This is a genomic window from Nonomuraea sp. NPDC050783 (genome assembly GCF_040802095.1).
GTDB lineage: Bacteria > Actinomycetota > Actinomycetes > Streptosporangiales > Streptosporangiaceae > Nonomuraea.
Window position 1 is genome coordinate 1 of sequence record NZ_JBFAHK010000023.1, and the last position, 54,577, is coordinate 54,577.

The 54,577-nt window shown below is 71.9% G+C and carries 59 protein-coding genes and 1 tRNA gene (1 of these 60 cut by a window edge); 32 read left to right on the forward strand and 28 right to left on the reverse strand.

Annotation, left to right across the window (positions count from 1 at the left end):
- On the reverse strand, positions 1 to 475 hold a 475-nt coding region (locus AB0H75_RS40465), incomplete at its 3' end, for an endo-1,4-beta-xylanase (protein WP_367805440.1).
- Between the two features lie 293 nt (positions 476 to 768).
- Here AB0H75_RS40465 and AB0H75_RS40470 point away from each other — a divergent pair.
- Both AB0H75_RS40470 and AB0H75_RS40475 read left to right on the forward strand, forming a co-directional pair.
- Positions 769 to 1,407: a class I SAM-dependent methyltransferase gene (locus tag AB0H75_RS40470; protein ID WP_367805442.1), complete on the forward strand. Its 639-nt coding sequence runs from the start codon at positions 769 to 771 to the stop codon at positions 1,405 to 1,407.
- Between the two features lie 74 nt (positions 1,408 to 1,481).
- Positions 1,482 to 2,168, forward strand: a complete 687-nt coding sequence (locus AB0H75_RS40475) for a 2-phosphosulfolactate phosphatase (protein ID WP_367805444.1) — start codon at positions 1,482 to 1,484, stop codon at positions 2,166 to 2,168.
- 29 nt (positions 2,169 to 2,197) lie between these two features.
- On the opposite strand, the gene AB0H75_RS40480 is transcribed toward AB0H75_RS40475, so the two are convergent.
- The 4 genes from AB0H75_RS40480 to AB0H75_RS40495 all read right to left on the reverse strand — a co-directional run bounded on the left by AB0H75_RS40480 (position 2,198) and on the right by AB0H75_RS40495 (position 5,906).
- Positions 2,198 to 4,204 (reverse strand): right-handed parallel beta-helix repeat-containing protein, encoded by a 2,007-nt coding sequence (locus tag AB0H75_RS40480; RefSeq protein WP_367805446.1) that lies wholly within the window; start codon positions 4,202 to 4,204, stop codon positions 2,198 to 2,200.
- A 228-nt stretch (positions 4,205 to 4,432) separates the two neighbouring features.
- Positions 4,433 to 4,633 (reverse strand): hypothetical protein, encoded by a 201-nt coding sequence (locus AB0H75_RS40485; protein WP_367805448.1) that lies wholly within the window; start codon positions 4,631 to 4,633, stop codon positions 4,433 to 4,435.
- Between the two features lie 266 nt (positions 4,634 to 4,899).
- Positions 4,900 to 4,973 (reverse strand) — tRNA-Pro (locus AB0H75_RS40490).
- A 66-nt stretch (positions 4,974 to 5,039) separates the two neighbouring features.
- Positions 5,040 to 5,906, reverse strand: coding sequence for a metallophosphoesterase (locus AB0H75_RS40495; protein ID WP_367805716.1), 867 nt, complete (start codon positions 5,904 to 5,906; stop codon positions 5,040 to 5,042).
- An 89-nt stretch (positions 5,907 to 5,995) separates the two neighbouring features.
- Here AB0H75_RS40495 and AB0H75_RS40500 point away from each other — a divergent pair, with 89 nt between their 5' ends.
- Positions 5,996 to 6,457: a GatB/YqeY domain-containing protein gene (locus AB0H75_RS40500; protein WP_367805450.1), complete on the forward strand. Its 462-nt coding sequence runs from the start codon at positions 5,996 to 5,998 to the stop codon at positions 6,455 to 6,457.
- Between the two features lie 37 nt (positions 6,458 to 6,494).
- Here AB0H75_RS40500 and AB0H75_RS40505 read toward each other — a convergent pair whose 3' ends face one another.
- On the reverse strand, positions 6,495 to 8,771 hold the full coding sequence (locus AB0H75_RS40505) for a transglycosylase domain-containing protein (RefSeq protein ID WP_367805452.1): 2,277 nt from the start codon (positions 8,769 to 8,771) through the stop codon (positions 6,495 to 6,497).
- A gap of 242 nt (positions 8,772 to 9,013) precedes the next feature.
- On the opposite strand from AB0H75_RS40505, the gene AB0H75_RS40510 reads away from it, so the two are divergent.
- Positions 9,014 to 9,310: a WhiB family transcriptional regulator gene (locus AB0H75_RS40510; protein ID WP_020542548.1), complete on the forward strand. Its 297-nt coding sequence runs from the start codon at positions 9,014 to 9,016 to the stop codon at positions 9,308 to 9,310.
- An 80-nt stretch (positions 9,311 to 9,390) separates the two neighbouring features.
- Here AB0H75_RS40510 and AB0H75_RS40515 read toward each other — a convergent pair whose 3' ends face one another.
- Together AB0H75_RS40515 and AB0H75_RS40520 are read right to left on the reverse strand one after the other, a co-directional pair.
- Positions 9,391 to 10,518: an ArsA family ATPase gene (locus AB0H75_RS40515; protein WP_367805455.1), complete on the reverse strand. Its 1,128-nt coding sequence runs from the start codon at positions 10,516 to 10,518 to the stop codon at positions 9,391 to 9,393.
- Positions 10,515 to 11,516, reverse strand: a complete 1,002-nt coding sequence (locus tag AB0H75_RS40520; protein WP_367805457.1) for an ArsA-related P-loop ATPase — start codon at positions 11,514 to 11,516, stop codon at positions 10,515 to 10,517. The genes AB0H75_RS40515 and AB0H75_RS40520 overlap by 4 nt, the downstream gene beginning before the upstream one ends.
- 77 nt (positions 11,517 to 11,593) lie before the next feature.
- Between AB0H75_RS40520 and AB0H75_RS40525 the strand changes: the two genes are divergently transcribed.
- Genes AB0H75_RS40525 through AB0H75_RS40540 form a run of 4 tightly spaced genes read left to right on the forward strand, consistent with a single transcriptional unit; the run spans position 11,594 to position 13,852 of the window.
- Positions 11,594 to 11,749 carry a hypothetical protein gene (locus AB0H75_RS40525; protein ID WP_193318817.1) on the forward strand — a complete coding sequence of 52 codons (156 nt, stop codon included), beginning with the start codon at positions 11,594 to 11,596 and terminating at the stop codon, positions 11,747 to 11,749.
- Positions 11,746 to 12,204 (forward strand): RidA family protein, encoded by a 459-nt coding sequence (locus AB0H75_RS40530; RefSeq protein WP_367805460.1) that lies wholly within the window; start codon positions 11,746 to 11,748, stop codon positions 12,202 to 12,204. Before AB0H75_RS40525 ends, AB0H75_RS40530 begins: the two co-directional genes overlap by 4 nt.
- Before the next feature lie 56 nt (positions 12,205 to 12,260).
- Entirely contained in the window at positions 12,261 to 13,064 is an 804-nt protein-coding gene (locus AB0H75_RS40535; RefSeq protein ID WP_367805718.1) for an NUDIX hydrolase, read from the forward strand.
- The gene (locus AB0H75_RS40540; protein ID WP_367805462.1) at positions 13,061 to 13,852 is read left to right on the forward strand and encodes an MBL fold metallo-hydrolase; all 792 of its coding nucleotides are present in this window, start codon (positions 13,061 to 13,063) and stop codon (positions 13,850 to 13,852) included. Before AB0H75_RS40535 ends, AB0H75_RS40540 begins: the two co-directional genes overlap by 4 nt.
- Here AB0H75_RS40540 and AB0H75_RS40545 read toward each other — a convergent pair.
- The gene (locus tag AB0H75_RS40545; RefSeq protein ID WP_367805464.1) at positions 13,834 to 14,514 is read right to left on the reverse strand and encodes a Crp/Fnr family transcriptional regulator; all 681 of its coding nucleotides are present in this window, start codon (positions 14,512 to 14,514) and stop codon (positions 13,834 to 13,836) included. The two genes, AB0H75_RS40540 and AB0H75_RS40545, sit on opposite strands and share 19 nt — an antisense overlap.
- 163 nt (positions 14,515 to 14,677) lie before the next feature.
- Positions 14,678 to 15,124 carry a hypothetical protein gene (locus tag AB0H75_RS40550; RefSeq protein ID WP_367805466.1) on the reverse strand — a complete coding sequence of 149 codons (447 nt, stop codon included), beginning with the start codon at positions 15,122 to 15,124 and terminating at the stop codon, positions 14,678 to 14,680.
- 101 nt (positions 15,125 to 15,225) lie between these two features.
- On the opposite strand from AB0H75_RS40550, the gene nth reads away from it, so the two are divergent.
- Both nth and AB0H75_RS40560 read left to right on the forward strand, forming a co-directional pair.
- Positions 15,226 to 15,951 carry an endonuclease III gene (nth, locus tag AB0H75_RS40555; protein WP_367805468.1) on the forward strand — a complete coding sequence of 242 codons (726 nt, stop codon included), beginning with the start codon at positions 15,226 to 15,228 and terminating at the stop codon, positions 15,949 to 15,951.
- A gap of 41 nt (positions 15,952 to 15,992) precedes the next feature.
- On the forward strand, positions 15,993 to 16,631 hold the full coding sequence (locus tag AB0H75_RS40560) for a CoA pyrophosphatase (protein WP_367805470.1): 639 nt from the start codon (positions 15,993 to 15,995) through the stop codon (positions 16,629 to 16,631).
- A gap of 21 nt (positions 16,632 to 16,652) precedes the next feature.
- Here the strand turns inward: AB0H75_RS40560 and AB0H75_RS40565 are convergent, their stop codons facing one another.
- Positions 16,653 to 17,165: a HEAT repeat domain-containing protein gene (locus AB0H75_RS40565; RefSeq protein ID WP_367805472.1), complete on the reverse strand. Its 513-nt coding sequence runs from the start codon at positions 17,163 to 17,165 to the stop codon at positions 16,653 to 16,655.
- Positions 17,166 to 17,247: 82 nt separating this feature from the next.
- Here AB0H75_RS40565 and AB0H75_RS40570 point away from each other — a divergent pair, with 82 nt between their 5' ends.
- On the forward strand, positions 17,248 to 18,438 hold the full coding sequence (locus tag AB0H75_RS40570) for a MarP family serine protease (protein ID WP_367805474.1): 1,191 nt from the start codon (positions 17,248 to 17,250) through the stop codon (positions 18,436 to 18,438).
- 29 nt (positions 18,439 to 18,467) lie between these two features.
- Here AB0H75_RS40570 and AB0H75_RS40575 read toward each other — a convergent pair whose 3' ends face one another.
- Positions 18,468 to 18,851, reverse strand: coding sequence for a hypothetical protein (locus tag AB0H75_RS40575; protein WP_367805476.1), 384 nt, complete (start codon positions 18,849 to 18,851; stop codon positions 18,468 to 18,470).
- Positions 18,852 to 18,940: 89 nt separating this feature from the next.
- Here AB0H75_RS40575 and AB0H75_RS40580 point away from each other — a divergent pair, with 89 nt between their 5' ends.
- Positions 18,941 to 19,312 carry a hypothetical protein gene (locus AB0H75_RS40580; RefSeq protein ID WP_367805478.1) on the forward strand — a complete coding sequence of 124 codons (372 nt, stop codon included), beginning with the start codon at positions 18,941 to 18,943 and terminating at the stop codon, positions 19,310 to 19,312.
- Between the two features lie 9 nt (positions 19,313 to 19,321).
- Here the strand turns inward: AB0H75_RS40580 and AB0H75_RS40585 are convergent, their stop codons facing one another.
- The 4 genes from AB0H75_RS40585 to acs form a co-directional block, all read right to left on the reverse strand.
- Positions 19,322 to 19,765 carry a DUF309 domain-containing protein gene (locus tag AB0H75_RS40585; RefSeq protein ID WP_367805480.1) on the reverse strand — a complete coding sequence of 148 codons (444 nt, stop codon included), beginning with the start codon at positions 19,763 to 19,765 and terminating at the stop codon, positions 19,322 to 19,324.
- 16 nt (positions 19,766 to 19,781) lie between these two features.
- A complete protein-coding gene (locus tag AB0H75_RS40590) occupies positions 19,782 to 20,702 on the reverse strand; it encodes an alpha/beta fold hydrolase (protein ID WP_367805482.1) in 921 nt (306 codons plus the stop codon).
- Positions 20,692 to 21,171: a phage holin family protein gene (locus AB0H75_RS40595; RefSeq protein WP_367805484.1), complete on the reverse strand. Its 480-nt coding sequence runs from the start codon at positions 21,169 to 21,171 to the stop codon at positions 20,692 to 20,694. Before AB0H75_RS40595 ends, AB0H75_RS40590 begins: the two co-directional genes overlap by 11 nt.
- A 332-nt stretch (positions 21,172 to 21,503) precedes the next feature.
- Complete coding sequence (gene acs, locus AB0H75_RS40600; protein WP_367805486.1) at positions 21,504 to 23,477, reverse strand: acetate--CoA ligase; 1,974 nt, start codon at positions 23,475 to 23,477, stop codon at positions 21,504 to 21,506.
- A gap of 374 nt (positions 23,478 to 23,851) precedes the next feature.
- On the opposite strand from acs, the gene AB0H75_RS40605 reads away from it, so the two are divergent.
- The 5 genes from AB0H75_RS40605 (at position 23,852) to AB0H75_RS40625 (ending at position 29,722) form a co-directional block, all read left to right on the forward strand.
- Entirely contained in the window at positions 23,852 to 24,706 is an 855-nt protein-coding gene (locus AB0H75_RS40605; protein WP_367805488.1) for an oxidoreductase, read from the forward strand.
- 906 nt (positions 24,707 to 25,612) lie between these two features.
- Positions 25,613 to 26,659, forward strand: coding sequence for a septum site-determining protein Ssd (ssd, locus tag AB0H75_RS40610; RefSeq protein ID WP_367805490.1), 1,047 nt, complete (start codon positions 25,613 to 25,615; stop codon positions 26,657 to 26,659).
- A 140-nt stretch (positions 26,660 to 26,799) separates the two neighbouring features.
- The gene (locus AB0H75_RS40615; RefSeq protein ID WP_367805492.1) at positions 26,800 to 27,957 is read left to right on the forward strand and encodes a TadA family conjugal transfer-associated ATPase; all 1,158 of its coding nucleotides are present in this window, start codon (positions 26,800 to 26,802) and stop codon (positions 27,955 to 27,957) included.
- A complete protein-coding gene (locus tag AB0H75_RS40620) occupies positions 27,954 to 28,676 on the forward strand; it encodes a type II secretion system F family protein (protein WP_367805494.1) in 723 nt (240 codons plus the stop codon). Before AB0H75_RS40615 ends, AB0H75_RS40620 begins: the two co-directional genes overlap by 4 nt.
- A 293-nt stretch (positions 28,677 to 28,969) precedes the next feature.
- Entirely contained in the window at positions 28,970 to 29,722 is a 753-nt protein-coding gene (locus tag AB0H75_RS40625; protein ID WP_367805496.1) for a type II secretion system F family protein, read from the forward strand.
- Positions 29,723 to 30,137: 415 nt separating this feature from the next.
- Here AB0H75_RS40625 and AB0H75_RS40630 read toward each other — a convergent pair whose 3' ends face one another.
- A complete protein-coding gene (locus tag AB0H75_RS40630) occupies positions 30,138 to 30,470 on the reverse strand; it encodes a hypothetical protein (protein WP_367805498.1) in 333 nt (110 codons plus the stop codon).
- Positions 30,471 to 30,552: 82 nt separating this feature from the next.
- Positions 30,553 to 30,777 (reverse strand): hypothetical protein, encoded by a 225-nt coding sequence (locus AB0H75_RS40635; protein ID WP_367805500.1) that lies wholly within the window; start codon positions 30,775 to 30,777, stop codon positions 30,553 to 30,555.
- 296 nt (positions 30,778 to 31,073) lie between these two features.
- On the opposite strand from AB0H75_RS40635, the gene AB0H75_RS40640 reads away from it, so the two are divergent.
- The 3 genes from AB0H75_RS40640 (at position 31,074) to AB0H75_RS40650 (ending at position 32,464) form a co-directional block, all read left to right on the forward strand.
- Positions 31,074 to 31,412: a DUF4244 domain-containing protein gene (locus AB0H75_RS40640; protein WP_367805502.1), complete on the forward strand. Its 339-nt coding sequence runs from the start codon at positions 31,074 to 31,076 to the stop codon at positions 31,410 to 31,412.
- A complete protein-coding gene (locus AB0H75_RS40645; protein ID WP_367805504.1) occupies positions 31,409 to 31,783 on the forward strand; it encodes a TadE family type IV pilus minor pilin in 375 nt (124 codons plus the stop codon). Before AB0H75_RS40640 ends, AB0H75_RS40645 begins: the two co-directional genes overlap by 4 nt.
- Positions 31,784 to 32,035: 252 nt before the next feature.
- On the forward strand, positions 32,036 to 32,464 hold the full coding sequence (locus AB0H75_RS40650) for an Rv3654c family TadE-like protein (protein ID WP_367805506.1): 429 nt from the start codon (positions 32,036 to 32,038) through the stop codon (positions 32,462 to 32,464).
- Positions 32,465 to 33,006: 542 nt separating this feature from the next.
- Here the strand turns inward: AB0H75_RS40650 and AB0H75_RS40655 are convergent.
- Positions 33,007 to 33,378, reverse strand: coding sequence for a hypothetical protein (locus AB0H75_RS40655; protein ID WP_367805508.1), 372 nt, complete (start codon positions 33,376 to 33,378; stop codon positions 33,007 to 33,009).
- A 216-nt stretch (positions 33,379 to 33,594) separates the two neighbouring features.
- Entirely contained in the window at positions 33,595 to 33,798 is a 204-nt protein-coding gene (locus AB0H75_RS40660) for a hypothetical protein (RefSeq protein WP_367805510.1), read from the reverse strand.
- 1,126 nt (positions 33,799 to 34,924) lie between these two features.
- Between AB0H75_RS40660 and AB0H75_RS40665 the strand changes: the two genes are divergently transcribed.
- On the forward strand, positions 34,925 to 35,200 hold the full coding sequence (locus tag AB0H75_RS40665; RefSeq protein WP_367805512.1) for a hypothetical protein: 276 nt from the start codon (positions 34,925 to 34,927) through the stop codon (positions 35,198 to 35,200).
- Between the two features lie 82 nt (positions 35,201 to 35,282).
- On the opposite strand, the gene AB0H75_RS40670 is transcribed toward AB0H75_RS40665, so the two are convergent.
- The gene (locus tag AB0H75_RS40670; protein WP_367805514.1) at positions 35,283 to 37,781 is read right to left on the reverse strand and encodes a DEAD/DEAH box helicase; all 2,499 of its coding nucleotides are present in this window, start codon (positions 37,779 to 37,781) and stop codon (positions 35,283 to 35,285) included.
- 409 nt (positions 37,782 to 38,190) lie between these two features.
- Here AB0H75_RS40670 and AB0H75_RS40675 point away from each other — a divergent pair, with 409 nt between their 5' ends.
- The 4 genes from AB0H75_RS40675 to AB0H75_RS40690 all read left to right on the forward strand — a co-directional run bounded on the left by AB0H75_RS40675 (position 38,191) and on the right by AB0H75_RS40690 (position 43,472).
- Complete coding sequence (locus tag AB0H75_RS40675) at positions 38,191 to 38,541, forward strand: STAS domain-containing protein (RefSeq protein WP_020542579.1); 351 nt, start codon at positions 38,191 to 38,193, stop codon at positions 38,539 to 38,541.
- 1 nt (position 38,542) lies between these two features.
- Positions 38,543 to 38,971: an ATP-binding protein gene (locus tag AB0H75_RS40680; RefSeq protein WP_367805517.1), complete on the forward strand. Its 429-nt coding sequence runs from the start codon at positions 38,543 to 38,545 to the stop codon at positions 38,969 to 38,971.
- Between the two features lie 1,387 nt (positions 38,972 to 40,358).
- A complete protein-coding gene (locus AB0H75_RS40685; RefSeq protein ID WP_367805519.1) occupies positions 40,359 to 42,683 on the forward strand; it encodes a sodium-translocating pyrophosphatase in 2,325 nt (774 codons plus the stop codon).
- A 285-nt stretch (positions 42,684 to 42,968) separates the two neighbouring features.
- Complete coding sequence (locus AB0H75_RS40690; RefSeq protein ID WP_367805521.1) at positions 42,969 to 43,472, forward strand: histidine phosphatase family protein; 504 nt, start codon at positions 42,969 to 42,971, stop codon at positions 43,470 to 43,472.
- A gap of 14 nt (positions 43,473 to 43,486) precedes the next feature.
- On the opposite strand, the gene serB is transcribed toward AB0H75_RS40690, so the two are convergent.
- The 4 genes from serB to AB0H75_RS40710 all read right to left on the reverse strand — a co-directional run bounded on the left by serB (position 43,487) and on the right by AB0H75_RS40710 (position 47,137).
- Entirely contained in the window at positions 43,487 to 44,707 is a 1,221-nt protein-coding gene (serB, locus tag AB0H75_RS40695) for a phosphoserine phosphatase SerB (protein ID WP_367805523.1), read from the reverse strand.
- 80 nt (positions 44,708 to 44,787) lie between these two features.
- A complete protein-coding gene (locus tag AB0H75_RS40700) occupies positions 44,788 to 45,351 on the reverse strand; it encodes a hypothetical protein (protein WP_367805525.1) in 564 nt (187 codons plus the stop codon).
- Positions 45,352 to 45,455: 104 nt separating this feature from the next.
- A complete protein-coding gene (locus AB0H75_RS40705) occupies positions 45,456 to 46,466 on the reverse strand; it encodes an S-adenosylmethionine:tRNA ribosyltransferase-isomerase (protein ID WP_367805527.1) in 1,011 nt (336 codons plus the stop codon).
- Positions 46,463 to 47,137: an SDR family oxidoreductase gene (locus tag AB0H75_RS40710; protein ID WP_367805529.1), complete on the reverse strand. Its 675-nt coding sequence runs from the start codon at positions 47,135 to 47,137 to the stop codon at positions 46,463 to 46,465. The genes AB0H75_RS40705 and AB0H75_RS40710 overlap by 4 nt, the downstream gene beginning before the upstream one ends.
- A 123-nt stretch (positions 47,138 to 47,260) precedes the next feature.
- On the opposite strand from AB0H75_RS40710, the gene AB0H75_RS40715 reads away from it, so the two are divergent.
- From AB0H75_RS40715 to AB0H75_RS40725, 3 genes are all read left to right on the forward strand, one after another.
- Positions 47,261 to 48,379 (forward strand): GAF domain-containing sensor histidine kinase, encoded by a 1,119-nt coding sequence (locus AB0H75_RS40715; RefSeq protein ID WP_367805531.1) that lies wholly within the window; start codon positions 47,261 to 47,263, stop codon positions 48,377 to 48,379.
- On the forward strand, positions 48,376 to 48,996 hold the full coding sequence (locus AB0H75_RS40720; protein ID WP_367805533.1) for a response regulator: 621 nt from the start codon (positions 48,376 to 48,378) through the stop codon (positions 48,994 to 48,996). Before AB0H75_RS40715 ends, AB0H75_RS40720 begins: the two co-directional genes overlap by 4 nt.
- Positions 48,997 to 49,184: 188 nt before the next feature.
- Positions 49,185 to 49,670: a hypothetical protein gene (locus tag AB0H75_RS40725; protein WP_367805535.1), complete on the forward strand. Its 486-nt coding sequence runs from the start codon at positions 49,185 to 49,187 to the stop codon at positions 49,668 to 49,670.
- 6 nt (positions 49,671 to 49,676) lie between these two features.
- Here the strand turns inward: AB0H75_RS40725 and AB0H75_RS40730 are convergent, their stop codons facing one another.
- On the reverse strand, positions 49,677 to 50,393 hold the full coding sequence (locus AB0H75_RS40730) for a hypothetical protein (protein WP_367805537.1): 717 nt from the start codon (positions 50,391 to 50,393) through the stop codon (positions 49,677 to 49,679).
- 69 nt (positions 50,394 to 50,462) lie between these two features.
- On the opposite strand from AB0H75_RS40730, the gene AB0H75_RS40735 reads away from it, so the two are divergent.
- The 4 genes from AB0H75_RS40735 (at position 50,463) to AB0H75_RS40750 (ending at position 53,307) form a co-directional block, all read left to right on the forward strand.
- Entirely contained in the window at positions 50,463 to 51,251 is a 789-nt protein-coding gene (locus AB0H75_RS40735; protein WP_367805539.1) for an ABC transporter ATP-binding protein, read from the forward strand.
- 90 nt (positions 51,252 to 51,341) lie between these two features.
- A complete protein-coding gene (locus tag AB0H75_RS40740) occupies positions 51,342 to 52,262 on the forward strand; it encodes an SPFH domain-containing protein (RefSeq protein ID WP_367805541.1) in 921 nt (306 codons plus the stop codon).
- A 9-nt stretch (positions 52,263 to 52,271) separates the two neighbouring features.
- Positions 52,272 to 53,027, forward strand: coding sequence for a sulfite exporter TauE/SafE family protein (locus AB0H75_RS40745; RefSeq protein WP_367805543.1), 756 nt, complete (start codon positions 52,272 to 52,274; stop codon positions 53,025 to 53,027).
- A gap of 22 nt (positions 53,028 to 53,049) precedes the next feature.
- Positions 53,050 to 53,307 carry a hypothetical protein gene (locus AB0H75_RS40750; RefSeq protein WP_367805545.1) on the forward strand — a complete coding sequence of 86 codons (258 nt, stop codon included), beginning with the start codon at positions 53,050 to 53,052 and terminating at the stop codon, positions 53,305 to 53,307.
- A 54-nt stretch (positions 53,308 to 53,361) separates the two neighbouring features.
- On the opposite strand, the gene AB0H75_RS40755 is transcribed toward AB0H75_RS40750, so the two are convergent.
- Together AB0H75_RS40755 and AB0H75_RS40760 are read right to left on the reverse strand one after the other, a co-directional pair.
- Positions 53,362 to 54,180: an NAD(P)H-binding protein gene (locus tag AB0H75_RS40755; protein WP_367805547.1), complete on the reverse strand. Its 819-nt coding sequence runs from the start codon at positions 54,178 to 54,180 to the stop codon at positions 53,362 to 53,364.
- Between the two features lie 28 nt (positions 54,181 to 54,208).
- Positions 54,209 to 54,577: the 3' end of a Rieske 2Fe-2S domain-containing protein gene (locus AB0H75_RS40760; RefSeq protein WP_367805549.1), read on the reverse strand. The gene runs 507 nt beyond the window's last position; 369 of the gene's 876 nt are visible here — the last part of the coding sequence; its start codon lies off the right edge, out of view; the stop codon is at positions 54,209 to 54,211.

Below are 54,577 nucleotides of genomic sequence, written 5' to 3' on the forward strand. Positions count from 1 at the left end.
TGCCCTTGTAGTGCGCCATGACGCCGTTGATGTGGTCGATCATCGCCTGGCGCAGCGAGCTGCCCGACAGCGCCTGCATCCAGCCCGGCTGCTGGGCGTACCAGGCCAGGGTGTGGCCGCGGACCCGCTTGCCGTTCTGCACGGCCCAGTTGTAGACGCGGTCGCCGCTGGAGAAGTTGAACTGGCCGCGGTTGGGCTCGGTGGCGTCGATCTTCATCTCGTTCTCGGCGGTCACCATGTCGAACTCGCGGGCGGCGATGGTGGTGTAGGCCGAGTCGCCGAGGCGGCCCGCGGCGATGGCGGTGCCGAAGTAGCGGCCGCTCTGCTCGGCGGCGGCGCCCAGGGTGCTGGCGGCCGCGTCGGCGGGCGGCTGTACCACCAGCGCGGTGACCGCGACCAGGACGCCGAGCGCGGCGGCTATGAGGGGTTTGCGGGATCGCTGTATCGGGGGTGGGGGGAAGGCGTTGGTGCCCATGCCTGAGCCTCCATCACATGATCGGTAACGCCGGTGACTCAGTGTGGGAACACTGCCCGAAATGTGTCAAGGATTGCGAAAAACTTTCGGACATCATTACCCGTTACCGGACATGTGAAGAGTGCTTGAGCAGCGTTTTCAGGCTACGGAAAGTTTCGGAAGGCATGTTCGCGCCTTCCGGAGTGATGAAAGTTTCATCCACCCGGTGGTGGCTCGCAGCCTACCGCTGCCGGGCGACACGCCCGGCCGATGATCGGCGGCCTTCGCGGGCCCGTGAGCTACAGTCGTCCGCCATGGCCGAATCCTCCTCCTATCTGACCACGACCGCGGACGCCTACGACGCGGTCGCCGGCCTCTACGCCGACCTCGCCCGCGGCTCCCTCGACCGCCTGCCGCTGGATCGCGCGCTGGTCGCCGTGTTCGCCGAGCTCGTACGGGCCGCCGGTCCCCGCCCCGTCGTCGAGGCCGGCTGCGGCCCCGGGTACATGACGGCGCACCTGCGCGACCTCGGGCTGGACGCCTTCGGCGTGGACCTGTCCCCCGCCCTGCTCGACATCGCCCGCGCCGACTACCCCGACCTGCGTTTCGAGCTCGGCTCGATGGGCGCCCTCGACGTGGCCGACGGCGAGCTGGGCGGCCTGGTCTCGTGGTACTCCATCATCCACGTCCCGCCGCCGGAGCTGCCGCCGTACCTCGCCGAGTTCCGCCGGGTGCTGGCCCCGGGCGGCTACCTCCTGCTCGGTTTCTTCGAGTCGGAGGGCGGCCCGGTACAGGAGTTCGACCACAAGGTCACGACGGCCTACCGCTGGCCGATCGACGAGCTGGCCGACCTGGCGGGCAAGGAAGGGTTCGCCGAGGTGGGACGGATGTTGCGCGAGCCCCTGGAGGACGAGCGGTTCCGCCGCGGCCACCTGCTGATGCGGGCCCTGTAGTGCCCGCGGCTCCCGGTGTAGTGCCCGCGGCTCCCGGTCACCCCGCGGGCCGGACATGCGCGATCATGACGGGCATGGACAGCCGTTTCCTCGGCATCGCCGACCTGGCCGGGACCCCGCCCGTGGCGGTCGTGATCGACGTCATGCGCGCGTTCACCGTGGCCGCCTGGGCCTTCGCCCAGGGAGCGGACAAGATCGTTCTCGCCGAGTCCCTGGACGCGGCCCTGGCGCTCAAGGCCCGCCACCCGGAGTGGGTGGCACTCAAGGACGGCCCGCCCGCGCCCGGCTTCGACCTCGTCAACTCACCCGGCCTGCTGCGCTCCGCGGACCTCGGCGGGCGGACCGTGGTGCAGAAGACCACGGCGGGGACGGTCGGCGCCCTCGCCGTCAAGGACGCGCCACTGGTGTTGTGCGCCGGCTTCGTGGTGGCGGAGGCGACGGCCCGGCTCCTGCGGGCGCGCGGGAGCGACAGCGTCACGTTCGTGGTCACCGGCGAGGGCGGGCGGGCCGAGGAGGACCTGGCGTGCGCCCAGTACATCGCGCGCAGGGCCGCCGGCGCCGGGACGGACGCCACCGAGTTCCTCCGCCGCGCCGCCGCCTCGCGCGCCGCCGCCGAGCTGGCGGAGGGGATGCGCCAGGGCGCCCATCCCGACGACGTGGCGCTCTGCCTCGAACTCGACCGCTTCCCCTTCGCCATGGTGGCGACCCCGGAAGGCTCGCTCATGGTCCTGCGCCCGCACGCGCTGCCTCCCCCTCCCTGACCGCCCCTCCCCTGACCGCCTGACGTTCCTCAGGCGCTCTTCCCTGACGCCCCGGGGCGGACCGCCAGGTCATCGATCTGGAACGCGGGCCCGGGGGCGCTCGCGTTCCACACGAAGGTCCAGTCCACGCGGGTCGTGCCGGCGGGCGCGGTGAACGTGCCGGCCGCCTCGGTCCAGGCGGTCGTCCGGGCCAGGGGGATGGCGTCGGTACGCAGCACCGTGCCGGACTCGTCGCGCCAGCGCACGTTCCACGTGACGGCGGGCATGGTCGCCACGGCCTCCCGGTACCACAGCGACACGTGGTAGCGCGTGCCGGCGACCACCCCGCTGTAGCCGGGGAAGTTGTCGAGCGCCACCGCGCTGCCGGACGCCTGGGCGCTGGTCAGCTGCAGCGAGCCCGTGCCGCCGTGCGCGCCGCCGGTCCGGTGCGCCACGGTGGCGCCGTACCACGGGCTGTACGGCGAGGTCGTCGAGCCGGACTCGAAGTCCTGCTCGGTGATCGCCGGCGGGACGGGCGTGGCGCCGTCGAACGTGCTGCCGGCGTCCTGGCCGTACTGGGGGCCGGCCCACTGCCCTGGCGAGACGCGGGTGCCCATGTCGGTGACCCTGAACTGCCACGGCCCCGTGTAGGTGTTGTCGTGCCAGGAGTTGTTCGACTCGTGGACGATCGACCGCTGGATCACCGCCCCCTTGTACGGGGACCAGTCCGGGTACGTCCCCCAGTTGGACAGCAGGGCCATGTGCCCGCAGTACTGCGTCGGGCAGCCGCCATCGACGGCGCCGGGGTCGAAGGCGAACGTGTTGTGGTGGACGTCGACGTTCTTCGTCCACCAGCGGCAGTCGGTGTAGAGCGGCTGGTCGTTGATGCCGGGAGCCGAGCACTTCGCGGTGTTGGTCGGCCCCACGATCAGCGTGCAGTCGCCGGTCGTCGAGGCCGGGCTGTTGCAGAACCGGTCGGCGTTCGCCCACGCGGTGATCCCGCCCCAGTTGTTCTCCAGCAGGTTGCCGGTGATCTCGATCTTGCTGGTCCGCGCCTTCACCCGGGGCTCGCCGTCGGCCTCGGACAGGTAGATCGCCGACTCGGGGAACGGGTCGCCCTTCGCCGCGCGCTCGGCGCCGGAGGCCCAGGCGTTGCCGCGCAGGGTGTTGTTCCTGATCACGGCGTTGTAGCTGATCTCGTAGAAGATGCCGAGCGACTCGTTGTCCTCGATGAGGTTGTCCTCGATGAGGAAGTCGTTGTTGTTGGTGTCGGCCCAGACGCCCGGCCCGTGGTTGTGGTGCACCCAGTTGCCGGTCACGTCGGCGCCGTTGACGGCCCAGAACTTCATGCCGCCGGTGCAGCCGCAGCCGGGCTTCTGGTGCTCCCAGTCGCCGGTGTTGTTGCCGGTGAACTCGTTGTCCGCCACCACCAAGCCGGTGATGGTGTTGCCGGACTTGTAGGCGTTCAGCCCGTACTGGCCGTTGTCCTTGAGGCAGTTGCCGCGGATGGTGTTGCGGGCCCCGGCCATCAGCGCCGCGCCGTCGTTGTCGCGGATCGTGGTGTGCTCGATGACCCAGCCGTCGCCGGAGTCGTGGTTGACCACGCCCTCGTCATGCGGCGGGACGAACCCGGTGATGGTCAGGTACCGGATCGTGACGCCGCTGGCGTGCTCGCCGAAGGCGTACTTGTTCAGCTTCTTCCCGTCCAGCACCGCGCCGGGCGCGCCGATGAACGTCGCGCCGTCGCCGGGCTTGATCTGGGCGTACTCGCCGGCGTTCAGCGTGTGGGTGCCGGTCTGGAAGTAGTACGTGGTGTTCGCCTGGCTGAAGTTCACCCCACTGTTGTCACCCTCGGGGACGATGACCGCGCCGGCCGGCGGCGTGGCCGGACCGTCCAGCGCCGAACTGCCACAGACCGCCGCTTTCGCCACGGCCTTCGCCCCGGCACCCGCCGCCGGACCGGTCGCCCGATCGCCCGCGTCACCACTCGCCGGCACCGCGCCACCCATGACCACCGTGGCGATGACCGCTAAGGCCGCCGGCCAAGTTCTCCGCATCCCTGCTCTCCTTCAGGTCTGACCATGCCTTGACACGCTCTGACCGCACTTGACCATCGGCCGCCGCCACTGTAGCCAGAACCCGCACCCAACCTCAAGATCGAATGTCGGCCGCTCCTGGAGCAACGTCGCAATTGATCATCATCGCGCCGGGTGGCCCGGGTTCGGGTCCCGGCCCCGCATGAAGGCGGGTCGGCGTAGTGGCAGCACGCCCCGTGGCCTGGCCGATCACCTGGCGTCGGCCCGCGGCACGATGACCCGCGCCCATGCGGTGAGCTTGTCCACAAGCTTGAGGACGAACTCGCGGCCGCACGCGAAGAACGGCAACACCACGAAGGCCGGAGTCATGAGAACAATGGTCGCGGCCAGCGGCAGGACCAGCAGTGCACACAGCGCTACGCGCTGCCAGGTGGCGTTTGTCGAGATCATGACCCGCTCCCCGCTTGCCCGTTCAAGTGTTACCAGTGTCCGACCGGTAGACCACTTGCCAGTTACTTGCCCATGACGTGCTGAAACGCACCCATATTCAGTAGACCAATCGGGCTGAGAAGGAGGTGCGCCGATCCTGCCGGCTCCATCGCGCTCACCTCCGACGCCGTGGTGAAGGCTCCGAAGCTTCCGGCAGCACCACTTCCAGAAACGGAAAAGGGCCCGACCCGCTTTGCGGATCAAGCCCTCTACCTGGTCGAACTCTGTCGGGGTGGCGGGATTTGAACCCACGACCTCTTCGTCCCGAACGAAGCGCGCTGCCAAGCTGCGCTACACCCCGGTGCACGCCCCGCTTGGTGCGTACCTGGAAAAGTCTAGCGGACTCCCAAGGTGGTTGTGACCGTCTTTAGGGGCGGCGCGGGACGAGGGTGAGGAGGGAGGCCTCCGGGAAGCAGGCGAAGCGGGCCGGCGCGTACGGTGAGGTGCCGAGGCCGGCCGAGACGTGCAGCCAGGCGCCGTCGTGGCGGCTCAGGCCCTTCACCCGGGCCCGGTCGATGCCGCAGTTGGTGACCAGGGCGCCGTAGAAGGGGACGCAGAGCTGGCCGCCGTGCGTGTGGCCGGCCAGCAGGAGCTGGTAGCCGTCGGCGGCGAAGAGGCTCATGTTGCGGGGCTCGGGGGAGTGCATGACGCCCAGGCGGAGGTCGGCCTCGGACGGGGCCGGGCCGGCGACCAGGTCGTAGCGGTCGCGGGAGATGTGGGAGTCGTGGATGCCGGCCACCGCCACGTCGAGGTCGCCGACCTTGACGCGGGCCGTGGTGTTGTTCATGTCGAGCCAGCCCTCGGCGGCCATGCCGGCGCCCAGCTCCTCCCAGGGGAGGTTGGGGACGTGCTGGCGGCGCTCGTTCTTGGAGGTGCGCCAGAGGTAGCGGGCCGGGTTCTTGGGCTGGGGCGCGTACAGGTCGTTGGAGCCGTAGACGAACAGGCCGGGACGGGTCAGCAGGGGCTCCAGGGCGTGCAGGAGCGACGGGACGGCGTCCGGGTGGGCGATGGAGTCGCCGGTGTTGACCACGAGGTCGGGCTTGAGCGTGCCCAGCGAGCGCACCCACGTGATGAGCATCGAGCGGCGCGGCGTCAGGTGCAGGTCCGACAGGTGGAGGATGCGCACCGGGCGCTGCCCGCGCTCCAGGACGGGCACGTCGAAGCGGCGCAGCCGGAACCAGTTGCGCTCGACCACGGAGGCGTAACCCAGCCCGGCCACGCCGAGACCGAGCATGGACAGGGGCACTGCGACGGCTTTCCTCACCCATTCATGATGCCCGACATCCGGCACGAGGTGTCCCCGCAGGCGGCAAGATGGAGCGCATGAGCGCATTGAAGGAGAAGCTGAAGGCCGACCTCACGGCCTCGATGAAGAGCCGGGACGAGGTCCGTCTCCGGACGATCCGGATGGCACTGGCCGCGATCAACGTCGAGGAGGTCTCGGGCAAGGAGGCCAGGGAGCTGTCCGACGACGAGGTCCTCAAGGTGCTGGCGAAGGAGGCCAAGAAGCGGAAGGAGGCGGCCGAGGCGTTCGGCAACGCCGGGCGGGCCGAGCAGGCCCAGGCCGAGCTGGACGAGCAGGCGGTGCTGGAGGAGTACCTGCCGGCCCAGCTCTCCGACGAGGAGCTGGCCGAGCTGGTGGACGCCGCCATCGCGGAGACCGGCGCGTCAGGGCCGCAGGCCATGGGGCAGGTCATGAAGGCCGTCAACCCGCGCGTGGCGGGGCGGGCCGAGGGCGGCCGGGTGGCCGCCACGGTGCGCGCCCGGCTCGCGGCGTCCTCCTAGAACCACCGGGGCCCCGCGTGGCGGGGCCCGGGGCGGCTCAGTTGCCGCCGAAGCCCGGCACGACGATCGGGCCGGCGATCGGGCCGGCGGCGCCGCCGCGTCCCCGGCCGTCGCCGGGCCCGCCGCGCCAGCCGCGGTCCCCGCCGTCCGGCGGGTCGAAGATGTCGAACGGATCCCGGTCGCCGCGCGGCCACTCGTCGGACTTCTTCTTCTTGGGCTTGGGCGCGCAGTGGTCGGTGCAGCCGCCGAAGCGCGAGCGGTCGACCGGCGTGAAGTCGACCGCCTCGATGCCCTTCAGCGCCGAGAGCATGGAGTCCTTCCAGATCCGGCCGGAGATCGTCGCGCCGTACACGTACGAGTAGTAGCGCCCGCCGATGGTGACCCCGATCAGCTCGTGGTCGGCGGCCCCTCGCGGGTCGCCCAGCGAGACGGCGGAGGCCAGGTTGGGGGTGTAGCCGGCGAACCAGGCCGACATGTAGTTGTCGGTGGTGCCGGTCTTGCCGGCCGCGTCGCGCCCGATGCCGCCGACCTCCGTCATCGTGCCCTTGGTGAACACCCCGGACAGGATGCCGCTGACCGCGTCGGCGACCTCCTCCTCCAGCACCTGGGAGCACTTCGGCTTGTACTGCTTGGCCTTGCCGTCGCGGTCCTTGATCTCGGTGATGGCGAGGGGCTTGCAGTACTTGCCGCGCGAGGCGAACACCGCGTACGAGCTGGCGATCGTCACCGGGTCGACCTCGTTGACGCCCAGCGTGAACGTCTCCACCTCCGACAGCTTGTTGCCGTCGGCCCGCTTGACGCCCAGCTTCTTGGCCATCTTGACCACGTCGCAGAGCCCGACCTGCTGCTCCAGCCGCAGGAAGAAGGTGTTGACCGAGCCCCAGGTGCCGGTCTCCAGGGTCTTGAAGCCGCCGCCGCCCTCGCTGGAGTTCATGACGGTGTGCGAGGGGTCGCCGACGCCCTCGCCCTTGCAGTTCTTGAACGTGCCGTAGCCACTGGCCTTGTAGCCGGCGGGGGCGGGGAAGCCGTCGCCGTACTTCAGGCCCTCCTCCAGGGCGGTGGCCAGCGTGTAGACCTTGGCCGTCGAGCCCTGCTGGAACCCGCGGCCGCCGCCGTGCGCGGCGTCGGCCACGATGTTGTAGCTCATCTCGTTCTTCTTCTTGCTCCCGCCGAACTTCCGCGAGGCGGCCAGGGCCTTGATCTCGCCGGTGCCGGGGACGACCATGGCCTGCGCGGCCACGGGCTTGTCCTTGGTGGAGACGTACTTCTTGATCGCCTTCTCGGCGGCCTTCTGCATCTTGGTGTCGAGCGTGGTCTTGACCGTCAGGCCGCCCCGCTGCAACAGCTTCCTGCGCTCCTCGGGGTTCTTGCCGAACTCCTCGTTGCCGAGGATCTCGTACTGGACGTAGAGGCAGAAGTACGGGTAGTCGCTCTCCTCGCAGCCGCCGGGGAACTCGACGTCCTTGTAGCCGAGCTTCTTCTCCTTGGCCTCGGCGGCCTGCTGCGGCGTGATCTTGCCGATCTCGGCCATGCGGTCGAGGACGGTGTTGCGCCGCAGCAGCAGCTGCTCCCGGGACTCGGGGCCGACGTTGGGGTCGGTCCTGGCGGGGTTCTGGACGGCGCCGGCCAGCGTGGCGGCCTCGGCCAGGTCGAGCTTGGAGGCGGGCTTGTCGAAGAAGCGCCTGGCCGCGGCCTGGATGCCGTGGGCGCCGGCGCCGAAGTAGGCGATGTTGAGGTATTTCTCCAGGATCTGGTCCTTGGTGTACTTCTTCTCGATCGCCATCGCGTAGCGCAGCTCGGCCAGCTTGCGGGAGACCGTGGTCTCGATGGCCGCCGCGCGCTCCTCGTCGGTCTCGGCCTTGTTGAGCAGCACCTGCTTGACGTACTGCTGGGTGATGGAGGAGCCACCCTGCGTCACGCCGCCGTTGGAGAGATTCTTGACGAGCGCTCTGGCCGTTCCCTCCACATCGATCGGTCCGTGCTGGTAGAAACGGAAGTCCTCGATCGCGATCAGCGCTTCCCGCATGATGGGGGCGACCTGGTCGAGGCGCACCGACTGGCGGTTCTCGTAGTAGAAGAGCGCGATCTGCTTGCCGTCGGCGTCGACGATCTTGGTGCGTTCGGGAAGGGGCGGCTCGTCCAGCTCCTCGGGCTGGAGGTTGAGCCCTTCCAGCGCGCTCTTGGTCGACATCCCGGCTCCGCCGACCGCGGGCAGGGCCACGGCGGCCGCGAGCACCCCGGCCGCGGTCGCCGCGATGATCAGTCGCACGACGGCCAGGACGGGGTTGGAGCGATCTTTGCGCTGCGCTTGCACGGTACCAAGGGTACGTCGAAAGGCTGACCGAATCGGTAGCCGCGCCACATTTCACCTTGACTGGCGCGGGTGACTAGTCATTCCCGGTCAACACCGGCGCGAGAATTTGGTCCTCTGGGGTCTGTCGGCCCGAACGTCTCGTTGCGTACGTTCTCCTCTGCGGCAACTGAATACGGAGGCTCGGCGCCCGCGCCCGTCGGCCCCAAATGACGACTGACCACCTAAGGGGAGTGGGGTCGAAGATGTGGATCACGGATTGGACCTCCCGTGCCGCCTGTAAAGGTGCGGATCCGGATGCCCTGTTCGTGCAGGGCGCCGCGCAGAACAGGGCGAAGCTCATCTGCCGGGGTTGCCCGGTCCGTACCGAATGCCTCGCCGATGCGCTGGACAACCGCATCGAGTTCGGGGTGTGGGGCGGGATGACCGAACGGGAACGACGCGCGCTGCTGCGGCGGCGTCCCGACGTTGACTCGTGGCGAGAGCTGCTCGAGTCGGCGAAGGAAGAGTACGAGCGTACGAACGAGCTGATCGCGGGCTGACAGGGCCCGGCGAGCCGAGAGCGTGAGCACGGCCGGCGCCGTCCGCCGGCCGTGCTTCCATGAGCCCTTCCGAGAGGCCGCTACGCGCTCGCCAGCAGCTCCCCGATCTGCCGCAGACCGGCCAGATCGTGGACGTCCTCGGACATGGCGCGAACCTTCGCCACCGGCACCGTGGGATGTGCCGTGACGAAGTGCTCCCGCTCGCGGTTCTCGCGGGCGGCGAGCTGCATCCGACCGGCGTGCAGCCGCAGCACGGCGGCGGTCAGCTCGTGCTCGCCCCTGGACTCCAGGTCCTCCGCCGCGGCGGTGCTCCGCGCCGCCGAGAGCGCGGCGGCGGGGGACGTGTGCACCCGGTTGACCACCAGGCCGGCCAGGGGCATGCGCTCGTCGGCCAGCCGCTCCACGAAGTAGGACGCCTCACGCATCGCATCACGCTCCGGCGCGGCCACCACCAGGAAGGCGGTGCCCGGGGCCTGCAGCAGCCGGTAGGTCATCTCGGCCCGCTGCCGGAAGCCGCCGAAGACGGCGTCGAGCGCGGAGACGAACGTCTGCAGGTCCTTGATGACCTGGGCGCCGAGCAGCTTGGTCATGGCTCCGGCCATCAGCCCGAACCCGGCGTTGAGCAGCTTGAACGCGCTGCGCCCCCCGGCCTTGGCCGGTGCGGTCAGCAGCCGGATGAACCGGCCGTCCAGGAACCGCCCGAGCCGCTCGGGCGCGTCCAGGAAGTCGAGTGCCGAGCGCGACGGCGGGGTGTCGACCACGATGAGGTCCCACTCGTCGGAGCGGCGGAGCTGGCCCAGCTTCTCCATCGCCATGTACTCCTGCGTGCCGGAGAAGCTGGAGGACAGCGACTGGTAGAAGGGGTTCGACAGGATCTGCCGGGCCCGCTCGGGGTCGGCGTGCGCCTCGATGATCTCGTCGAAGGTGCGCTTCATGTCGAGCATCATGGCGAACAACTGCCCGCCGCCCGCCGACTCCTGGACCAGGCGCGGGGTGTTGTCCAGCTCGCTGAGCCCCATCGACTGCGCCAGCCGCCGCGCGGGGTCCACGGTCAGCACGACCGCGCACCGGCCGCGCTCGGCGGCCCGCAGCCCGAGGGCGGCGGCGGTCGTGGTCTTGCCCACGCCGCCCGCGCCGCAGCAGACGATGATCCGGGTGCCGCGGTCGTCGAGGATCGCGTCGATGTCCAGCCTGGCGGGCTCTTTCACGCTGCTCCCTGGGTGCGGATGCTCTCGGCCAGCTCATAGAGGCCGGCCAGGTCGACGCCGTCGGCCAGCAGCGGCAGCTCGAAGCTGGGCAGGCCGGCGGCGGCCAGCGACTCGCGCTCGGCGCTCTCCAGCGCGGTACGGCGGGCGTGCTCGACGATCTCCTCGGCCAGCGCCTCGGCCAGCGCGTTCGCCTCGGCACCGTCGGCGACCCCGGCGGCCTTGAGCCCGAGGACCAGCTCGCCGGCGTCGAAGCGGCCCTTGACAGCCGTGTCAAGAGCGGCCTGGGGGAGCTGGGATTCGCGCACCATGTTGACGAAGATTCCGCCGGGCGGAAGCCCCGCCGAGCGCAATTCGGTAATGCCGTCGAGGGTTTCCTGGACGGGCATCTCCTCCAACAAAGTCACGAAATGTACCGCTGTTTCCGGACTTTTCACGACGCTGCTGACCAGCTCGGAGTGGTTCTTGATCGGGCCCACCCTGGCCAGCCCGGCGACCTCCTGGGTGACGTTGAGGAAGCGCGTGATGCGGCCGGTGGGCGGCGCGTCCAGCACGACCGCGTCGTAGACCCGGCGGCCGTTCTTGTTGCGCCTGCGCACGGCCTCGGTGGTCTTGCCGGTGACCAGCACGTCGCGGAAGCCGGGGGCGATGGTGGTGGCGAAGTCGACCAGGCCCATCTTGCTCAGGGCGCGGCCGGCCCGGCGCATGCCGTAGAACATCTCCAGGTACTCCAGCATGGCGGCTTCGGGGTCGATCGCCAGCGCGTACACGTCCCCGCCGGAGGGCGCCACGGCGATGCGGCGCTCCTCGTACGGCAGCGGCGGCAGGTCGAAGATCTGGGCCAGGCCCTGCCTGCCCTCCACCTCGACGAGCAGCACCTTCTTGCCGCCGGAGGCCAGGGCGAGGGCGAGGGCGGCGGCGACGGTCGTCTTGCCCGTGCCGCCCTTCCCGGTGACGACGTGCAGCCGCACGTCCGCCCAATCGGTGTGCGGAGAGTCCACCATTCGAGGCTACCGAACGGTCACTTGTCGAAAGCCGGTGACCACCCTTTGAGATTGCTCACACTACTCTGGCCCTCATGAAGAAATGGGAGTACCTCACCGCCCCCGTGCTCATCCACAACACCAAGATGATCCTGGACAACTTCGGCGCCGACGGCTGGGAGCTGGTCCAGATCGTGCAGGGGGCCTCGCCGGAGCAGCTCGTCGCCTACTTCAAGCGGGAGAAGCCGTGACCCCCGAGGAGAAGCTGAGCGAGCTGGGGCTGACGCTGCCCGAGGTCGCCAAGCCGGTGGCGGCGTACGTGCCGGCCGTGCGGACGGGCGACCTCGTCTACACCTCCGGCCAGGTGCCGGTGGTCGAGGGCAAGCTGGCGGCCACCGGCAAGCTGGGCGCCGAGCTGACCGTCGAGCAGGGCTACGAGATGGCCCGCATCTGCGCGCTCAACGCCCTGGCGGCGCTGAAGGCCGAGGTGGGCGACCTGACGAAGGTCGTACGCATCGTCAAGGTCGTCGTCTTCGTGGCCAGCGACCCGTCCTTCACCGACCACCCCAAGGTCGGCAACGGCGCCAGCGAGCTGCTGGGCGAGGTCCTGGGCGAGGCGGGCAGGCACGCCCGCAGCGCGGTGGGCGTGGCGGCGCTGCCGCTGGACGCGCCGGTCGAGGTGGAGCTGATCGCCGAGGTCGGCTGAGAGGCAATATGTCACCATGACCGAGTGATGTTCTACTAGGAGGTCATGTGACCGGATTGCCGCTCCCAGCCGAGCTCGCCGCACGGGCCAGGGACCTCATCGCCGGCCGGATCGAGCCGGTGACCCCGCGGGACGCCGCCACGGTGGCGATCCTGCGGGACGGCCCCGCCGGGCCGGAGGTCTACCTGCTGCGGCGCAAGGCCACCATGGCCTTCGCGGCCGGCGCGTACGTCTTCCCCGGCGGCTCGGTGGACGCCCGCGACACCGACCAGGCCGTCGCGTGGGCCGGGCCGTCGCCCGCCGAGTGGGGCGCCACCTTCCACGCCGGCGAACGGCTCGCCCGCGGGCTGGTGTGCGCGGCCGTACGCGAGACGTTCGAGGAGTCCGGGGTGCTGCTGGCCGGCCCCGACGCCGGCTCCGTGGCGGCCGACACCACCGGCGACGACTGGGAGGCCGACCGGCTCGCGCTGATCGGCCGCAGCCTCGCCCTCGCCGGCTTCCTGGCCCGGCGCGGGCTGGTGCTCCGCTCCGACCTGCTCAAGCCCTGGGCCCACTGGATCACGCCGGAGATCGAGCCGCGGCGCTTCGACACCCGCTTCTTCGTCGCCGTGCTGCCCGCGGGCCAGCGCACCCGCGACGTGGGCGGCGAGGCCGACCACGTGGCCTGGACGCGGCCGGCCGAGGCCGTCGAGCGGGCGCACCGGGGCGAGATCTTCCTCATGCCGCCGACCTACCGCACCCTGAGCGAGCTGGCGGCCTACGGGAGCGTGGCCGAGGTGCTGGCCGCGCACCGCGACATCGTGACGATCCTGCCGAGAGCCGTGGAGGTCGAGGGCGAGATGCGACTGGTGAACACATGAGCGGCCTGCACATCCCGATCGACACCCCCGACGGCTCCCGCACGGAGCACGCCGTGAACGTCCTGGCCCCCAACCCGGGGATCATGACGCTCGACGGCACCAACACGTGGGTCATCGGCGCCGGCGAGGAGGTGATCGTCGTCGATCCGGGCCCGGACGACCCCGCCCACCTGCACCGCGTACGCGACCATCTCGACGGCCGCCACGTCACGCAGATCCTGCTGACCCACGGCCACTTCGACCACAGCGGCGGCGCCCGGAGCTTCGCGGCCCTGGTGAACGCCCCCGTCCGCGCCCTGGACCCGCGTCACCGGCTCGGCGAGGAGGGGCTGGCCGACGGCGACGTGCTGACCGTGGACGGCCTGGAGCTGCACGTGTACGGCACGCCGGGCCACTCGTTCGACTCGTTGTGCTTCTGGCTGCCGAGCGACCACGCGATGCTGACCGGCGACACCGTGCTCGGCCGCGGCACCACGATCGTCGCCGGCGACGGCGGCCTGGCCGACTACCTGCGCAGCCTGGACCGGCTCCGGGCGGCGGCCGAGAGCCTGGAGGCGCGGGCGCTGCTGCCGGGCCACGGCCCGGTGCTGCCCGACCCGATCGGGGCGCTCGACGGCTATCTCGCGCACCGGCGCGAGCGGCTGGACCAGATCAGGGCGGCGCAGGCGCAGGGCGCGCGCACGCCGCGCGAGATCGTCCGGATCGTCTACGCCGACGTGGACCGCTCGCTCTGGGCCGCCGCCGAGATGTCGGTGCGCGCCCAGCTCGACTACCTGGAGCGGTTGTAGAGCCGGTCCATGTCGAGGATCACCACGGCCTTGGCCTCGATGCGCAGCCAGCCGCGCTGGGCGAAGTCGGCCAGCGCCTTGTTGACCGTCTCGCGGGAGGCGCCGACGAGCTGGGCCAGCTCTTCCTGGGTGAGGTCGTGGTGGACGCGCAGGCCGTCGTCGGTGCGGGTGCCGAACCGCTCGGCCAGGTCGAGCAGCTGCTTGGCCACCCGTCCAGGCACGTCGGTGAAGACCAGGTCGGCCAGCACGTCGTTGGTGCGCCGCAGGCGCTGCGCGAGCGCGCGCAGCAGGTGCAGGGCCACCTCGGGCCGGCCGGTGAGCCAGGGCCGCAGGTCGTCGTGGCCGAGGCCGGCCAGCCGTACCTCGGTCAGCGCCGTCGCCGTGGCCGTGCGCGGGCGCGGGTCGAACAGCGACAACTCGCCGAACATCTCGCTCGGGCCCAGCACGCTCAGAAGGTTCTCCCGGCCGTCGGGGGACGTGCGCGACAGCTTGATCTTGCCTTCGAGCACGACGTAGAGCCGGTCGCCGGTCTCGTTCTCGTGGAAGAGCGTCTGCCCCTTGGAGAGCTGGACCTCGGTGATGCTCGTCCGCAGCGCCGCGGCGCTCTCACGGTCGAGCGCGGCGAACAGGGGGGCCTTGCCCAGCACATCGTCGGTGTTCACTCTGCCTCCTCTGCTGCCATTGTGACTCACCCCACTCAAGGCGGCACACACAGGTTATGGGAATGCCGGAGTGTTCTGGCTCGTCCGGGTATGTCGAGCCCAGGGGAAAGGTACCGGAAGCGCCGGACAGCCAGGTGAGCAGGTCAGGCAGGGGGGAAGGGGCTCAGCAGGCGAGCAGGTCGTCCACGCCGGCCACGGCGGCCGCGACGGACTGGCCGAGCAGGACGCGCAGCAGGTCCGCGGCGCGCGGGCGGGCCTCGTGGTCGGGGCGGCGGCACTGCGCGACCGCGAGGCGCAACGCGGGCGGCAGGACCGCGGGGTCGCCGTCCCGGGCGCCGGTCGCGGCGAAGACCACCAGGTCCGCCCAGGCGCGTACGTCGTCGGCCACCGCGCCCTCGTACGCCGCCGCCGAGGGCCGCCAGCCGATGAACACCTGGCCCCGCGCGCCGAGCGCCACGCTCTCCCGGCTGAGCCGCAGCCCCGCCATGCCGCGCGCGTGCAGCCGGGCCATCGTCGCCGCGCAGGCCAGCGCGAGCCGTTGCAGCGCCGCGCCGCGCAGCGGCCCCGAGGTCCGTACGAACTCCGCCACCGTCGCGCCCTGACCACCCATGGTCGTCCCTCCTTCGTCGCCCGTTGTACGACCCGAGGCCCGCCCCCGGTTCAACCGCGTCCCTGGCCCAACCACGGGCGGAACCTTCTACTCTTGCGGTCATGGCGACGAAAGCGGCGGCGGGGCGCAAGCCGGAGACCCAGCTCGCACTCGTGCGGCGGGCGCGCAAGATGAACCGCATCCTGGCGGAGACGTACCCGGACGCCCACTGCGAGCTCGACTTCCGCAACCCGCTGGAGCTGCTGGTCGCCACCATCCTGTCCGCGCAGTGCACCGACAAGCGCGTCAACATGGTCACTCCCGTCCTCTTCGCGAAATATCCGACGGTCGAGGACTACGCCGCCGCCGACCGGACGGAGATGGAGGAGATCATCCGCCCGACCGGCTTCTTCCGCGCCAAGACCAACAGCATCATCGGCATGGCCCAGGCCGTGTGCGAGCGCTACGGCGGCGAGGTGCCGGCCCGGCTGAAGGACCTGGTCACGCTGCCCGGCGTGGGCCGCAAGACCGCCAACGTGGTGCTCGGCAACGCCTTCGACGTCCCAGGGCTCACCGTGGACACCCACTTCCAGCGCCTGGTGCACCGCTTCGGCTGGACCGAGGAGACCGACCCGGTCAAGATCGAGTACGTGGTCGCCGAGCTGATCCCCCGCCGCGAGTGGACGATCTTCTCGCACCGGGTGATCTGGCACGGCCGCCGCATCTGCCACGCCCGCCGCCCGGCCTGCGGTGTCTGCCCGCTGGCGGCGCTGTGCCCCTCGTTCGGCACCGGGCCCACCTCCGAGGCCGAGGCCGCCAAGCTCGTCAGGCCCGGCCCGTTCTCCTGAGTGACGGGAAGCGCGGGAGGGCCCGGCGTGTTGGAGGAGGCGTGAGCGAAGTCCCCGATTGGCTGGTCCGTCTGGCGGAGCGGGCCCAGCGGCTCAGCGTGCCCCCCTCCATGCGGCCTCCCGACGGGCGCGGCCGGCTCGCGGCGGTGCTGATGTTGTTCGGCGAGGGGCCGCTCGGTCCCGACGTGCTGCTCATCCAGCGCAGCACGCGCGGGCGCAGGCACGCCGGGCAGCCCGCCTTCCCCGGCGGCGGCGTGGACCCCGAGGACGACGGCCCGGTCGAGGCGGCGCTGCGCGAGGCCGAGGAGGAGACCGGCGCCGACCCGCGCGGCGTGCAGGTGCTGTGCGCGCTGCCGGAGCTCTACCTCAGCCACAGCGACAACCGCGTCACGCCCGTCGTCGCCTGGTGGCGGGAGCCGTCGGCGGTGCACGCGGCCTCGCCCGACGAGGTGGACTCCGTCGAGCGGGTGCCGATCGCCGAGCTGGTCGATCCGGCCAACCGGGTCACGCTGCGGCTGCCCGGCGGCGCGCAGGGCCCGGCGTTCCGGGTGCGGGGGATGCTCGTGTGGGGGTTCACCGCGATGGTGCTGGACTCGGTGCTGCGCGCGGGCGGGCTCGACCGGCCGTGGGACTCCTCTCGGGTGGAGGAGATACCGCCGGACGTCCTCGCGTCCCGCTGACCAGCGGCCCCAGCGGAGGGATCAGCGGCCCGACCAGAGGGAGACCCCGAGCGCGGCCCAGCCGGCCACGTCGGCGTCGCTGTCGCGGGCCAGCGTACGCAGCGCGGCCAGCCCGGACGGGTCCGGCGGGTCGCCGAGCACGTGCTGCAACGCGTACGCGGCGCCGTACCTGACCCGGGCGTCCCGGTGCGCGGCCAGGTCGATCACCGACGGCAGCGAGCGCGGATCGGCCAGGTGGCCGAAGGCGATGAGCACCGAGTAGAGCACCATGGCGTCGTCCTCGCTGGCCGCCAGGTAGCGCAGCACCGGCAGTGTGCGGTCCGCGAACGGCCGCAGCATGCCCATGATGTCCACCCCGAGCAGGCGCTCGGCGACGGTGTCCGCGGCGCAGAGCCGGCGGGCCTCGATGAACGACTCCAGGTCCCCGCGCTGGCGCAGCACGGAGATCACGTGCCAGCGCAGCGGGCCGTCGGGGTCGTCGTCGCGCAGGGCTGCCTCGATGAGATCGCGAACTGTTCCCTCGACCGGCGGCATAGCGCCCAAGGTAGCCAGCGGGGTGACGCCGTCCTGGTGCAAGACGTGCACGCTTGACCATATCCCTGGCTACCTTTGAAGCGTGCGCGGTGATCTGCTTGACCTCATTCTGATCGGCCTCGTGATCGCCTTCGGCGTCTCGGGATACCGGCAGGGCTTCATCATCGGGGCGATGAGCTTCGTGGGGTTCGTCGGCGGTGCCGTGCTGGGCGTCTTCATCGCGCCGCCCGTCTCCAGGGCCGTGGTCGACGGCGACACGCCGCAGGCGCTGCTCGCGATCGTGATCGTGTTCCTGTCCGCCACGATCGGGCAGTTCGCCTCCTCGACCATCGGCGCCGTGGTGCGCAGCCACGTCACCTGGGAGCCGGCGAAGGTGGCCGACGCGGTGGGCGGCACGTTCGCCAGCGCGCTGTCGGTGCTGGTCATCGCCTGGGTGATCGGGTCGCTGATCGTCTCCACGTCCTTCTCCCCGCTGGTCGACCAGGTCAAGAGCTCGGCGCTGCTGACCACCGTCGACGACGCGATCCCGCAGGCCGCGCGCAACTGGCAGGCGCCGTTCAAGAGGTTCATCGACCGCTCGGAGTTCCCGCCGGTCTTCGACGCCATCGGCGCGGGCCAGCTCATCGACGTGCCGCCGCCCGACCAGAGCGTGCTGCAGGGCGACCGGCTCGGCCGCGCCCGCCGGGCCATCGTCAAGGTGCAGGGCGACGCCCAGAGTTGCAACAAGCACATCGAGGGCACCGGCTTCGTCTACGCCCCCGGCCGCATCATGACCAACGCGCACGTGGTCGCCGGCGTGACCCGCGACCTGGAGATCATCGACTACAACAACGTCCGGCACGAGGCCGTGGTCGTGCGCTACAACCCGCGCCGCGACATCGCCATCCTGTACGTGCCCGGCCTCGACCTGCCCCAGCTCACCTTCGACGGCGAGGCCTCCCGCGGCGACAACGCGATCATCGCCGGCTTCCCCAAGAGCAAGGGCTTCACCGCCGAGCCGGCCAGGATCGGCGGCAAGATCGACGCCGAGGGCCCCGACATCTACCGGGACACCACGGTCGTCCGCAAGGTCTACCAGATCCGCGGCGTGGTCCTGCCCGGCAACTCCGGCGGCCCGCTGCTGACCGTGGACGGCCGCGTGTTCGGCGTGATCTTCGCCGCGGCCGTCAACGAGAAGGAGGTCGGCTACGTGCTGACGGCCGATGAGGTCGCCCCCGACGCCTCGCTCGGCCGTACCGACACCTCGCCGGCCAGCACCCGGCAGTGCGACTGACTCGCTGACCCGCCGGTCCGGGTGTCACGTCATTCCCGGGCACGGTCGGGCTGGGCGCAGTCGGGCTGGGCGCGGTCGAGCTGGGCGCGGTCGAGCTGGGCGCGGAACCAGTCGAGGGCGAAGCGATGCGAGGCGATGCCGTAGTCGAGGGTCGCGCGCTGGTAGGTGACGAGGTCGCGGTGCCGCTCCGGGATGTCCAGCGTGTCCAGGTGCGCGTCGAGGGCCGAGAGCGTGGCGAGGTCGGCCTCGATGCGGGTCATGATGCGGTGGAGCACCGGCGCGCGTTCGCCCGGCTCCAGGAGGCCGAGGAAGTAGAGCCTGGACAGGGCCGCGGTCTCCAGGTCGGGACCGGCCGGGGCCTGGGTCATCCACGTGCGGAACTCCTCCCGCCCGGCGTCGGTCAGGCGGTACACCTTGCGCCCCCTGCCCCCGGCCTCGACGCTCGCGACCTCGATGAGCTCGCGCGCGAGCAGGGTGTCCAGGGCGCGCCGAGCTGCCCGGCATGATCGAGTCCAGCAACGACCTGTGCAGCACCACCGCCGACCTGCTCACCTTCCAGCGGGCGCTGCTCGCCGGTCAGCTCTTCGACGACCCCCGCACGCTCGGGTTGCTCACCGAGCGGCGCAACCGCCTGCGCAACATCCCCGTCCTCCGGTACGGCCTGGGCACCATGTTCTTCACCCTCGCCCGGTACATGGCGGCGGGACGCGGCCCGGTCACGCTCGTCGGCCATTCGGGCGTCACCGGGACGTGGCTCTTCTCCTGCCCCGAGCTCGACCTCCACCTGACCGGCACGGTCGACCAGACCAAGGGACAGGCCGTGCCGTTCCGGTTGATGGCGCGCTTGGTGCACGTCTGGCGGACCACGTCGTAAGGACGGACGCTAGCGGGGCAGCTTCTCCAGGATCAGCGCGACGGCCTCCTCGGGGTCGCTGTCCTGGCTCAGGCCGGAGGCGGCCTTGCCGACCGCGTCGTACGCGCCGCCGTACGCCTGCGCCCTGGCCGCGCCGCGCGCGAACAACGTCAGCGCGCCGCGGCCGTTGCCGCGCTGGAGGTGGGTGAGCCCGACGCAGATCTGCGCCAGGCCCTGCCACAGCTCGCGCTCCTCCTCGGGGGCGCACTTCCAGCGGCCCTCGAACACCTCGTGCGCGTTGAACGGCAGCCCCTCGGCCAGGAACCGCCGCCCGTCGGCGAGGGCCTGCTCGCTGGTGGGCGCGTAGTCGTCGGGGACCCTGGGCACGCCGGGGGAGCCGTAGGGGAGCGGGCGGCCGTACGCGTCACGCGGCCGGGCGTTGCGCGGCCTGCCCTCGGGGTCGCGATCTCTCATCTCGTCTCAAGCTCTCTCAGCGGTCGGGCTCGGGGTCGGCCAGCCAGCCCAGCAGCTCGGTGTCGAACACGTCGGGGATCTCCTCGTGGGGGAAGTGGCCGGCGCCGTCGAACAGCCGCCACCGGTAGGGGGCGGCGACGTACCGGCTCGACCCCTGGGCCGTGCGCGGCAGCACCCGCGGGTCGAGCGCGCCGTGCAGGTGCAGGGTGGGGACCTCCACCTCGGTACGCATGGCGCGGGCGAAGCGCCGGCCGTCCGGCCGGAACTGGGAGCGGCCGAACCAGCGGTGGTACTCCAGCGCGCAGTGGGCCACGGTCGGGATGCGGAACGCCTCGCGGTAGACGCGCGCGTCCTCGGCCTCCGGCCAGCCGGGCCGGGACCACTCGCGCAGGTAGCGGCCGACCAGCGCGCCGTCCTTGCGGGTCAGCCGGTGTTCGGGCAGCAGCGGCACCTGGAAGCCCAGCGCCTGCCTGCTGGCCTTGAACTGCCCCAGCGGATCGGTGAGCAGCGCCCCGCGCATCCGCAGGGGGTGCGGGGCGGACACGGCCACCAGCCGGCGCACGCACTTGGGGTCGAGCACGGCCATCGTCCAGGCCAGCAGCCCGCCCCAGTCGTGCCCGACCACGATCGCGCCGCTCTCGCCCAGCGCGCGGATCAGCCCGGCCGCGTCGGCGGCCAGCGTGGGCAGGTCGTAGCCGCGCGGCGGCTTGTCGCTGCCGCCGTAGCCGCGCAGGTCGGCCGCGACCGCCCGGTAGCCCGCCTTGGACAGCGAGGCGAGCTGGTGCCGCCAGGTCCACCAGAACTGCGGGAACCCGTGCAGCAGCAGGACCAGCGGGCCCTCCCCGGCCTCCACCACGTGGAAGCGGGTGCCGCCCGCGTGCACCGCCCGGTGCGTCCAGGGGCCCTGGATCTGGACGACCGACTCGTCAGGTGACATCACGGGTCACCGGCTCGGGGGTGGCCGGATCGCGGGTCACCGGCAGGCCGTCGGGGCTCGCGGTGGCGGCGGGCAGCCCAGGGCCCTCGTCGGGGGTGGCGATCTCCTTGAGGCCCTTGATCGACCTGGCGGTGCGCTTCATGCCCTGCAGGCCCTTGAGCCGCCGGATCCCGACGAACACCAGCAGACCCGCCACCAGCAGGTAGAACACGGTCACGATGAGGAAGGCCGCCCACGTGGGCAACCACTGGGCCAGCACGTAGGCGATGGTGAACGAGGCGAGGATCAGGCACAGGTGCGCCATGAAGGCGGCGGCGGCGAACAGGCCGCCGGCCATGCCCACCCTCTTGGCGTCGAACCTGAACTCGGCCTTGGCCAGCTCGATCTCCGAGCGGACCAGGGTCGAGATCTGGCTGCTCGCCTGGGCGACCAGGGAGCCCAGGGATTCTTCCTCGGGAGTCTGCGGCATGAACGTCTCCTATCGAGGCCCGGTGGCCGTGTCAATCATCATTAGCGCATTGCGATGGTCGCGTACCCGCGTGAGTCGCGGCACCCGCGCGGGGGCGACGCGACCGGGCCGGTCGCGAGGATCCCCGCGGTGACGGCCTCGGCGCGCCGCCGGTGATCACGCCGAGGAACTTCCCAAGGAAGAGTCCCGCTATCACTCCCAGGACTACCCGATCGGAGAAGATAGCGCCGAGGGCGGGGGCACCCGGCGGCGGCCCCCCGGCTTCTCCTCAACACGGACAAGGGGGCGTATGTCAACTTTCGTGGCATACGCCCCCTTCCGGTGTTCGGCGGTCAGTCCTCGGACTTGGCCGAGGGCAGCTTCTCCGAGATCAGGTTCATCACCGTGCTGTCGGCCAGCGTGGTGACGTCGCCGATGCTGCGGTTCTCCGCCACGTCGCGCAGCAGGCGGCGCATGATCTTGCCGGAGCGGGTCTTGGGCAGCTCGGGCACGACCAGGATCTGGCGCGGCTTGGCGATCGGGCCGAGCGTCCTGGCCACGTGGTTGCGCAGCTCGGTGGCGATGTCGTCGTTCTCCTCGGCGTCGCCGCGCAGGATCACGAACGACACGATGGCCTGGCCCGTCACCGGGTCCGTCGCGCCCACGACCGCCGCCTCGGCCACCTTCGGGTGGCTGACCAGCGCGCTCTCCACCTCGGTGGTGGAGATGTTGTGCCCGGAGACCAGCATGACGTCGTCCACGCGGCCGAGCAGCCACAGGTCGCCGTCCTCGTCCTTCTTCGCGCCGTCGCCGGGGAAGTACATGCCCTCGAACCGGCTCCAGTAGGTGTCGATGTAACGCTGGTCGTCGCCCCAGATCGTACGCAGCATGGACGGCCACGGTTCGCGGACCACCAGGAAGCCGCCGCCGCCGTCGGGGACGCTGTTGCCCTGGTCGTCCACCACGTCCGCGGTGACGCCGGGGAGCGGGCGCATCGCGGCGCCCGGCTTGGCGGCGGTCACGCCCGGCAGCGGGCTGATCATGATGGCACCGGTCTCGGTCTGCCACCAGGTGTCGACGACCGGGCAGCGGTTCTGGCCGATGTGCTCGCGGTACCAGACGTACGCCTCGGGGTTGATCGGCTCGCCGACGGAGCCCAGGACGCGCAGGCTGGACATGTCGTACTTGGCGGGGATGTCGTCGCCCCACTTCATGAACGTCCGGATCGCCGTCGGAGCCGTGTAGAGGATCGTGATCTTGTACTTCTGCACGATCTCCCAGAACCGGCCGCGGTGCGGGGTGTCGGGGGTGCCCTCGTAGATGACGCTGGTGGCGCCGTTGGCCAGGGGGCCGTAGACGATGTAGGAGTGGCCGGTCACCCAGCCGATGTCGGCCGTGCACCAGTAGATGTCGGTCTCGGGCTTGAGGTCGAAGACCGCGTGGTGCGTCCAGGCCGTCTGCGTGAGGTAGCCGCCGGTCGTGTGCAGAATGCCCTTGGGCCGGCCGGTGGTGCCGCTGGTGTAGAGGATGTACAGCGGGTCTTCGGCGCCGTGGGGCTGCGGGGTGTGCTGGTCGCTCTGGCGGTCGACCACGTCGTGCCACCACAGGTCCTTGTCGCCGAACGCGACGTCCTGGCCGGTGCGGCGTACCACGAGGACGTTCTCGACCTGCGGGCACTCGGCGACGGCCTCGTCCACGGTCGGCTTGAGCGCGCTCGGCTTGCCCCGGCGGTAGCCGCCGTCGGCCGTGATCACCAGCTTGGCGTCGGCGTCGTCGATGCGGCTCTTCAGCGCACTGGCGGAGAAACCGCCGAACACCACCGAGTGGACCGCGCCGATGCGGGCGCAGGCCAGCATCGCGATCGGCAGCTCGGGGATCATCGGCATGTAGATGGCGACCCGGTCGCCCTTGCCCACGCCCAGCTCGGCCAGCGCGTTGGCGGCCTTGCTGACCTCGGTCTTCAGGTCGTTGTAGGTGAGGACGCGGGTGTCGTCGTCCGGCTCGCCCTCCCAGTAGTAGGCGACCTTGTCGCCGCGGCCCTCCTCGACGTGGCGGTCGACGCAGTTGTAGGCCACGTTGAGCTCGCCGCCGATGAACCACTTGGCGAAGGGCGGGTTCCACTCCAGGGTCGTGTCCCACCGCTTGGCCCAGGTCAGGCGCTCGGCCGCGCGCTCCCAGAAGGCGAGACGGTCGGCGGCGGCCTCGTCGTACGCGGCGGCGGTCACGTTCGCGGCCGCCGCCAGGTCCGCCGGTGGTGCGAACCGGCGGTTCTCCTGCAGCAGGTTGGACAGCGCCTGGGTCTCGTTGCCAGAGGTCTCCGGGGCCACCTCGTGCTCCTTCTATGGCCAGGTTGGATAGGTCGTGTCCCACTTCACCAGCTCACGGCCTCCGCACACAAGAGGTCTAGACAGGTCTGTACCTCGGGGCGCGAGGGCGGGCCACGGCTTATCACCGACGCTTACCAACGCTATGGAAATGTTGTCATCCTGAAATCAGGAGAATATGCGGGCGGGGCACGGCAAGGGTTTATAGGCCCCCGCGAGATCGTTCTTCGCGCGGGGCGGATTGGTCGTCAGGATTGCCGCCCGGGATTGCCCGCCGCCCGTTTCGGGGCCTCCGGGCCCGTCGTCGCCGGGCTTTCTTCCCGGTCGCGCGGGTGCCTGCGGGAGGTGGACCGTACCGGCCGGTAGGGTCAGGTCTCGTGAGTGACCCCTTGGCCGTCATCGCGAGCCTCCCCGGTGTCCGGGAGGCCGTGGACGAGGCCCGCCAGGCCGTCGACAGGCTCTACCGCCACCGCGTGCTGCGCCGCGCGAGCCCGGCGGTCTCCGCGGAGTCGTCCCTGCGCGGCGCCCGCGCCTCGGCCGCCATCGAGGGCGTGGACGTCCCCCTGGACGCCCTGCGCCGTGACGAGATCCACGACCCGCTGGTCCAGGGCGCCCTGCGCGCGTCGGCGGAGATGGGCCGGCTGGGCGCCACGTGGCGCCGCGCGCCGCGGCAGGTGCTCGCCCGCCTGCACACGGTCGCCGCGGCCGGGCTCGTCCCCGAGGCCGCGCTGGGCCGCCCTCGGCCGGTGGACGCCGGGTTGATGGACTCCGGGTTGATGGACTCCGGGCTGGTGGGCTCCGAGCCGGGGGAATCCGGGCTGGTGGGCGCCGCCTCCGACCCGTTCGGTCTCGGTCCCGCTCCGGACGCCAAGGAGACGGCCGCGCGCATGGACGGCCTCATGGGCCTCCTCGAACGGCCCACGAAGGCCCCCGCGATCGTCCTGGCGGCCGTGGTGCACGCCGAGCTGGTGGTGCTGCGGCCGTTCGGGACCGCGGACGGCGTGGTGGCGCGCTCGGCCGAGCGGTTGACGCTGGTCGAGTACGGGTTGGACCCGAAGTCGCTGGTGGCCGTGGAGGTGGGGCACCGCGAGCTGCCGTACGCGGAGGGGCTGCGGGCGTACCTGAGCGGCACTCCCGAGGGCGTCGCCCAATGGGTACAGCACTGTGCCTCCGCGGTAAGCCTCGGTGTCCGCGAGACGACAGCCGTCTGCGAGGCCCTGCAAAGAGGCTGACCCGTACCCCCGAGGGGCCGGGCGGCGATCCGGACATGACGGACAATCGCCGCGAAGAGCCTGGTGGAACGGGGGGCGGACATAGCTGACGGCGTCTCAATCCTGAGACGCCGTCCGCCGGCGCATCACGCCGGGTTACCAAGCGTGCACCTCTATTCGTCGGAACGGGTCAAGCCCGCCACGACGCGCCTCCCGCGGCTGGTCGCGCGTGGGTACCTGGCTGATGCGCCCGGACAAGTGGTCCGTGACACCTTTCTACGACGGATCCGCGCTGATGGGAACCCCTCGGACCAAGACCTTTACCCATCCTCGCCCGCGCCCGCCCGCCCTCGCCCGGCCTCGCCCGCTCCGGCGTCCCGGCCGCGGGCCGGCCTCCGCGCTGCCCGGGTTACCTTCTCGTGACGATCACTGTCCGTGATCGTCTTTATGTGATCGTTATGGGTTCGCGAAAAAACTTGGCGGAAATGCGAGATTGCTGCTCGACGAAACTCGATCTGATCGGGCAGCATACGGTGGTATCGCCCGAAACTGGAGCGCCCCTGTGCGGGATAGCTTTGCAAGTCCCTTGCCAGGCTCCGGTGAAGTGATGAAAGCTTTCTTCTGAAACGGGACCGGCTCTACCCCCCCGGAGCCGGACCGATCAGGCGACCCCCGCTCTCCCCCCCGGCGGGGGTCGCCCCTTTTCCCGGCCTCCCCGGCCCCCGCCCTCTGCGATCTGCAAGCCCGGGCCGGTGGGCCCCCGAGGTCCGAGCCTCCGCACGTCCCAAGGCGGCGCCCGCGCTCATCCGTTGTCCACAGGAAGCCCCTCGCCCGGCTCCGTCATCCACAGAATCCCGTTCGGCCCCTCGCCGCACCCGCCTTCCGCGTCACCCTGGACCTCCCACCGCCCAGCAACGGGAGGCCCCCATGCACCGCCCCCTGGTCATCACCGACGACCACGCCCTGCTCGACGACCTGGTCCGCATCGCGGCCGCCGCCGGCGCCCAGCTCGACGTCGCCCACCTCCCCGCCCACGCCCGCCCTTACTGGAGCCTCGCCCCGCTGGTGACGGTGGGCGCCGACCAGGCGGACGCCGTCGCCGCCACCGCCCCCTCGCCCCGCGACCAGGTCCTCCTCGTGACCCGCACCCCGGACGACCCGGACACCTGGCGAAAATGCGTCGCCGTGGGCGCCCAGGCCGTCATCACGCTCCCCGGCGACGAGCGCTCCCTGGTGGATCGCTTCGCCGACGCCATGGAGCCGGAGCCCCGCTCCGGCCCGGTCCTCTGCGTGCTGGGCGGCCGAGGCGGGGTGGGCGCGAGCGTCCTGTCGGCCTGCCTGGCCCTGCACGCCTCCGGCAGCGCCCGCCTGCGCACCCTCCTCGTGGACGCCGACCCTCTGGGCGGCGGCATGGACGCGCTGCTCGGCCACGAGGAGACGGCGGGCGCTCGCTGGGGCGACCTGGTGGCCAGGGAGGGCCGGATCGGCAGCAGCGCCCTCCAGAAGGCCCTGCCCGCCTTCGGTGACCTCGCGATCCTGTCCTTCAACCGGGGCGAGGCGGCCCCGATCCCCGCCCGGGCGATGCGCTCGGTCCTGGACGCCGGCCAGCGGGGCTTCGACCTGGTGGTCGTGGACCTCCCGCGCCACTTCTCCGAGGCCGCCGTCGAGGCCCTGGCGCGGGCGCGGGCCACTCTGCTGGTCGCCGCGGCCGACGTACGCGGTGTCCTCTCCGCCGTCCAGGTCCTCGGCGAGGCCGGCAAGCACACGACGGACCTGCGGGCGATCCTCCGCCCCGGCATCGTCGACCCCGACACCGCCACCGCCTCCCTGGGCATCCCGTACGCCGGCACCCTCCCCGACCAGCCCCGGCTCACCGCCACCCTCAACCGCGGCGAGTTGCCCAAGCTGGGTCCCCGCACCGCGCTGGGCACCCTGTGCGCCTCCCTCCTCCAAGACCTCCTCCCCGCCGCCTGAGAGGAGCCGGCCTCACCCGGCCCTCCGCGTCCGTAGCCCCAGCCACCCAAGAGGTGATCACCTTGTCCTCGCATGCCGCACGGCCCGACCAGCCACCACAGTCACCAGTGACCCCGCCCCCACCACCCGTCTCTCCCGAGTTGGTGGAGGCCGTTCGGGTCCGCCTCGCCCGCACCGGCGCCGAGCCCAGCGCCGCCCAGGTCGCCGTCGCCCTGAGAGCCGAGAGGGCGGTCTACGGCGACGCCGAGATCCTCGCCGTCGCCCGCGCCCTGTGCGCCGACCTGATGGGCGCCGGCCCCCTCGAACCGCTCCTCGCCCGCCCCGACGTCACGGACGTCCTCGTCAACGGCCCTCACGAGGTGTGGCTGGACGACGGCACGGGCCTCAGCCGCACGTCCACGAGCTTCACCGACGACGCCGCGGTCCGCCGGCTGGCCCAGCGCCTGGCCGCCGCGGCGGGCAGGCGCCTCGATGACGCCTCCCCCTACGTGGACGCCAGGCTGGCGGGGGGCGTACGCCTGCACGCCGTGCTCCCGCCCGTGGCCCCGGAAGGCACCTGCCTGTCCCTCCGGTTGCCGCCGCGCCGCACGTTCACCCTCCACGACCTGGCCGAGGCCGGCACGATCACGCGACCGGCCATCGCGGTCCTCACCGCGATGGTCACCGCCAGGCTGGCCTTCCTGGTGACCGGCGGCACCGGCACCGGCAAGACCACCCTCCTGTCGGCCCTGCTGTCCCTCGCCGACCCGGGCGAGCGCCTCCTCCTGGTGGAGGACTCAGCCGAGCTGCGCCCCCGCCACCCCCACGTGGTCCGCCTCGAAACCCGTCCCCCCAACCTGGAGGGCGCCGGCGGCGTGGGCCTGCGCGACCTCGTACGCCAGGCCCTGCGCATGCGCCCGGACCGTCTCGTGGTCGGCGAGGTGCGCGGCGCCGAGGTGGTGGACCTTCTGGCCGCGCTCAACACGGGTCACGAGGGCGGCTGCGGCACCCTGCACGCCAACACCGCCGCCGACGTCCCGCCCCGGCTGGAGGCCCTGGGCTGCGCGGCGGGCCTGAGCCGCGAGGCCGTCCACAGCCAGTTGGCCGCCGCCCTCGGCGCCGTCGTCCACCTGACCCGCGACCGCCGCGACGGCCGGAGGCGCGTAGCCGAGATCTGCCTGCTCGCCAGAACGCCGGGGGGCTTCGTCGAAGCACTTCCCGCCCTGACCTTCGACCCGGCGGGCACCACGCATCCCGGCCCGGCCCACGAGCGCTTCGTCCACGCTGTGGGCCTCGACCGGCACGGGGAGGCGTCTTGACCAGCGCCGCCGTCTGGCTGGCCGCGTCGTTCACAGCGTGCGCCGTGTGGCTGTGGACAACCCCGGCCGTCGCCATCACCCGTCTGACCAGGCTCACCGCGCCGCCCCGTTCCCGTCGCCCGCGACGGCGTCATCTGCGCGAGCTTCTCGCCGCCTACCGCGGCCCGAAACGCCGCGCCGAGGCGTGGCGGCTGGCCTCCATCGAGCTCTGCCAGGCCCTCTCCGCGGAGCTGTGCGCGGGACGCCCGCCGGGCGAGGCCCTGACCAGGGCGATGGCCGCGGTCGATCTTCCCGACCCCGACCTCCTGCGCCCCGTCGAAGCCGCGGCCAGGAACGGCGGCGACGTCCCTGCCGCCCTGGTCACCGCGGCCCCACGTCAGGGCGGCGACGGCCTGCGCCGGCTGGCCGCCTGCTGGCAGGTGAGCACCAGCGCCGGGGCCGGTCTGGCAACCCTGGTCGAGCGCGTCGCCGTCACGTTACGCACCACCCAGGCGCACCGCCAGGACGTGGCGGCCCAACTGGCGGGCCCGCGCACCACGGCCAGGATGCTCGCCGTGCTGCCGGTCCTGGGCCTCCTCATGGCCGCCGCCCTGAACATGCACCCCCTGCGCTTCCTCCTGGGCGGCCTCCCGGGCTTGGCCTGCCTGGCGACAGGCATCACCCTCAACGCCTGCGGCTTGTGGTGGACCAGCCGCATGTCCAACCAGGCCGAAGGCTGACCTCCGCTCACTTCGACCGGCCTCGACCCTGCTCACTTCGGCCGGCCTCGGCCCTGCTCACTTCGAGCCGTCCCGGCCCTGTTCACCCGGGGTTGTCCCGGCCCGGTGCGCCTGAGGCCGTCCCGGCCTTGCTCACCTCGACTCGCCACCTCGACCCTGCCCAGCCCAAGCCGTCCAGCTCAGGTCGCCCCTCGCGACTCCTGTCGTCGCCTTCCCTGACGTCGCCTCCCGGCACCGCTTTCCTCGACGTCGCCTCCCGGCACCGCTTTCCTCCGGTCGATGGAGACCATCCCGTGCTGCACCTGCTCTCCGCCCTGTGCGCCGCCACCGCCACCTGGCTCTGGCTGCCACCGCGCACGCCACACGAACGCCTGGCCGACCTGTGCCCTCCCCGCGATCCCGCCCCGGAACGCGAAGAACTCCCCGGCCCCCCGGCCCGCTCCGCCATCGCCCCCAGAACGGTCATCGCCGCCGCGTCCGCCGGATTGGCGATCGCCCTCCTGATCGGCGGCACCACCGGCACCCTCGCCGGCCTCCTGACGGCCCCCGCCACCGGCATCTACCTGCACAGGAAGCAGCCGACCCGCACCCAGCACGACCGGCGCCAGATCCTCCTCGACCTCCCCTTCGCCGCCGACCTGCTGACCGCCTGCCTCCTCGCCGGCCGCCCGATCAGCTCCGCCACCGAGATCACCGCCGAAGCGGTAGGCGGCCCCCTCGGCGAGCGCCTGACCTGGGTGAGCAGCCGGCTCCGCCTCGGCGCGGACCCGGAGCCCACCTGGGCCCTCCTGGCCCGGGAGCCCGAGCTGGGCCAGCTCTCCCGGACCATGGTCAGAGCCATGCAGAGCGGCACCCCAGTGGCCGACGCCCTGACCCGCCTCGCCGATGACGCCCGCGAAGCCGCCCGGGCGAGCGCCGCCGCAGCCGCGAGACGCGTCGGCGTGAAGGCGGTGGCGCCTCTGGGCCTGTGCTTCCTCCCGGCATTCGTCCTGCTGGGAATCGTCCCGGTCGTCGCCGGCCTCGCCTCCGCGATCGTCCTCCCGTGAACCGCCCACCCCGCCGTCCTCAGGCGTCCTGCCCTGTCCCCTGGGCGAGGTCGTTCTGAGCTCGTCCACGGCACCACGCGGCGGGAGCCCGGCACGCCCTTCCGGTCGGCAACCGTACGGGCGGCGTCAGCAGCGGGCGGACGGCCGCACCACTACGGGATGCCGCTTCCCCGTCACTCGCGCAGGTCCTGGTAGGGAAGATCCCTGATCACGACAGTGCCGTCCCGTCCATGGCCTCGACCTCCAGCCGCCCTGACCTCGCGGCACGGCAGTTGCCGGACACCGGCTTGATCGACTCGAACTCCGCGCTCAAACAGGTCGTCCGGTACCGCGGGGTCCCGCAGGGACGCGCCCTTTACGCGGGACGGGTTGAGTGATTTCCCCGCTCGCCCTCCAGCCCGGGAATCGGCTGTTCCTAGGCGTCGACCCAGCGGTAACGGACGGTCTGGGCGGCTTCGGAGTCGATCCGCGCGCTGAGCATGTACGTCACGTCGGAACCGCAGCGGCCGGCGTGGTCGGTGACGGGTGTCAGCCGGGGCGTCTGCGGAACGGCGTCCGTCCACGACTGCTGGAAGGTGCCGGTTGCCTCCGCCTGGCTGGCGCCGGACACGGTGAGGGTCCGGCTCTTCGTGCCGCTCTTGACCGTGTGGTCGTGGAGGACTTCGGTGATCGTCCGCGTTCCGGTGGCGCTGATCTGCACGGTGACGGTGGCGAGCAGGTGCCGGTGCAGGGGGAGGCGTGATGACACGAGCCGCCAGAGGCAGAGCCCTGTGCCACCGCGCCGGCGGACGGGTATGGCGGCGCGGAGCCGCCGGGGGGAGGCGTTCGTCCTACCTGGTGATCACCAGGTACCAGCGGCCGTCGCGCAGCGTGCAGTAGGCGCCCGCCGTGGGGCCGCCCGCCTGCAGGGCCACGCTTGAGCACGTGCGCCAGTCGTACGGGCCGTACCAGCCGGGCGCCCTCTCGGCGTGCGCGGCCGTGGGCAGAGCGACGGCGGCGAAAGCGAGACCGGCAATAGCGACAAAGCGTCGGAAAACGTTCTTGTTGGATTTCATGGGCGAAACGGTACGGGTCTGGCTCCCCTTCTGGCGTCATCAGCACGCTCGATCGTTGGGTCCATCGCGAGAGGGACATTCCCTCCCGGCGCGTACAAGCCAGGTTTGACGGCCCCTTCGGGCAGGTGATCGCTCCGGCCGTTACCCGAGGTCGAGCCGGGCGTGCGCACGCGCTGCCCCCGCCTCGTGCCGCACTATCCACAGAACGCCGCTCGGCCGCTCCGGCGCGCTCGATCCAGGCCAACCTAGGAATCCCGCCGGACACGGCTCCGGCCCACCGAGCACCTGGAGGCACGATGCCCAGCCCCACCATCGCCACCACGCGACAGGACACCGGCGACGCCGCCCCGGAAATCACGGCCCTCGCCGCGAATCCCGGCCCTGCCGATGCGGCGAAGAGCGCGGACACCGGCTCTCGGACCGTTCGCCCCGCGTCCCGCCGCCGCTTCAACAAGTGGCTGCACTACGCGAGCGTGCACCGGGAGCGCGGCATGTCCACGGCCGAGTACGCCGTAGGCACCATCGCGGCCTGCGCGTTCGCCGCGCTCCTCTTCAAGATCGTCAATAGCAGTGAGATCTCGGAGCTGCTGTCCGCCATCATCGGCCGAGCGCTCAACACCAACACGAACGCATGACCCCCTGCCCCCGGCGGCTCCTCAAGGGCGTACCGGCGGCGCGAGGATCGGTGACCGCCGAGACCGCCGCGGTCCTGCCGGCCCTCATGGTCGTCCTGGCGGCCGCGCTCTGGGCCGTCCAGGCCGTCGCCGTCCAGCTGGAATGCGTGGACGCGGCCCGCGCGGCAGCCCGGGCCGCCGCAAGGGGTGAACCTTTGGCCGCGATTCGCGACATCGCGCGCACGGCCACGAATCCACACGCACAAGTAGACATAACCCGCGACACAGAGACGACGACAGTGCAGATAGCGGTTCACGTGCGACCAGCATGGGGTTCTTCACTACCGGCAGTACGCGTATCCGCCGCCGCCACCGCGAACACAGAGCCATAATCCCCACTCCCCGATTCCCGATGCCCTGCCCCTTTCTCCAACCTTGTGGCACTGGCGGTCGCGGGCCGTGCGATGCCTGCCGGTGCCGTCCATCCACCTGGCCCGGCGGGCCGCCCCGGCCCGTGGCCCCCATCGCCACGCGACCGAACACGGACACGGGCACGGACACGGACACCGAACACGGACACGATTCAGGAGGCCGCCATCACTCCCGAAGAAGGATCACCTCAGGGCCACTCGCTGCGGATCAGGATGAGAAGACGGCCGCGGGCGTCCGGGTGCCGGATACCACGGGCTGCGGCCGGGGAGCGAGGGTCGGCCACGTTGTGGGGAGTGGCCCTGATGGGGCTCCTGATGGCCGTCGCCACGGCTCTGGCCACCGCGGGCGCCGTACGGGTGGCGCGCCACCGGGTGAACGACGCGGCCGACCTCAGCGCCCTGGCCGCCGCCCGGCTCGCGCTGGCCGACCCGGAGGGGGCCTGCGCCAGGGCAGGTGCACTGGCGGCCGCGAACGGCGTCCGGCTGACCGGCTGCGAGATCGTCGACGAGGTGGCCGACGTCTGGACCTCGCTGTCGATCTCGCTGCCGGTCGTGGGCACGCGAACGGTCATAGGCCGATCGCGGGCCGGCCCGGTGACGCTCACGAACCAGGCCGGAAACGCGGCCGGTCGAGAAGGATGACGTGCTGGAACGCCACCCGAAAGCCATTCCAGGGAGAGCCGGCCGCCCTCATTGCTGATCTTCGGCTGGACCTCCACCGATATGCGACGTTCCGAAAGTGTTGTTTTGGCTGGGCTGCTGGAGAGAGCGGGTTAAACGGCATTTGCGCATGCCACTGGCTGGGAGTCGGCCGACATGTGAAGAACGATGATTTTGGGTTTTATGAGGCTAGGTCGCAATCAAGTCACGACTTCTTGGACGTGGTGTCCAAGAGCGAGATGTCTCACGTAACGTTCCGCTTACCCTCGGTCCATGCCGTTCGTGATGAAGGGTCTGGGAGAGCCGGGACGGAGTCACTAGGGTGCGGGTCCGGGGGCGGTCGGTGACCGTATCGCCGGGCGGACTGCACTTCCGGTCGCCGCTCCCACCCCGACAGGGTGGCCGGGCGGCGCGAGGCTCTCGATGGAGGGAAGCGTCGTGACGGTAGTCGGCAGAGTGGTGGCCGCGGGAGTGGCGGCCGCGGGAATCGTCGCGGTGGGATCACTGGCGCTCGGCGGATCCGCTCATGCGACCGTGACGGTGGAAGCGCACTCTTCCGGACAGATCACCTCGCCGTCGGACGGCCAGGTGGTGTCGGGGTCGTCGGTGACGATCTCCGCCCGTACCGGGCTCATGCAGTTGCGTATGGGGCTGTACGTCGACGGGCCTTCGACGTCCTCCACGAAAGTGGTCGGCGGGGGCGCCAACCAGACGATCTCCGGGACGTTCGACGCCGGGGACGCGCCGAACGGCACCTTCACCGTGACGCTCAAGGGCGAGATCACCGGCACCAGGTACGACAGCGTCACCTTCAAGCTACGGCGGCCCGCCGAGACGCCGAGCAACGTGAACGCCAGCCTCCAGGGCACCCAGAAGGTCGTGGTGACCTGGAGCAAGGGAGCCGAGCCCGATCTGCAGGCGTATCAGGTGTCCAACACGCAGTCAGGCGTCGTGGGGAGGTTGTCGGCGGACAGCGCGTGCGGTGGCGGCTCGTGCAAGGCGGTGCTGGCGGTGCCGGCCAAGGCGGCCGGGCAGAAGGTGGGGTTCACGGTCAGGGCCTTCCGTGGCGACGGTGACGGAGGGTCCGTGGGGTCGGGCGAGTCGGGTGCCGCCTACGTCAGCGTGCCTGCCCCGCCTGCCGCCCAGCCGAGGAAGACGGCCAACAGGACGCAGACGCGGCAGCGGCCCAAGGAGGCCGAGAAGGTCGATCCGCTGCCGACGTTGCCCGCCAGGAAGCAGCAGCAGACCCAGCCCTCCAGCAGGCCCACCGCCCACAAGCCGAAGGCGACGGCCAAGGTGCCGGCGATTCCGGACACAGACGCCAAAGGCAACCTGCCCATACCGACCGCCGATCCGCAGCAGGGGGAGCCGGCGGGCCTGGTGCCGTCGGGCAGCGTCGAGGATGACGGGTCCGGCGGGGCCGGCGAGAGCCGGGACGAGCGAGGCGATGGCGGCGCGGATTCCGCGTCTGTCCAGGTGGACGGGGTGAAGGCGCAGTCCGGTGAGTCCGCGTTGGGGGACGTCGGCCAGTACGGGCTGTATGTCGCGGGCGGGCTGCTCCTGCTGCTGCTCGGGGCCCATGTCGGGGCCTGGGCGCGCCGGCGGGCGCTGGTCGCCGAGGCGGGAGGGCGCTCGCCGTCCCCGAGGGCTGCCTCGGCGACGGTTGCTCCTGGTCCTGGTTCTGCTCCTGGTTCTGCTTCCGCTACGGCCTCGGCGGCAGCGGGTGCGGGAGTTCCGCGATCTGGGGGCGGGAGTGCTCTCGCGGAGACAGGGGCGGTGCGGGGCGTTGCGGGCGGGGCACCGGCGGCCGTGACCGGGACGGCGGCCACAGTGCGGCGCAGACCTGCGGTGATTCTCGCGGTGGCCAAGACCCGGATGCCGCAGGAGCCTCAGGCGGGCGGCCGGACGCCGTCCCCGGTGGATGGTCAAGTGCGGTCTGTGGGTGGCCGGGTGCCGTCTCCGGCGGGAGGCGATCCGGGTGGTACCGAGGCGGCGGCCGGGCGTTCGGGAGCAGGAGCGTCCTTACCCGCAGGCGGGCGGACGCCTGTGGACGGGCGGGGGGTCGTGCTGCCGGTAGGTGGGGCCGAGGGGCAGGTCGCTGCCGCTGCGGTGAAGGGAATCGGCGCGTCCGGCCGAGGTGACGGAGACGCGGGTGACCGGGGCGCGGGCGGCCGGGGCGCGGGCGGCCGGGGCGCGGGCGGCCGGGGCGCGGGCGGCCGGGGCGCGGGCGGCCGGGGCGCGGGTGACCGGGGCGCGGGCGGCCGGAGCTCGGGTGACCGGGGCGCGGGTGACCGGAGCTCGGGTGACCGGAGAACGGGTGACCGGAGAACGGGTGACGGAGACGCCAGTGGCCGGGGTGCAGGTGGCCGGGGCGCGGACAACGGAGGCGGGGGCGACGGAGGCGCACGTGGGCGGGGGGAGCGTGGAGGGCGGCAGGAGCCGGTGCGCATCGCGTTGCCCAGCTCGGCTGTGATCGACGTGCCTGAGCCGTCCGAGGCGGCACCACGGCCTGCCGCCCGGATCATCGAGGAGCGGTGGGACGACTACCTGCCGCCTTCGCCGAGATCGATGGAGGACAGCGGGTTCTGGGAGCGGCCGCAGCCGGGGGCGGCGGATTTCTGGGCGCCGGATGACGACACGGCGGCCGATGAAGGAGGCAGCGAAGGGACGGGCAAATCCGCTTACGCGGCGCGCCGGCACACGGGCGGCCTCAGCTAGCAGCGGCTGACGAGGGCGGCATGAGGGCGGCAGGGGGGTGCCTGGGCCGCCGGGGCGATGGGTGTCAGCCGGTGGTGAGCAGTCAGCCGGTGGCGAGCAGGGCGTTCAGCAGGCGGATGGCGCCTCGCTTGTCCAGCGGTTCGTTGCCGTTGCCGCACTTGGGCGACTGGATGCAGGAAGGGCAGCCACGCTCGCACTCGCAGGAGATGATGGCCTCGCGGGTGGCCGTCAACCAGTCCGTCGCCCGCGCGTAGCCACGCTCGGCGAAGCCCGCGCCGCCCTCGTGGCCGTCGTACACGAAGACCGTCAGCAGGCCCGTGTCGGCGTGCAGCTCCGTGGAGACGCCGCCGATGTCCCACCGGTCGCACGTCGCGAACAGGGGGAGCAGGCCGATCGAGGCGTGCTCGGCGGCGTGTGCCGCGCCCCCGAGGTCGATGCCCGCCTCCGCGAGCGGGGCCACGGCCGAGGCGGGGAGGGTCCACCAGACGGCGCGGGTGCGCAGGGTGCGCGGGGGCAGGTCGAGAGGTTCGTCCCCGAGCATCTCGCCTGACTGGAACCGCCTCTTGAGGTACGAGACGACCTGCCTGGTCACCTCGACCTCGCCGAAGTGCAGGGTGCCTGGACCCAGCGGCCGGGAACGCTGGGTGCCGAGGATGGAGATGTCGGTGATGTCGCGGGCGAACGTCGAGTAGTCCGGGTCGGCGGCGGTGACCAGGGCCACCCCCGCCTCCAGGTCGAGGAGATCCACGAGGAACGTCTCGCCCTGGTGGATGTAGATCGCTCCCGTGTGGACGGTGGTGTGGGCGGAGGGCTCGTCCACACTGCCCAGGAGGCGGCCGGTGGACGCCTCCACGACCTGGATGGGAGCTCCGCCGCCGCCCCGGATGTCGGCGAGGTCGGTGGCGCGCTCGCGCTTGGTCCAGAACCAGCCCGCCGGACGCCGGCGCAGCATGCCCCGGCTCGTCAGGTCGTCCAGGAGATGGGCGGTGGTCGGGCCGAAGATGGGGAGGTCGGCCTCGGTCAGCGGGATCTCGGCGGCGGCGGCGCAGAGGTGGGGCCCCAGGACGTACGGGTTGTCGGGATCCAGGACGATCGCCTCCACCGGCTGGCCGAACAGGGCCTGCGGGTGGTGGACGAGGTAGGTGTCCAGGGGGTCGTCCCTGGCGATCAGGACGGCCAGGGCGTCCCGGCCGTCGCGGCCCGCGCGGCCCGCCTGCTGCCAGAGGGAGGCCCGGGTGCCGGGCCAGCCCGCGATCAGGACGGCGTCGAGGCCGGAGACGTCCACGCCGAGTTCGAGGGCGTTCGTGGTGGCGAGGCCCATGATGGTGCCGTCGCGGAGGGACTTCTCCAGGAGGCGGCGGTCCTCGGCGAGGTAGCCCGCCCGGTAGGCGGCGATCTTGTTGGGGAGGTCGGCCAGGCCGGGGAGGGGCCAGGAGAGCGAACTGCTGCTCGGCACGCCGGTGGGGGAGGTGACGGGGCGGGCGCTTGAGGGCGCCGAGGAGCCGGCGCCAGTACCCATCGCGCCCGAGCCGTCTGGACCCTCCGGACCCTCCGGACCCTCCGGACCCTCCGGACCGTCCGGGCCGTCCGGGCCGCCTGGGCTGCCTGGGCCGTCCGGACTGCTCAGGCCGTCTGGACGGCCCGGAGTGTTCGGGGTGTATGGACGGCTTGAGGTGTTGGGGACTGTCTGGGTGGTCGGGGTATCCGGGGCGCCCGGAGGGTCGGGAGTGCCGTCCGCCGGAGTGCCGTTCGTTGGAGTGCCGTTCGCCGGAGTGCCGTCCGCGGGGGTGCTGTCTGCGGGTGTGGAGGGCTTGTTGGGGTGGGAGGTGGGGGTGTAGGGCGTGGAGAAGGCCACGTCGGCGAGTTTCGCGCGGGCGGTCAGGGCGACCGTCTCGGCGCCACGGCGGGAGCGGACGAAGGCCAGGGTGCGGACGTCGGCCAGGACGAGATCGGCGAGCAGGTCGGCGGCCTCCGCCGTGGCGGTGCGCCGCACAGGCGCCCCTCCCTCGCCCCGTAGCTCGGTCAGAGGCGGCTCCCACAGCGCCACCGTGGTGGAACCCTTGGGGGAGGCGTCCACGGTCACCTCGTCCATCTCAAGCCCCGTCAGCCTCCTCGCGAACGTCCCGGGCTCGCTGGCCGTCGCCGAGGCGAGCAGGAACGTGGGCTGCGAGCCGTACCGGGCGCACACCCGGCGCAGCCGCCGCAGGATCTGGGCGACGTGGGAGCCGAAGACGCCGCGGTAGCCGTGGCACTCGTCCACGACCACCATGCGCAGCCGGCGGAAGAACGACGACCACCGGGCGTGTCCGGGCAGGATGCCGCGGTGCAGCATGTCGGGGTTGGTCAGGACGTAGTTGGCGTGCTGGCGTACCCAGGTGCGTTCCTCGAACGGCGTGTCGCCGTCGAACGTGGCCGCGCGCACCTGCGTGATGCGCAGCTCACGAAGCCCGCGCAGCTGGTCGGCGGCCAGGGCCTTGGTCGGCGTCAGGTACAGGACCGTGCCGCCGTCGAGACAGGAGGCGACCGCCGGAGTGAGGTACGCCAGGGACTTCCCCGACGCCGTGCCGGTGGAGATGATCACGTTTCGGCCACGGAATGCCAGGTCGGCGGCCTCGTACTGGTGAGGCCAGAGTCCTGTGACCCCACGGTTCGCCAAGCGCGTAACGAGCACGTTCGGAGCCCAGTCGGGCCAACGGGCTTGACCCGCCTGACGTGCTGGAACATGCTCCACATGGGTGACCCGCTCATGACGTGCGGGAACACCGAGCAGGTGGCGGAGGAGTGGACCTGCCTGTTCTGGGGAGGATGCGGAGGAAGTCACTGTTTCCAGTCTTGCATCAGTGGGCAAAGTCGCCGGGAATCGTGATTTCGTATAGACACAAGCCAGGCGCGTGGTTGAATGCCGCGCGTCAGGGTCGGACAGTCTGGGGCCACGCTCCAGATTGCCAGGCCGGCAAGAGTACTTTCGCAGGCGAGGCGCTGGAGGATCTGTGGATCTGAAGTTGGATCACCACAACGAAGACCGACTCACCATCGTCGAGGTCGAGGGTGAGATCGATGTCTACACGGCGCCGAGATTGCGTGAACTCCTCATCGACCTGGTGAACAAGGGCAACTTCCACCTTCTGGTCAACATGGAGAAGGTCGACTTCCTCGACTCCACGGGCCTCGGCGTCCTGGTCGGCGGGCTCAAGCGGGTCCGGGCGCACGACGGCTCCCTGGAGCTGGTCTGCACGCAGGAGCGCATCCTCAAGATCTTCCGGATCACCGGTCTGACCAAGGTCTTCGGGATTTACGCTTCGGTCGACGAGGCCAAGGAAGCTCACGGCAAAGACAAGTAGCATGGCTACCGTCGAGCTGACATTCAGCGCCCTTCCCGCACACGTGCGCACCGCCCGGCTGGTGGCCACGGCGATCGCGCGTCGCACCGGTGTGGAGGAGTCCCTGCTGGATGAGGTCAGGCTCGCCGTGGGTGAGGCGTGCTCCCGGGCAGTCGAGGCGCACCGCGCTCACTGCCCGGGCGAGCCCATCCGCATCGAGCTTCGTGACGATTCCGGACGATTCGAAGTCACCGTCAGCGACCAGGCCCCCAGCGACGAGATCCATCAGGAGCAGCCGCTCGACCTGGGCATGCTGTCCGACTCGTTCATGACGGGCTTCGGCCTCGCGGTCATCTCGGGGCTGGCCGACGACGTCGAGGTCTTCCCCTCTCCCAAGGGGACCGACATCCGGATGAGCTGGCCCGCCTCCAATGGGATCCCGACGCCGTAAGCCGTCAGGGGTGGTTCTGGCCGGGGGCCCGAACCCCACGGCCCCAACCACCCTGTACGGCGAGCCGCCGAGGCGCCCTCCGCTGATCCGTGTTCCGGGCCGATCGGGTGTCCTGGCGGTGCCCGGGCGTGGGCTTTGAGGCCGCATGGTCGATCGCCTCTTGCTGCTCGGTGCCCCGATCGTGTGTGAGGTCGGTGCGCGAGCATCGGCGTGCCGCCATGCCGTAGCTGGTTGCGCCGTGGGTGACCGTACGGTCCCGTGGTGGGGGCTTGCACGGTTGTGTGCTCGGTGGTGCGTGCCGGGAGTCCTCCTGTCGCGACATCTTCCGGTTCGGCCTGCCGGTGGAACGGCGGAACGTCCGGAACGGAGAGGCGGGCGCTCACCGAGATGCGGGCGCTCACAGCGACGCGGGCACTCGCACCGGTTCGCCACCCCCACGCCTGGTCAAAGGCTCAGGCTTCGTCGAACGGATCGGACCGAACACACGGCGAGGGCCGTCAGCGAGGCGTGCCGTTGGAAGGCAGGGAGGGATTCCAGGCGCACGGCCGGGCCATTGGGCTTGGGTAGATGGGTGCGGGCCGGCGGAAAGGACCCCGGACGAGCCGAGAGGCCCTTGTGGTCGATGGGGCCCAGGGCGGGCCGACAGGCGCTCGTGGGTGATGGCCCAGGGTGGGCTGGCGGGCGCTTGTGAGCGACGGCCCCGGGCGGCTACAGACGCTTCTGGCCGGTGGTCCCAGATGGGTAGCAGGCGCTTGTGGTCGATCGCCGGGTCGATGGCCGGGCGGTGTTCGCGGTGGGTGGCCGTTGTGGTGCTCGCCGGCGTTGTGCGGCGGCCCGAGGGCTGAGGGCCGGGGCCGTGGACCGAAGGCCGTGAACCGGCGCCACGGATCGTGGACCGGGCTCTGGACGGGCCGTGGACCGGGTCGGGACAGTGGACTCAGGGCCCGGGGTGGGGTGGATATGGGTCGGGGGTTCGGGGTTCGGGGTGGGCTTTAACTCGGGGGTTCCGGGGCGCGCGTGGGTCCCCTTGGTCCGCTACTAGGCTGATCAGTGGCATGTGAGGTGATCTGACAAGTGTCCCTCCATCCCCATTCTGGGCCGTCCGTAAACCGGTCTTGTCACGACCTTAAACCGGCGGAAATACCGCTTGTCAGAACGCAAACCGGGCCGCTGACCGGCCTCTACTGGACGCGCGCATAATTAGTGACCTTCGGAGCCTTCATATCCGTTCACTGCCTGCGTAGACTCCCGGCACCGGCCAAGGTGATCCTGCGGAACAGCGGATTCAACCGGAAGCGGCACCCACAACCCGGATGGTGCCGCAACACCCGCCGAGGAGGGGCGCAGCACCGCCCGGGCAGGACGACCGGTCTTGCCGAGGAGAACGATGAGCAGGCACATGCTGGCAGCGGAGCCAGCACAGAATCTGGCCCTGAGCGGAAACAATCTCACCATCGTGGTCGTGGTCGCCGCGGTCGCGCTGATCGCGCTGGCCGTGGCAGGTGGCCTGGTACGGGAGGTGCTGGGCGCGGGCCAGGGCACCGAGCGCATGCAGAACATCGCCCGCGCCGTACAAGAAGGCGCCGCCGCCTATCTCGCGCGCCAGTTCCGCACGTTGGCGATCTTCGTCGTCGTGATTCCCTTCCTTTTGCTGCTGTTGCCGGGGGAGACCGACGTCCGGATCGGACGCTCGATCTTCTTCGTGGTCGGGGCGGTCTTCTCCGCGCTGACCGGGTTCATGGGCATGTGGCTGGCGGTGCGGGGCAACGTCCGCGTGGCCGCCGCGGCCAACGAGGCGGGCGAGAAGCGCGCCATGCGGATCGCGTTCAGGACCGGCGGCGTGGCCGGCATGTTCACGGTGGGCCTCGGCCTGCTGGGCGCGGCCGTGGTCGTGCTCCTCTACCAGGGCGAGGCGCCCGGCGTGCTCGAAGGCTTCGGCTTCGGCGCGGCGCTGCTGGCGATGTTCATGCGGGTCGGCGGCGGCATCTTCACCAAGGCCGCGGACGTCGGCGCGGACCTGGTGGGCAAGGTCGAGCAGGGCATCCCCGAGGACGACCCGCGCAACGCCGCCACCATCGCCGACAACGTGGGCGACAACGTCGGCGACTGCGCCGGCATGGCGGCCGACCTGTTCGAGTCGTACGCGGTCATGCTGGTCGCCAGCCTCATCCTGGGCCGGGCGGCGTTCGGCGAGGAGGGTCTGGTCTTCCCGCTGATCGTGCCCATGATCGGCGTGATCACGGCCATCATCGGCATCTTCGTCACCGGCATGCGCGACCGCGACCGCAACGGCATGGCCGCCATCAACCGCAGCTTCTTCATCTCGGCCGCCATCTCGGCGGTGCTGGTGACCGCGGCGGCGTTCTGGTTCCTGCCGGGCGACTTCGCCGGCCTGACCGGCTCGCGCGTGCAGTCCGACGCCGACCCGCGGCTCATCGCGATCGGCGCGGTCCTCATCGGCCTGGTGCTGGCCAGCGCCATCCAGCTGCTGACCGGCTACTTCACCGAGACGACCCGCCGGCCCGTACGGGAGATCGGCGAGAGCTCACGCACCGGCCCCGCCACCGTCATCCTGTCCGGCATCAGCGTCGGCCTGGAGTCCGCCGTCTACTCGGCCCTGATCATCGGCGCCGCCGTCTACGGCGCGTTCCTGCTCGGCTTCGGGAACGTGACGCTCGCGCTGTTCGCGGTGGCCCTGGCCGGCACCGGCCTGCTGACCACGGTCGGCGTCATCGTCTCCATGGACACCTTCGGCCCGGTCTCGGACAACGCCCAGGGCATCGCCGAGATGTCGGGCGACGTCGAGGGCGAGGGCGCGCGCGTGCTCACCAGCCTCGACGCGGTCGGCAACACCACCAAGGCGATCACCAAGGGCATCGCGATCGCCACGGCCGTCCTGGCGGCCACCGCGCTGTTCGGCGCGTTCCGCACGGCCGTGGAGAGCCAGCTCGCCGAAGCGGACGCGTCGATCAAGAACGCGCTCGGCCTGTTCCAGAACTTCAACCTCAGCATCGACAACCCGAACGTCCTGGTCGGCCTGATCGTCGGCGCCGCGGTGGTGTTCCTGTTCGCCGGGCTGGCGATCATGGCGGTCGGGCGGGCCGCGATGCGGGTGGTCTTCGAGGTACGCGACCAGTTCCGCAACAACCCCGGCATCATGGACGGCACCCAGAAGCCGGAGTACGGCCGGGTCGTGGACATCTGCACCCGCGACTCCCTCCGCGAGCTGGCCACGCCCGGCCTGCTGGCGGTCATGACGCCGATCGCGGTCGGCTTCGCCCTCGGGTACGCCCCGCTGGGCGCGTTCCTCGCGGGCGCGATCGCCTGCGGCACGCTGATGGCGGTGTTCCTGGCCAACTCCGGCGGGGCCTGGGACAACGCCAAGAAGCTGGTCGAGGACGGGCACCACGGCGGCAAGGGCTCCGAGGCGCACGCCGCCACGGTCATCGGCGACACGGTGGGCGACCCGTTCAAGGACACCGCCGGCCCTGCCATCAACCCGCTGATCAAGGTGATGAACCTGGTGGCGCTGCTGGTGGCGCCCGCGGTGGTGCTGTACGCGGGCAACCCGGCGCTGCGGATCGGGGTCACGGTGGTGGCGGTGGCCGTGGTGGTCGCCGCGATCGTGGTGTCCAAGCGGCGGTCGGTGACGTCCGAGCCGGCCGGCGACAACAACAACAACGACCGCAAGCAGGAGCCGGTCGCGTCCTGACCCCGTCCGGGCCCCGGCACCCGGCGAACGCCCGCTTCTCCCTCGTGGGAAGCGGGCGTTCCGCTGCCGGGGCGCGGACGGGGAGACAGGGAGGACAGGGGCGCGGGCGGGTGGGGCGCGGCACCGCGCGGGCACGGGCGCGGGCGCGGTGGCACACTGTCCGCGTGGAGAGCGACAAGCAGCCCAACGGCGCGAGGACCCTGGGCGTGATCCTGCTGGCCATGATCGTCATCCTGGCCGTCCTGGTGGGGTTGTCGGTGTGGGCGTCGAGGACAGGGTGATCCGGTGCGGACGTTGATCGTGCTGAGGCACGCCAAGGCCGCCCACGTGCCCGGCCTGGCCGACCGGGAGCGGCCGCTGACCGACCGCGGCGAGCGCGACGCCAGGCGGGCGGGCGAGGAGATCAGGGCGGCCGGCCTGGAGCCGGACGTGGTGCTCTGCTCCCCGGCGGTCCGGACCAGGCGCACGGCGGAGCTCGCCTTCCCCGGCACGGAGATCAGCTACGAGCGTGAGATCTACGAGGCATACCCGGAGGATCTGCTGGCGCTGCTCCAGCGCGGCGATCCTGGCCTCGGCACGGTCGTGTTGTGCGGGCACAACCCGGGCGTCCACGAGCTGGCCCTGGCCCTGGCCGGCGGCGACTCCGGCGGTGACCTCGGCGGCCTCGGCGGTGACCACGCCTTCCGCCCCGGGGCGTTCGCGGTGATCGAGGTGGACGCGCCCTGGACGGACCTCCATCCGGGCGAGGGCCGCCTGATCAGCCGCTGGGACCCGAAAAGCGAGGATTAGCGCGACCCCGGGGGCTAGCGCGGTGTGAGGACGCCGTCCTCGGCGTCGGCGGCCTCCACCTCGTCGCGGGAGATCCCGAGCAGGTAGAGGATCGAGTCGAGGTAGGGCGTGTTGACCGCGGTGTCGGCGGCCTGCCGCACGACCGGCTTGGCGTTGAACGCGATGCCGAGCCCGGCCGCCGCGATCATGTCGAGGTCGTTGGCCCCGTCGCCGATGGCCACGGTCTGGGAGATCGGCAGGCGGGCCGCGGCGGCGAAGCGCTCAAGGGCGCGCGCCTTGCCGGGGCGGTCGACGATCTCGCCGACGACGCGGCCGGTCAGCCGCCCGTCCACGACCTCCAGGACGTTCGCCGCGGAGTAGTCGATGCCCAGCTCCTCGACCAGCGCGTCGGTGATCTGGGTGAAGCCGCCGCTGACGATGGCGAAGCGGTAGTCGAGCCGCTTGAGCGTGCGGACGAGCGTGCGCGCGCCGGGCGTCAGCACGACCTCCTTGCGCACGTCCTCGAACACCTCTTCCGGCAGCCCCTCCAGCAGCGCCACCCGCTTGCGCAGCGACTCGGCGAAGTCGAGCTCGCCGCGCATGGCCTGCTCGGTGACGCGGGCGACCTCGTCCAGGCAGCCGGCGTGGGCCGCCAGCAGCTCGATGACCTCGCCCTGGATGAGCGTGGAGTCGACGTCCATGACGATGAGCCGCTTGGCCCGGCGGGACAGGCCCGTGCGCTGCACGGCCACGTCCACCTCCTGGGCGGCGGCCTCGGCGGCCAGCTCGACGCGGAGCGAGCCGGGGTCGGCGCCGGAGACGGACAGCTCGATGCAGGTGACCGGCCACTGGGCCAGGCGCTCGATGCGGTCGATGTTGGCGCCGGCGGCGGCGATGCGCCCGGCGATGCCGGCGATCGCGGCGGGCTGCAACGTGGCGCCGAGCACGCTGACCGACAGCCGGCCGCGGCGGCGCTGCTCCTTGGTGAGGGAGCCGGTGGAGAGCTCGACCTCCATGCCGAGGTCTTCCGCGACCCGCTCGACGGCGGTCCACATGGCGCCGAGCGTGGTGCCGGTGCCGGTGGGCGGCCCGCCCGCGTAGGTGACGAGCACGCCGAGCGTGAGCCTGCCGCGGATGACGACCTGCTCGATGTCCGCGACCGTCACGGGGAAGCCGGACAGGACGGAGAAGAGGCGCGAGGTGACGCCGGGCCGGTCGGGGCCGGTCAGGGTGATCAGGAGGGTGCGCTGGTCCACATCCAGCCACGGTACTGCGCCCGGTCCGATGCTCGCGCAGCAGGCTCGCCATTCGGACGCGGGCGCAGCGGCCGGAGCCGTCAGCGCACGACCGTGGTCCTCACGGTCTTGGAGAAGACGTAGCCGGGGATGCCGAGGCGGTCCAGCTCGGCCTTGCTCATGTTCTCCATGCCCTGGTCGACGTTGTAGGAGAACACGCCGAGGGTGGCCTTCTGCGAGCCGCGGGCGTTCTTCTTGGTCTTGGCGTAGAAGGTGACGGAGAACGAGTCGCCCACCTCGATGACCTGGTCGGCGAAGCAGAAGAAGCTGTTGGCGGTCAGCAGCGTGCACTCCGTCTTGGGGATGCTGGAGCTGAAGCGGATCTTCCTGGTGTCCACGCCCTTGGGGAACACGCCGCCGACGAACCAGGCGTCGGCGTAGTGCGGGCCCTTGTTGGTGGCGGAGATGGAGTACTTGATGGAGTCACCGGCCCACACCCTCTTCGTCGCCTTCACCCGCACGGCGAACGAGGAGTAGGGCGCCGCGGCCGCGGTGGTGGCCGTGGTCGTGGTGGCGGTGGTGGCGACAGCGGGAACGGCGGGAACGAGCAGGGCGCTGGTGGCCAGCGTCGCCAGCACGGCACCCTTGGCGAAGGACTTGTGCATTACCTCTCCGGGTAAAGGAATTGGACACGGGGCCGTGTCATACAACAAGCCCCCCGTAAATGTCCGCTGTGTCTATCACGATCGTAAAATCTGTGTAAAGCGCATTACTTGAGAATCAGGTGCGTGTCCCCGAACTCGTGCCACAGATATCCCTCGCGCAACGCCTCCTCGTACGCCCGCGCCAGCGCCGCCTCGCCCGCGATCGCCGTCAGCATGAGCAGGTGGCTGGAACGCGGCTCGTGCAGCCCCGTGAGCAGCCCGGTCACCGCCCGGACGCCGCTCTCCGGGGTCACCACGTGCCGGGTCCAGCCGGCCGCCGCGCCCACCCGGCCGTCCGCGCCCGCCGCGGTCTCCAGGGCCCGCACGACGGTCGTCCCGGCGGCGACCACCTGGTTGCCGCTCTCCCGCGCCAGGTTGACCAGCCGCGCGGTGGCGGCCGGCACCTCGTAGCGCTCCGCGTAGGGCGGCTCGTCCTTCTCCGGCGAGGCGACCCCGGTGTGCAGGGTGATCGGCGCGATCCCGATCCCGCGCGACACCAGCGCCGTCACCAGGCCCTCGGTGAACGGCCGCGCCGCGCTCGGCATCTCCGCGCTGCCCGGCACGGTCGCGAACACGGTCTGGTACGCCTCGATCGGCCACTCGCCCGCCACGTACGAGTACCGGATCGGCACCCCGTACGCCCGCAGGTACGTCTCCACGTCCCGGTCCAGCCTCGCCCGCCACAGCCGGGGCGTCTCCCGCCCGAGCAGCCGCAGCGTGGCCCGCCCCGGCAGCGGCAGCCACTCGCCCGGCTCGCCCCCGCCGTACGGCTCGCTCGCCTTGGCGGTGCGCCGCCGCAGCTCGACCAGCCACGTGCCGTCCTCGCGGGCGGTCGAGAAGTGCACGGCCAGCCGGTCCAGCCGGACGGCCGCGGGCAGGGTGGCCGAGTTGTTGACCACGATCAGGTCGCCGGGGCCGAGCAGGCCGGGCAGGTCGGCGAAGCGGTGGTGGGAGGGGGCCAGGTCGCCGCGGGAGACCAGCAGGCGCACGTCGTCCCTGGAGTGGCCCCTGACCTCGGGCGGCTCCTGCGCCGACAGGCCGGGGGGCAGCACGAAGTCGAGCGGCGGGGCGGTCATTGCAGGCTCACTTTCCCGCTGGCGGGGCGGGAGGAGACGAGGTCGTGCAGCGCCGCGGCCACCTTGGCCGGGTCCGCGGCGGCGGCCGCCTCCTCGGCGCCGACGGCGTCGGCGAGCATGCGGGTGTTCATCTCGCCCGGATCGACCCACCAGACCCGGACGTCCGGCTCCTCGGCGGCCAGCACGTTGGACAGTTGCTCCAGCGCGGCCTTGCTGGCCCCGTAGCCGCCCCAGCCCTCGTAGGCGCCGGTGGCGGCGTCGGAGGTCACGTTGACGACCGCGCCGCGCGCCGAGGCCCGCAGCGCCGGCAGCGTGGCCTGGACGAGGGCGAGCGGCGCGGTGACGTTGGTGGCCAGCAGCGCGCCGAACGCCTCCAGCGGGTAGTCCGCCAGCCGCGGCAGCGGGGCGGGGCCGAGGTCGCTGGCGTTGTTGACCAGCAGGTCCAGCTCGGGGGCCGCGCGGGCCAGCCGCGCCACGTGCGCCGGGTCGGACACGTCGCCGGGGATCGCCGTCGCGCCCAGCTCGGCGGCGGCGCGCTCCAGGTCGGCGGCTCCGCGGGCGGTGAGCACGAGGTTCCAGCCCGCGCCGGCCAGCGAGCGCGCCAGGGCGAGCCCGAGGCCGCGGGAGGCCCCGGTGATGAGTGCGGTGCCGGTGGAAGTGAGGTTCGCCATGAACCCGACGCTAGGAGCGCGGGCGCGCGCCGGCATCGGGCCGCGGACCGGCCGTCCCTGGGCACTTCGTCCTAGGACCGCGAGCGGATCCGGCGAGCGGCGACGGCTCCTAGAGTAGATGCCGTGACGGCCGACCGAGACGAGATCCTGCAGGCGGTGAGCTCCGCCGTGCTCGCGGTCACCCGCCACCTGTCGGTGCGCGAGGTGCTGCAGGTCATCGTGCGCTCGGCGCAGCGCCTGCTGGACGCCCGCTACGCCGCGCTCGGCGTGCCCGACGACGACGGCTCGTTCGCCGAGTTCGTCGCCGAGGGCCTGACGGACAAACAGTGGAAGGCCATCGGGCCGCTGCCCCGCCAGCACGGCATGCTGGGCGCGATGCTCCGCGACGGCGCCCCCGTCCGGCTCGACGACCTGCGCGCGGACCCGAGGTTCGAGTGGTGGCCGAAGGCGCACCCGGTGATGCGCGACTTCCTCGGCGTGCCCATCCGCGACGGCGAGAAGGTGCTCGGCATCATCTTCCTGGCCAACAAGCGCACGCCCGGCGCCGGGTTCACCCAGGCCGACCAGGAGCTGCTGACGCTGTTCGCCGCGCACGCCGCGATCGCGCTGGCCAACGCCCGCCTCTACGAGAGCGGCCGCGAGCTGGCCATGCTGGAGGAGCGCAACCGCATGGCGAGGGAGCTGCACGACGCCGTCACGCAGAAGCTGTTCTCGCTGCGGCTCAGCGCGCAGGCGGCCCGCACGATGCTGGCCAAGGACCCCGGCAGGGCCGACGCGGAGCTCGAACGCGTCCAGCGCCTGGCCGGCGAGGCCCTGGCGGAGCTGCGCGCGGTCATCGTGGAGCTGCGGCCGGCCGAGCTCGACCGGCACGGGCTGGCCGAGACGCTGCGCAAGCACGTCCGGCTGCTCGACCGGCTGCACCCGCCGGCGCTGTCGTTCGCGGGCGAGGAGCTGCCGCCGCTGGAGCCGGCGGTCGAGGTGGCGGTGCTGCGGGTGGCCCAGGAGGCGCTGCACAACGCGCTGCGGCACGCGGAGGCCGCCACGGTCGCCGTCCGCCTGGCCTACGAGGGCGGCAAGCTGGTGCTGACCGTGCGCGACGACGGCGTCGGGTTCGAGCAGGCCGACCCCCGTGGCCTCGGGCTGGTCTCGATGCGCGACCGGGCCGAGGCGGTCGGCGGCGTGCTGGCGGTCGAGTCGGCCCCGGGCGCGGGGACCACGGTGCGCGTGGAGGTGGGCGGATGATCCGGGTGCTGATCGCCGACGACCATCCGGTGGTGCGGCAGGGGCTGCGTACGTTCCTCGACCTGCAGGACGACATCACGGTCGTCGGCGAGGCGGGCGACGGCGCGCAGGCCGTCGAGCTGGTCGGCGAGCTGGGCCCCGACGTGCTGCTGCTGGACCTGAAGATGCCGGTGCTCGACGGTCTGGGCGCGCTGGAGCGGCTGGCCGGCGCGCCGACCCGGGTGGTGGTGCTGACCTCGGTCAGCGACCGCGGCGACGTGGGCCCGGCCATGCGGGCCGGCGCGGCCGGCTTCCTCTACAAGGACGTCGATCCCGACGCCCTGGTCCAGGCGGTACGCGCGGTGCACGGCGGCCAGGTGCTGCTGGCCCCCGAGGCGGCCGAGGCGATGTTGTCCGGCGCCGCGGAGTCCGCGGAGTCCGAGCCGGTGCCGCTGACCGACCGCGAGCGCGAGGTGCTGCGGCTGCTCGCGGCCGGCCGCTCCAACCGGGAGATCGCCAGGGCGCTGGCCGTGGCCGAGAAGACGGTCAAGACCCACGTCTCCAACGTGCTGATGAAGCTGGGTGTCCAGGACCGCACCCAGGCCGCCCTCTACGCGGTCCGCCACGGGCTCGGCTGACCGCCGCGCACCGTGACCGCCGCGCACCGTGACCGTCGCGCATGGTGACCGCCGCGCTCGGTGACCGCCACGCACGGTGACGCACGTCACGTGGCGAGCGCGTCCTTCTGCGCCGAACGAAATTTTGCCCACGTTTACCGTCGAGGACGTCAACCGACATCCACCGAACGGAGAACATCATGTCCGCCATGCCTCGACCGGCGCTCCAGAAACGCCTGCTGGCCGCGCTGGCCGCCGCCGTGGCCGCCGGCGCCGCCCTGGCCGGTCCCGCCGCCCCCGCCCACGCGGCCGGCGAGGACCTTCAGGTGAGGCTGCACTTATGCACCACGTTCGTGAACACCACGACCTGCGCGCAGGACTACTTCCTGGCCTCGGAGCCGATCCCCGCGGACGTGCCCTTCCGCAGGGACTTCTTCGTGATCCACCGCCCGAACACCGTGGTCCAGAGCAACTTCAACGTGCAGATCTTCAGGAACGCCACCGGCGGGCCGGTGATCGCGCGGACGAAGTCCGTCCTGCTGGTCGACCAGCAGACCGGCGCGACGCTCGCCACCAAGGCGGGGCCGCAGGTCCCGCTCGCCGCCAACGTGCAGGCGAGCAACACCGTCACGGTCTCCGAGACGAGCAAGCCCAGCCAGGCGAGCGGCACCTTCCAGATCACCTGGCACAAGTAGGGCCCGTCAGGAGCTGCGCAGCGGCTCGAAGATGGCGTGGTGCGCGGCCACCACGGCCCGGCGCACCGCGCGGTCGAGGTCGCGCAGCGCGTGGGCGCGCGCGGCCACCTGGCCGGCGGTGAGCCCCCGGTCGTCGGCCAGGCGCAGCACCGCGGCCAGCCGCGTGGCCAGCGTGGAGACGCGGTGGGCGCGGGCGGGGTAGCCGGGGGCCAGCTCGCCGCCCCGCTCGCCCAGCGAGGGCCGGGCCTGGGCGGGGCCGGCGACGGACGACAGCGCCTCGGTGGCCGCGCGCATGGCGTCCGACAGCTCCCGCTCGGCCTCGGCCAGCGACGGCAGGTCGTGCCGGACCGGCCCGGCCTCGTGCACGTCCAGGCGGACGCCGACGTAGGACGAGCCGCGCCGGTCGGGCGCGGGCACCAGGCCGAGGTTGTGGTCGTCGAGCACGGCGATGGCGGCCTGGCCGGTGTCCACCGCCGCCGCGTTGAACGACGCCGGCCCGGACAGCCCCAGCGGGTCGCCGGGCGCGGGCAGGGCGAGGCGCAGCTCGCGCAGCCCGCTCGCGCGCAGGTTCGCGAGGTACGTCCGCAGCGGGACCTCGCCCGCGACGGCGGGCCCGCCGACGGCTTCCACGTGGTCGGCCGCCTCGTCGAGGCCCACGTGACCGGCGAGCCACGCGTTCCCCCAGGCGACCAGGGACGGACAGACAGGCGATTCAGGGCGCACCGATCCACGATATGCGCTCGCCCTGCAATAGGTTTGTCCCGAGGGTCACTCCTGAAGGAGGTAACGGGGATGGGTGGTCAGGTGCTGCGGCTCCAGGACGTCGCCGTCAGGCGGGACGGAGCGGCCCTGCTGCGCGGCATCGACTGGACGGTCAACGAGGACGAGCGATGGGTCGTCATCGGTGCCAACGGCGCGGGCAAGACCACGTTGCTGCAGGTCGCGGCGACGTTGTTGTACCCGAGCGAGGGCCTGGTCGAGGTGCTGGGCGAGCGGCTGGGGCAGGCGGACGTGTTCGACCTGCGGCCGCGGATCGGGCTGGCGAGCGCGGCGCTGGCCGAGCGCATCCCGCCGGAGGAGAAGGTCATCGACCTCGTCCTGACCGCCTCGTACGGGATCATGGGCCGCTGGACCGAGGAGTACGACTCCAACGACGTGACCCGGGCCGTCGAGCTGATCGACATGATGGGGGCGGCCCACCTGATCAGGCGCAGGTTCGGCACGCTGTCGGAGGGCGAGCGCAAGCGGGTGCAGATCGCCCGCGCCCTCATGCCCGACCCCGAGCTGCTGCTGCTCGACGAGCCGGCCGCCGGGCTCGACCTGGGCGGGCGCGAGGATCTCGTGCGCCGGCTGTCCACGCTGGCCGCCGACTACCGCTCGCCGACGCTGGTGCTGGTGACGCACCACGTGGAGGAGGTGCCCGCCGGGTTCACCCACGGGCTGCTGCTGCGGCAGGGCGCGGTGGTGGCGCAGGGGCCGCTGGAGCACGTGATGACGGCCGACAACCTGTCGCAGACGTTCGGGGTGCCGCTGGTGCTGGAGCGCAGCGCGGAGGGCCGGTGGTACGCCCGCGCGCACTGACGCCGGCCGGGCTTACTTGATCGCCATTTATCGGCATAAAAAACGAAATAGGATCTCCGCAGCCGATCCCCCCGACTTCGGAGCGTCGCCATGTCCGTCGAGCAGCTCGTCGTCGTCCTCGCCGTGGTCGCCGCGGCGGTCCTCGGGGTGGTCCGCGCCATCCGCGTCGTCCCGCAGGCCACGGCGGCCGTCGTCGAGCGGCTGGGGCGCTACCACCGGACCCTGCGGCCGGGGCTCAACCTGGTGGTGCCCTTCATCGACCGCGTCAAGGACGTCATCGACCTGCGCGAGCAGGTGGTGGCGTTCCCGCCGCAGCCGGTGACCACCTCCGACAACCTGGTGGTCTCCGTCGACACGGTGATCTACTTCCAGGTCACCAACCCCAAGGCGGCCACGTACGAGATCGCGAACTTCCTCGCCGGCGTCGAGCAGCTCACGGTCACCACGCTGCGCAACGTGGTCGGCGGCATGGACCTGGAGCGCGCGCTGGCCTCCCGCGAGGACGTCAACGCGGCCCTGCGCGGCGCCCTCGACGAGGCCACCGCCAGGTGGGGCATCCGGATCAACCGGGTCGAGCTGAAGGCCATCGACCCGCCCGCCTCCATCCAGGACTCGATGGAGAAGCAGATGCGCGCCGACCGCGACAAGCGGGCCGCGGTGCTGGCCGCCGAGGGCCAGCGGCAGGCGGCGATCCTCCAGGCCGAGGGCGAGAAGCAGGCGTCGGTGCTGCGGGCGCGCGGCGAGGCCGAGGCGGCCGTGCTGCGGGCCCAGGCGGAGGCCGAGGCGCAGGCCATGCGGGCCAAGGGCCAGGCGGACGCGATCGGCATGGTCTTCCGCGCCATCCACGACGGCAAGCCGGACCAGCAGCTCCTCGCCTACCAGTACCTCCAGACCCTGCCTGAGATCGCCAAAGGCGAGGCCAATAAAATTTGGATCGTCCCATCGGAGATGGGAAAGGTCCTGGAGAGTCTTGGAGGTCTGTTCACACCCCCCAAGAGCCCAGATACGTAAGGAGCGCTCGTGACGGGGTGGGAGCTGGCCGTGGTCTGCGCGGCCGGGGTGGTGGCCGGAGCGATCAACGCGGTCGTCGGGTCGGGCTCGTTGATCACCTTCCCGACGCTGGTGGCGATGGGCGTCGACCCGGTCACGGCCAACGTCTCCAACACCATCGGCCTGGTGCCGGGCTCCTTCACCGGCGCGTACGGCTACCGCGCCGAGCTGAGCGGGCAGCGCGACCGGCTGCTGCGGCTGGGCCTGGCCTCGGCGGTGGGGGCGCTGATCGGCGGCTTCCTGCTGCTCTTCCTCGACCGGGACGTGTTCCAGGTCGTCGTGGTCGCCCTGATCGCGCTGGCCTGCGTGCTGGTCGTGGTGCAGCCCCGGCTCAACCGCTGGCTGGCCGACCGGCGCGAGCACGCGCACCCCAACGGCGGCCCGGCGCTGTGGCTCGGCGTGCTGGCCGCCGGGGTCTACGGCGGCTACTTCGGCGCCGCCCAGGGGGTGCTGCTGATCGGCCTGCTCGGCAGCTTCCTCGACGACCACCTGCAGCGGGTCAACGCGGCCAAGAACGTGCTGGCGCTGATCGTCAACGGCGTGGCGGCGGCGCTGTTCATCGTGGTCGCCGACGTCGACTGGCAGGCGGTGCTCGGCGTGGCGCTGGGCGCGATCGTGGGCGGCTTCGTCGGGGCGCGGGTGGGGCGGCGGATCCCGGCGCCGGTGCTGCGCGGCGTCATCGTGGCGGTCGGGGTCGTGGCGATTATCGTACTGGTGTACGGATAGGTGGAGTGGGTATGACCTGGTCATGAAAGGTGACCGGGTGGAGATCGTCATCGACGCCGGTGACGTCCCCCGCACGTACGAGATCAGGGCCACCCGCGCGGGCCGGCGGGTCGAGATCGCCACGCGCCGGGGGCTCGTCGAGGTGAGCGAGGTGACCCGCGGCGGCACCCCCGTGCGCACGGCCAGGTTCATGTCCAGCCGGGTCCTCGCGCTGGTCGAGCACCCGGCCGACGAGGCCGGCGGCCCGGCCGGCGACGGAGCCGCCCGCGAACGCGACTAACCGGACGCGGGCGTGACTAGGCGAACGCGGGCGCGCTAGGCGAAGTCGGGCGCGTTAGGCGAAGTCGGCCGCGTGGTCGGCGGCCCACTGGCGGAAGGTCAGCGCGGGCCGGCCGAGCAGCCGCGGCACGGTGTCCGTGACCACCTCGGGGCTGGTCACGAAGCTCTCCCACGTCCGCAGCGCGCCGTCCACGAACTCCGGGGAGCCCCAGATCGCGGTGAGCTGCTCGCGCGCCTCCTCCGGCGGCTGGTCCTCCCAGCGCACCTCGCGCCCGATCGCCTCGCCGATCACCCGCACCTGCTCCGCCTGGGTCAGTTGCTCGGGGCCGGTCAGCACGTACGCGGCGCCGTTGTGCCCCGCCGAGGCCAGCACGTGCACCGCCACCGCCGCGATGTCCTTCTCGTGGATCAGCGAGCGCGCCGCCCGCCCGAAGGGCCAGCGCACCACGCCCCGCCGCACCTGGTCGGCCCACCCCAGGGTGTTGGCCGCGAAGCCGCTGGGCCGCAGGAACGTCCAGCCCAGCCCGGAGTGCCGGATCAGCCGCTCGACCTCGTGGAAGTGGTTGCCCGGCGCCTCCGCCCCGGGGGCCGACAGGAGCACCACTCGCCTGGCGCGGCCGGCGATCGCGGCGACCACCTCGTCGGCGCCGTCGGCCGTGAACGCCGGCCACAGGAGGAACACGCTGTCCACGTCCCGCAGCGCCGGTTCGAGGGTCGCTGGCTCCGTCAGGTCACCGCGTACGGTCTCCACCGGCAGCCCCGCCCGCCCGGGGTCGCGGGCGAGCGCTCGCACCTTGAGCCCGGCCGCGCCGAGCTGGGAGGCCACATGCCTGCCGACGTTGCCGGTCGCGCCGGTCACCAGAATCGTGCTCATGGCACGACCGTAGAACCTCAAGCAAAGTTCAGGTCAAGGGTCGCACCTGGATCGTCCCGTCCCGGCGCACCCGCGTCTCGAACATGGGAGCCGGCGCGGTGGCGGGCCCGTGCTTGACCGACCCGTCCTCCAGCCGGAACGTGCTGCCGTGCCACGGGCAGACCACGCACGCCTCGCCGTCCTGCATCACCAGCCGCCCCTGGTGCAGCGGGCCGGCCAGGTGCGGGCAGTGGTCGGCGAGCACGGTGACGCTCTCGCCCCGCCGCAGCACGAAGAGCTGGATGTAGCCGAGCCGCCGCGCGACGGGCCGGCCGTCCGGCAGGTCCTTGATCGGGCACAGGTCGTGCCAGCCCAGCGGCACCAGATGGGTGACCTGCGGCGCGTGGTTGGCCCCCGC

Coding starts and splice junctions, on each gene's coding strand:
- AB0H75_RS40470 (WP_367805442.1), top strand. CDS start 769: ATGGCCGAATCCTCCTCCTATCTGACCACGACCGCGGACGCCTACGAC.
- AB0H75_RS40475 (WP_367805444.1), top strand. CDS start 1,482: ATGGACAGCCGTTTCCTCGGCATCGCCGACCTGGCCGGGACCCCGCCC.
- AB0H75_RS40480 (WP_367805446.1), bottom strand. CDS start 4,204: ATGCGGAGAACTTGGCCGGCGGCCTTAGCGGTCATCGCCACGGTGGTC.
- AB0H75_RS40485 (WP_367805448.1), bottom strand. CDS start 4,633: ATGATCTCGACAAACGCCACCTGGCAGCGCGTAGCGCTGTGTGCACTG.
- AB0H75_RS40495 (WP_367805716.1), bottom strand. CDS start 5,906: ATGCTCGGTCTCGGCGTGGCCGGGCTGGGTTACGCCTCCGTGGTCGAG.
- AB0H75_RS40500 (WP_367805450.1), top strand. CDS start 5,996: ATGAGCGCATTGAAGGAGAAGCTGAAGGCCGACCTCACGGCCTCGATG.
- AB0H75_RS40510 (WP_020542548.1), top strand. CDS start 9,014: ATGTGGATCACGGATTGGACCTCCCGTGCCGCCTGTAAAGGTGCGGAT.
- AB0H75_RS40525 (WP_193318817.1), top strand. CDS start 11,594: ATGAAGAAATGGGAGTACCTCACCGCCCCCGTGCTCATCCACAACACC.
- AB0H75_RS40540 (WP_367805462.1), top strand. CDS start 13,061: ATGAGCGGCCTGCACATCCCGATCGACACCCCCGACGGCTCCCGCACG.
- AB0H75_RS40550 (WP_367805466.1), bottom strand. CDS start 15,124: ATGGGTGGTCAGGGCGCGACGGTGGCGGAGTTCGTACGGACCTCGGGG.
- nth (WP_367805468.1), top strand. CDS start 15,226: ATGGCGACGAAAGCGGCGGCGGGGCGCAAGCCGGAGACCCAGCTCGCA.
- AB0H75_RS40565 (WP_367805472.1), bottom strand. CDS start 17,165: ATGCCGCCGGTCGAGGGAACAGTTCGCGATCTCATCGAGGCAGCCCTG.
- AB0H75_RS40580 (WP_367805478.1), top strand. CDS start 18,941: ATGATCGAGTCCAGCAACGACCTGTGCAGCACCACCGCCGACCTGCTC.
- AB0H75_RS40585 (WP_367805480.1), bottom strand. CDS start 19,765: ATGAGAGATCGCGACCCCGAGGGCAGGCCGCGCAACGCCCGGCCGCGT.
- AB0H75_RS40590 (WP_367805482.1), bottom strand. CDS start 20,702: ATGTCACCTGACGAGTCGGTCGTCCAGATCCAGGGCCCCTGGACGCAC.
- AB0H75_RS40595 (WP_367805484.1), bottom strand. CDS start 21,171: ATGCCGCAGACTCCCGAGGAAGAATCCCTGGGCTCCCTGGTCGCCCAG.
- ssd (WP_367805490.1), top strand. CDS start 25,613: ATGCACCGCCCCCTGGTCATCACCGACGACCACGCCCTGCTCGACGAC.
- AB0H75_RS40635 (WP_367805500.1), bottom strand. CDS start 30,777: ATGAAATCCAACAAGAACGTTTTCCGACGCTTTGTCGCTATTGCCGGT.
- AB0H75_RS40640 (WP_367805502.1), top strand. CDS start 31,074: ATGCCCAGCCCCACCATCGCCACCACGCGACAGGACACCGGCGACGCC.
- AB0H75_RS40645 (WP_367805504.1), top strand. CDS start 31,409: ATGACCCCCTGCCCCCGGCGGCTCCTCAAGGGCGTACCGGCGGCGCGA.
- AB0H75_RS40650 (WP_367805506.1), top strand. CDS start 32,036: ATGAGAAGACGGCCGCGGGCGTCCGGGTGCCGGATACCACGGGCTGCG.
- AB0H75_RS40680 (WP_367805517.1), top strand. CDS start 38,543: ATGGCTACCGTCGAGCTGACATTCAGCGCCCTTCCCGCACACGTGCGC.
- AB0H75_RS40685 (WP_367805519.1), top strand. CDS start 40,359: ATGAGCAGGCACATGCTGGCAGCGGAGCCAGCACAGAATCTGGCCCTG.
- AB0H75_RS40700 (WP_367805525.1), bottom strand. CDS start 45,351: ATGCACAAGTCCTTCGCCAAGGGTGCCGTGCTGGCGACGCTGGCCACC.
- AB0H75_RS40705 (WP_367805527.1), bottom strand. CDS start 46,466: ATGACCGCCCCGCCGCTCGACTTCGTGCTGCCCCCCGGCCTGTCGGCG.
- AB0H75_RS40710 (WP_367805529.1), bottom strand. CDS start 47,137: ATGGCGAACCTCACTTCCACCGGCACCGCACTCATCACCGGGGCCTCC.
- AB0H75_RS40720 (WP_367805533.1), top strand. CDS start 48,376: ATGATCCGGGTGCTGATCGCCGACGACCATCCGGTGGTGCGGCAGGGG.
- AB0H75_RS40725 (WP_367805535.1), top strand. CDS start 49,185: ATGCCTCGACCGGCGCTCCAGAAACGCCTGCTGGCCGCGCTGGCCGCC.
- AB0H75_RS40735 (WP_367805539.1), top strand. CDS start 50,463: ATGGGTGGTCAGGTGCTGCGGCTCCAGGACGTCGCCGTCAGGCGGGAC.
- AB0H75_RS40740 (WP_367805541.1), top strand. CDS start 51,342: ATGTCCGTCGAGCAGCTCGTCGTCGTCCTCGCCGTGGTCGCCGCGGCG.
- AB0H75_RS40750 (WP_367805545.1), top strand. CDS start 53,050: ATGAAAGGTGACCGGGTGGAGATCGTCATCGACGCCGGTGACGTCCCC.
- AB0H75_RS40755 (WP_367805547.1), bottom strand. CDS start 54,180: ATGAGCACGATTCTGGTGACCGGCGCGACCGGCAACGTCGGCAGGCAT.